Genomic DNA, 57,671 nt, shown 5'->3' on the forward strand with positions numbered 1-57,671 from the left:
CTCTCAGAGCGATACATCACCCGCATCGGGTCTGCTGCGAGATTCGGGGGGACCTTCACTGTAATGCTGACCTGTTCGCCGCCCGGAGGTGGGGACAAGGCCGTGTTCTGTGCGCATCCACTGACGCTGACCAGCAACAACAAGGCGCCGCTCGTGCGGCCTAGGAGAGCATTCATACTTGTATCCCTTCCTGATTAATCTGAATGTTCATGACTTAAGCGGTTCCCTTGCGATAGAAGCGTTTGGCTAGCTGTGTCGTACCGAAGGACTGCTTCGGGCTTGGGTAATCTCGATCATCTCGCCGAACTCACGCTCTTGGCAGAAGCGTTGTAGGGCTTCAGGCCCACCTTCCAGTGCTCTAGTTGCGCGCAGCGCCATCGACAGTAATGTTTGCAGCGCCAGGAACTGCTCGTTACGGTGTATCTCCGTCTCAGGCACTCCCAGCGTCTGCATCTGCTTCTCAAACGTCGCTCGTTGCACTTTGCGCCGCAGTGGCAGCTTGGAGTCGCTCAACTCCAGCAACTGATTGTGCAGGAAGGGCAGGTAGGCCTTGATCATCGAATGATCCGCAGGGTTGGTGCGGCGGGTACTGCGCTCGGGGTTGGTGTGTGATGGAAACAGATCCGCCATGTTTTCCCGGTTCAATGAACGGATCAGGGCTTTCTGATCTTCGTGGGCGAAGCGACTGAATTCATCGCTTAGGCTTGGTACCAGGTAGATGCGTGTGCGATGCGGGAGTCGCTTAAGAACGGTGGTGTGGTCCGCCGCAAGCCCGTCTTTACTGCGAAAGGCCGAGGAATTGGAGCTCATCGTTTCCACATGCTGGTCGGCTCGGTAAAACATGGCGATTTTCCCGTGATGCCAGTAGGGGTCTCCAAAGCTAACAATTTTTCCGGCCAGCAACTGTCCCACGGACCAGATGTACCCCAGGTCCTGGCCCAACGGACCCAAGGCTTCGTATAGCCAGTTACCCAGCTCCGCTTCGGGCGGCACGCTGGTAACGGTGTCCGCATCGTTCACATGGCGAAAGTGCATCACTGATTTCAGGCGTTCCTGTGCCTTGGCGGTGAAGGTGCGAGGCATGCCGTAGGTATAGAGCAGAGGATTACGATCTTTCAGTTCTGCGGAGTGAATTAGAGCTAGGGCGCCGCCCAAGCTATGACCGCAAATAAATAGCTGTTTACCAGCTAACGCGTCCTGAATGTCATTAAAATCACGTGGAAACAGCTTCTTAGCCACCTCAAACGCCTGCAAAAACCCGTAATGCACGCTGCCGACATCCGTCAAGGGCGTACACGCTGACTTCAAGTCGCAACCACTGCCATCGGCTGGCATAGGCCGGTACAGCACATCAGTCAGCCAGTCCATGGGCTCCTGAGTCCCGCGCCAGGCCACGACTATTTGAGTCTTGTTAAAGAAATAGAAGAGTTGTGTGTTTTCGATGATGTGTCGCGGAATCTCCGGCCCACCCGGCGGGCGCTCGGCCTTCAGTGAGTCCAGCATGACAGCCGTGGTGTAGCGCTCGTCAAAAGGGACATCAATCACTAGCGCTGGCAGACGGCTCCCATTGGAGTCGATCATCGTGGGTGTACGCGACAGGTCCAGACACTGGCGGAAAAAGAACTCCTCTACCGAGCCAGATACCGTACTGGTGTCAGTGTTTGGTTTTTTCTTCAACATGTTCTGGGCGACAACGCTGTAGGAAAGATTGGCCATCAGCCCAAGGTTATAGGCGTTGGCCATGCTGTATTCAGGCTGATGGTGCAGAATCAATGACCAGGCTCGGAAGGGGCAAATTTCCAGGATGTGACGGCGGTCCAGTTCGTCGTCGGGTACCGTGAAACCGCGGAACTTCGGGTCGGGGAAATGAAATGCCGGTAGTTTTTCTTTCTCCGACCACGGCTTCAGGTCCGGGAAGCGATCACATAGCTGGCCGATGCGCAGGTAGTGATAAGAGTGCCCATTGGCCAGTGCCTTCGGCTCGATGGGGGAGAAGAAGGATGGAGAGGGATCATAGCGATAAGGAACTTCCAGAGGCGTTGAAACCCGAGATTCGGCACGTATCGCACGTGGGCGTCGGGTCTGCATCACCTCTGCCAGCGGGTTGGCCGTTAGAAGCAAGGTCACCGCCAGCGGGTGCAACCCTTCCAGGCGAATCACTCCTTGGGCATCGCTCTGGCCGCTGAATTCTGGAATGAGCTTGCAACGAGTCGCCTCATTGATCGCCCGAAAAGGTTGATGAGGCAAAGGGTCCCCTAGCTCATCGAGCAACTGAAACTCCAGCCAGTGCTTGATCTGCTTGCCTCCCTGAACGACCTTGTAGGTGCAAATGGTATCGGTACGATGGTCCCAATCAGACATAACGGGGCTTCCATGAGTCATTTAAGAGTGTGTTCGGCTGGAGTGCTTCAACGGTCACTAAGGGTTTCGCTGGTGTCACGTCGGACTAGACCGGCCTTTGGGCGTCAATCACCTGATAGGCAGGAAACTTGATTATCAGCCAACACCCTGAATCGGTGCTTGCTGAAAGTGAGTAGGAAATTTCCCAAAATACTCTTCGCCAATGAAACTAGTTTGTCAGCAGTGCCCGCGCAGGAGCGGGTCGTTGCGTGATAGCTGTAAGGGATTTCGTTGGCTTTTTGGTTTGATAGCCCACCGGGGCTACCTAGTGCCCTGTAAAACCTCACCGTGGGCGGCGGAGTGCACTGGCAGAGCGAGTTTTTCGGCAACGTGTTCCAGCCAGACCGAACGACACGGTCAACTTCGGCGCCGCTTTTTACGGCGAACCCCGCAGCCTGCAACTGGCGACCAAACGGAACTTCTCGGCTGACGGCCCTGACGGTGTGTGTAATGATCAACCCTCGATCTCTCAAGGGATGGAGCCACCGCCATGTCGCTGAACACCACTGCCCGCCCCGCTCAGGCGCCTTGTTTCTGGCGCGACGAACGCTTGCCGTTTATCGAGGCGCGCACCATTGCCGACGGGCGCAAAGTCACCTATACCCGGCACGCCCATGAGCACTTTTCCATCGGCGCGATCACCACCGGGCGCAGCTATTACCACTACGACACACAGACGTTCGAGATCAGCGCAGGCACCGTGGTGCTGATGAACCCCGGCGACGTGCACGCCTGTAACCCTATCCAGAATGAGCATTGGTCCTACCATATGCTCTACCTGGACACACCCTGGCTGACCGACCTGCAGCACCAGTTGGGTTTCAGCACCGACCAGGGTTACCGCCCGTTCAGCACCCCCTATACCCTAGACGTCTCGCTGTACAACGGCTTATTGGCGTTGTACCGACTGCTGGTGGATGAGCAGGCCGAACTGCTGCACAAACAGAGCGCGCTGGTGGGTTACTTCAGCGAAGTCCAGCAGCGTTTGAACCCCTCGCTTACGCCGATAAGAGAGGTCAATCACAAGCTGGAGCGTGCAGCGGACTTCATCCGTGAACACTGCACCGAGGCGTTGAAGCTGGAGGACATTTGCCTGGCAGCCGAGCTGTCGCCGTCGTACCTGATTCGTGCCTTCAAGCAGTATTACGGGCTGACACCCCATGCCTTCCTGGTCAATCGCCGTATCCAGTTCGCCCGCGCTCGATTGCGCGACGGCGAACTGATTGCCGATGTCGCCCTGGCCGCAGGCTTTGCCGACCAGGCGCACTTCCAACGCACGTTCAAACAGCACTTTGCCGCCACGCCCGGGCAGTACCGCGAGAACCTCAAGCCATCAGCAAATAACCCACACTGGCCACCAGCAACGCGGCCATTGAGCGGTTGAACAGGCGCACGCCCTGCGGGTTGTTCAAGTAGCGACGCAAGAACGTCCCGGCATACGCCCAGCACGCTACCGACAGGTAGCAAATCACCAGGTAAAGCGCCGCAAACAGCCATACCTGCCTGGCGTCGCCATCGGCCACGAACAACCCCATCCCGGCCACGCAGGCCAGCCAGGCTTTGGGGTTGAGCCATTGCATGATCGCGCCGTACAGCATTGATGGCGCGGTAGCGGCGCCTTCAGCGTCAAGTCGACCGTCATCCATCGCCAGTTTCCAAGCCATATACAACAGGAAAGCCACCCCGCCCCACTGGATCACCTGAGTCAGTATCGGCCAGCGCACCAGCACTTCATGCAGCCCCAGGCCGATCAGCACCAGCAGTAAAGTGAAGCCGACTGCCGCGCCGAACACATGTTTCTGGCTGGCGGCAAAGCCAAAGCGTGCACCGCTGCTCAGGGCAACCACGTTGACCGGGCCAGGGGTAATGGAGGTGGCCAGGGCGAAAGCAGCCATGGAAATGATCAAGCTCATTGCAGTCCCTTCTTGTTAAGTCAAACACAGGTGACTTCACGGTAAAGGCTCAGACACTGCGGATATTGAACAAAATGCCCCTTGGTGAACATTTGTGGTGATTCTGTAAAGGCGTGATTCCAGGCCACCTATCTCGGTTAAGGTAGGCGCCCTTTGGCCTTGACTCACTCTTCATGTCAACACTCAAGCACCTGCTGATACTGCTCCCGCTGATCATCATGCCCCAGTCTGCCCACGCCCAGCCCGGCGCTGTGCGTTGGCAGCCGTGCACCGACAGCCCGTTCGACAATTGGTTTGACGCTGAGCCACCGGAGGATCTGCTGTGCGGCTATGTTGAGGCGCCTTTGGGATATTCGGGCAACGCCAAGGCGGACAAGGTACGACTCGCGCTGACCCGCTTGCCTGCCACCAGCGTCAAACAGGGCAGCGTAGTGGTGATCAGCGGGGGGCCGGGTCTGCCCGGGATCAACCCCTTCCTGGCCGATGACGACACCGTGGCCAAGCTCACGCGGTCCTACGACATTATCGGCTACGACCCGCGAGGCGTGGGGCAGTCAACACCAAAGATTTCCTGTGCATTGCCCCAACGTGACGAAAAAACGGTCATCGACGAAAACGACGTTGGCGCCTCGCAAGCGCAGGTCCGCAAAACCCTGGCCGCCTGCATCGAACATACCGGCGCAAAGGTCTTGCAGCACATGGGTACCGACGACGCAGTCAATGACCTTGATGTGATCCGGGCTGCGTTGGGCGAACCCGGTTTAACCGCAGTGGCCTACTCCTACGGCACCCAGGTCGCGGCACTCTATGCCGAACGTTTTCCAGCGCAAACCCGTGCATTGGTGCTGGACGGCGTGGTGGACCTTTCAGAGGACGATTACACCCAACTACTGAATCAGGCTCGCGGCTACCAGCAGACCTTCAAGCGCTTTGCAGCGTACTGCGCAAAAAACCGTGACTGCCCTTTACCGCCCGATGAGGCGGGAGCGAACGAGGCGTTTCATCAACTATTACGCCAGGTATACGACACAGCCTTGATCACGCCCGACAGGGACGAAGTGACCGCCGACGACCTATTGACCACCACTCAAGCGCTGCTGCTGTGGTCCGACCGCTGGCCCGAGCTGATGGCTTTGTTGCACAAGGCCAACGACGGGATCGCCGATGAACAGGTAGCCGGGTTGATTGACGAAAACGTCGGGGAAGATGCCGATGATGCCCTGAGCGTAATCTCTTGTGCAGACGTCGCAATCCCGGGTCGCGATGTTCAGTTATTGCGCAAACAGAGACAGGCGATTCGAGAGGCCTCGCCCTTCACCAATTACCTGGCGGTGCAGCAGTCGGGCCTGGAACTGTGCGACCTGTGGCCATGGCGCGGCACACTTTCAGCCCACGTGCCGGTGGCCGCACCGAGCCTGCCACCGTTGCTGTTTGTCGGCCAGCGATTCGATCCGACTACGCCCTACATCAACGCACAGCAGATGGCGAAATGGTTTAAAAGCCCACTGGTCACCCGTGAGGGAGACGGGCACACCCTGGTGCTCAACGGCATCGACCGCTGCGTGGACGAGACTGTCGTCGACTATCTGCTGGCGCCTCGTGAGACCAGAACGGACAAGACCTGCCGCTAGCCAAGTGCCGAGTGGTGGGGCAAGAGCGTCTGGCTATCCGGTCGTCCCCACCGCCGGATCAAACCACCGCCGCCCGCTCGCGCACAAAGCGCGGCAACTGATCACCCGGCAATGCCTTGCTGAAATACCACCCCTGGATAAACAACTCAGGTCCCGTACTCAAGAACGCCAGTTGCTCGGCAGTCTCCACCCCCTCCACTACCACGCCCAGGTTCAACGCCTCACAAAACCGCAACATGCCGGTCAGCACTTGGGCGCCCTTGGGGTCGCGCTGGGCCACCACAAAACTGCGGTCGATCTTGATAAAGTCCACAGGGAACTGGTGCAGGTAACTCAACGCGGAAAACCCGGTGCCAAAATCATCGAGATACACTTTTGCTCCGGTGGCCTGCAGTTTATGGATGGTTTGGCGGGCGGCGGGAATATCGCTGACCAGCGCATCTTCGGTGATTTCCACCGACACCCGGCCATCGGCCTGGGCAAGAATTTCCACCAGGCGATCACCATAGGCAGCGTCCTTCAAGGTGGCACTGGAAATGTTTATGGTCATGGGCAGTTCAAAGCCGATCTTGCGCCACTTCTGATACTGGCGCACGGCCTGGGAGGCCACCCACACGTCCACGTCCGGCATCAGCCTGGCTTGTGCCAGCCATTGCAGGAACTCCCAGGGTGAATGCACCGTGCCGTGGCTGTCCCGGGCGCGCATCAATGCCTCGCACCCGGTGCACAAGCCGGTACGGGTAGACACCTGGGGTTGGAATTCAAGGTAGAACTCGTAATCGCTGATCTGCTGGATCCGGCTCAATTCAACGGCCTGCCGCGCCAGGGTCCGGTGGGAGGCCATTACCGGATCGAACTCCAGCAGGCGGCCTTTTTCTTCGAGTCCGCGAAAGGTCATGTCCAGAGACTTGAGGTAAACCGTGCCACCGTCGATGGACTGACGATGAATGGCCCGCACGTAGGGCGCATACACCAGCGTGCCCATGCCCAACAGCAACACTTGCAGGGCCACAGCCGCCACGTCGCCATGGGTGCTGAGGTAGGCATTGAGCAGCACCGGCGCGGTAAACGGCACGCTGGCCACCGCCGGCGAGACCCAGCCCAATTGCACCACCGTCAAAGCCACCATCGCGTTGAACGCCGGCACCAGTAGAAACGGTATGAACAAACGCGGGTTGAGAATGATCGGCAAGCCAAACAACAGCACCTCGCTGACGTTGAATAACGACAACGGCAAGCTGGCGATCGCCAGTAACCGCATGGAGTGGCTGCGGGAAAACACCAGGATCGCCAGCAGCAGGCACAAGGTCGCGCCCGATCCGCCGATAAACGCAAAACTGCCGAGCAGGCCGTTATTGAGCAGGTATTGGACCGGCTGTCCCGCCGCCAGCGCCGCACCGTTGAGCGCCACGGCCTGGTCCAGTACATCGAACAACGGCTGCATGGCATAGACGCCGTGAATGCCGAAGAACCACAGCAGCGAATTCATCAGCGTCACAAACAACCCAGTGCTGTAAGGCGATTGCAACGCATCGAGCACCTGAGGCCCCTGCAATTGCGCCACGTAGGGAATCAGCAACAGCAACGTCAGTATCATCACCAGTGACAACGCCGTGATCGCGCCAGGGATCACCATGTTGATGGTGCCCTTGAGGTTATGCCCAACCAGGTCTTCGTTGACCAGACGTGTCCAGCGAAAACGGTGCAGCCAGGCAATGGCCGGCACATTGATCAAGGGCGAAGCGATGGCAATAAACAGCAGGAAGGTGGCCGACGCCCGGGGATACTCGCGCAATACGAACGTGGCAACCACCACGTGGGCCAGGCACAGGAAGGCGACCGGCAGCTGTGGCAGGCGATGCTGGATCGCCAACATGTAACCGATGGAGGCCGCAACCAGCAAGGGAATCACCGAGCTGATCTGGTTGTGCAACCCCGCCAGGAAACTCACTACCTGAGGGGCGAACCCCAACGCCTGGGCGCACTCGGACAGGATCAGGAATCCGGCGGATACCAACAAACACGGCAGTATCCACAACAACCCCTCGCGAATCGCACGCAACGACTCGGTGCTGGCCAAGACCGCCAGGCGCTGGGTAAGGAAAAGTTTGAACAGCGTTTGCGCCATGAGCCGTCCTCTGCCCGTCACCTATTGCCGCTGGAAGCCAGGGCTGGAAACACACGCTAACGCTACACGCCCTGAGTGCAGGAGCAAAAGACTTTTGCCAAGCCGCACCGCGCTTCTTGGGATAAAACGCACGATAGCTGCACTTATTTCCCACCGAATTATCGAACTTTCTGACTTGAAGCAACCCCTAAGGCTATCTGAGTCGGTATCATCCGCGTCTGTCTGCGTGTTAAAGGATGTTACAACTTGCAAACCAGCAGGTACGCAGTCAGGGAATCAGGCCTGGAACGACAACAGGCACAAAGGAGAGAGCTTCACTATGCAAGACAAGCGGTCAAGCAACATGCGTCCCCTATTTGTCACCATTTTGCTGTGGTTGTGCAGTGTGGTGCTGCTGTTTGTAATCAAGAATGTCATTGAGCTGTTCACCGGGCCTGTCGCTGAAACCTGGGTTGACCTGGCATTGGTGCTAGTCGCTTACCTGATGTTCTTCTTGCTGGCGCCGTTGCAGAACTGGATGCGACGCAGAGCCCGCAAACGTGCGCGCCTTCACCCCAGCGCGCACTCAGGCGATTCCAAGTCCCGTCCTTCGCACTAAGGGCACATCCTTGTCAGCACCCAGCGATACTTACCAGCTCGCCTTGGACAGGTTTTTGCGCGATCAGCCACACATCGCCGCTGAGCTGGACAACCTCAACCCGTTGGCCGCCCAGGCCAGGGGGGAAACCCTGGCGCAGTATCGCGCCGAGCGCTTGCACGAAGCGTTCGAAGCCCACGCGGAGCAGCAACACCTGTTCGCCTGGGAACTGACCCTTAAACTGACGGCCGACTCCACCGAAACCTTCGAGGCCCAGCGCCGCGAAGTGCATAAAGAAGTCGCACAGATGGCCGGTATGGACTGGGTGGAGTATTGCCAGCTGCATGGCCTGGCGGTTTGACCTTTACCCTACAAGTACCAGCGTGGCCGGCTACAGGCCATCACTTGGCGCAATTCGGCGACTGTTACGGTTCGACGCTGCGGATCTATCGCCAACGCCGAATGTAATGCCGGCCAGCAGTGCCTGGGTAATTGCGCGGGCCGGGCCAGCCGGTCAGTGAAAGAGCGTGCGCCGATGCGCTGGCCACTAGCCAGCTCATACACAATGCAAGCCATGCCGTATACGTCCGCAGCGCCGCTCAGCGCACCGCCGTCCAGTAACTCCGGGGCCGCGTAGGCGGGTGTCCAGGCATTGAAACGAGTACGGCTGACACTTGGCAAACCCATCGCCTCCTGCGTCTGAGCATGCCCCAGGCCAAAATCGAACAAACATACGCCCTCCTCTCCCACCATGACGTTGGCGGGTTTCACATCGCCATGCAGGACGTTCTTCTGGTGGATGTAGGCCAAAGCATCCAGCAACTGCAGCGCGATGGGTTGCAGTTCCTGCCAGGGCAAACCATAGGGGCACTCCAGCAGCAGCCGGTCGAGGGTCACCCCTTGCAGCAGCTCCATGGTGAAAAACGCAATTTTGCTGTGGGTGTCGACCTCAAAGGAAAACACCCGTACCACACGGTCATGTCGCAGGCTGCGAGCCAACGCAAACTCGCCGTACAACAGCACATGCGCGTCGGGGCACTGGGAAATGGACTCGCCCAGCAGCTTAAGTGCCACCCTGGAGCAAGGCTGGCCCAATTGCTCATGCAACAGATCGCGCGCGCGGTACACCACACCCATGCCGCCGCTGCCCAGGACGTGCTCAAGGTGATAACGCCCTGCCAGCAGACGGGATGGTGCGACCGCCAGGTTCAAGGTTGCACCACAACTGCGGTCAGGTCATCTCGCACCGGCCTGCGCAACGCCCCGGCGAATAATTGTTCCACCGCCTGCCGGGGCGTTCTCCTGCTCAACGCCCGTCCCACCTCGACATGGCTGAGGGTCTGATACAGGCCATCGCTGCACAGCAGGAATACATCCCCAGGGCGAGTACTGAGCTCCAATACCTCAAGGTCCAAACGCGAGCGCGCACCAACGGCGCGGGTCAAGGCCCTGGCATCGGGGTGCGCCTGGGCTTGCGCCACGCTGATATGACGCTCGTCCATGAGGCGCCGCAGCAGCGAGTGATCCTTGGACAACTGGTACAAGTTCTGGCCCCGCCATAGATAGCAGCGACTGTCTCCAGCCCAGACACAGGCCGCCCGCCCGTTCTCCAACAGCAAGGCAACCACGGTACTGCCCATCGTCGCGCCATCATTTGTGTCGGGCTCTGTCCACGCGCGCCGCAATCGCTGGTTAACGCCTTGCAAACTTTCCCGAACGGCATTGATCCGTTGATGGAGGTTGCCATGAGCCGGCACTGAAGCCAGGTGGCTGACCACCCAACGACTGGCGACATCACCGTGCCGATAGCCGCCCATTCCGTCCGCCACAGCCCAGCAACCGCCATGCGGGTTGTCCAGAAACGCATCTTCATTACGCAGTCGCGCCTGCCCTCGCTGGGTGCGCCCGGCACTGCGCCAATGGGCGCCGGCCTGGCTCACAGTTGCTCCGGCAATCGAAAGGTGCGCCATGTGTCCATATCAAACGGCCCTGGCGTGCGCTGGCTGGTCAGCAGGTAATTGGCGCGCAGACCGGCGAGGTCTGCCTTGAAAATCTGCATATTTGCACCACTTGCGGGTTCTTTCTGCAGCAGATCGAAAAACCGGAACAGCGACCAGGCCCCTGCGTTTTTCTCGATGCCCAACGGGCGCTGCTCCGTACCTCTGTCCAGCACAAGGCTGCTGCGCCCATTCTCTGCCTCGGTGGGCCAATGAAACGGCATGGGCGTGATCGGGCCGTGCCGATATTCCAACTGCTGGTCGCCAAACCGCAGTACGGCTCGGCTGACCGATTGGTCCAGGCTGTAGGGCGCCAAGGTAAATCGCACAGATAACTCCCCCGAGTCCTCGCTGAAAAAGCCGCGGCGGATTACCTGGGTTTTCGTCAGTTGGTCCAGCAGCGAGCGCGAAACCGGCAAACTCTGGCCATCCAACCCACGCAACCTGTAGCGGCTGCCATCGGCGCTGATGAAAGGCCGAAGATATCCCTCATAAAAACGTGCCATTACCCCCTGCGGCTTGAAGAACTCCTGAAAATCATGCAGCGCAACATCACTGCTTGCATGGGCATTGAATGGATAACGTCGGCGAAGGGCCTTGGCATAAAGGCTATGTACGTCGCTTTGATACCGTTGATTGACATGCACATACGCCTGCTCCAGCAAATGCCGCCAACTGTCGTCGGCCACGCCCTCGAACCAACCGGCAAGCGGCAGCGGCAGACGCGCAGCAGCATCACGCAAATTGCCCAGTACATCCTGCTGCCCCTCCATACGCTGTCGAGCCCGCAGGAAGGCCGCCTGTTCTGGCGCACTGTCACGGTTCAATGCCGTGAGTTGCAGGTGCAGCTCACCGAGCAAACGCAACGCCTGGGCCAGCTCTGCGCCGGGGTTGTGCTGCTCATCGAGCAACTGATGCAAGGGTTCAAACCGCTGCTGCAATGCCCGCCGTGGCGCATCGTCAAAAACCGACTGCCCATCCGTCAACGTCGCCTTGGCCAGCCCTGCCAGCTCTCCCGAATGCTGGGACACCTTATCCAGCAGCACATGGCCTGGCAGCAAACGAGTGTTTTCCCGCAACTGCTGCAATAGCCGAATCAACGGGGACTGTGCCGAGGTCAGGCTCATGAGCTGGTCGGCATCCTGGCGCAGGCTGTCAGTCTGTTGCAGCCTGACTCGTCCGAGTACGTCGCTCCAGGCATCGGCATACTCACTGAAGTAGCGTTGCTGCAGTTCTGCCATCAACCGCCGCAGATCCTGTGGCCCCAGGTCGGTGCCCTGCCCCAGCACCCAATTATCCTGAGCGATGGCATTGACCAGCCTCGGGCCCTGCGCCTCAAAGTACTGCACATATCTTTTTGTATAGAAACCGGGAACAGGCGGGTCGATCGTGGCAAATACCTTACCCTCGGCCAGGCGCAACGGTTCCAGGTTGCGCGCTTGTTCGCGCAATACTCGATACACGCCATCGGCCAAAGATTCCCCTCTCAGCACTTCGCGGGCCTGGGCCACTCGTTCATCGTTGAGCGGTGTGACAAACGGCCGTTCAAGCAGCCGTGCCAAGTGCTCTCCCAGACGCTTCTGCGTGGGCATATCCCCGGAAAAACGCACCGACCAAAGGCCTGTCACATGCTGTGCCAGCCAGATGGCGTCACGGCGCTCGCGCAGATTGAGCATCAAATACGCACGCAGGTTATCCAATAACCGTTCGCGGTCCCCCAGGCTTGCGTCTATCTGTTCTTCAAGCTGCGCGGTTATCCAGACCAGCAGTTGCTGTTGCAGCGCCTGCTCATAAGCCTGGTCTACCCAGGCACGACTCACCTCGCCCTGATACAGGCCGAGGCGCTCGACCAAGCGCACATCCTGCGCCGCCGGAAACACCCGGGTCGCCGCCAACCGCGCATCCAACAGCCCCAACAACGCCGGGCTTTCATCGTTTTGAGCCCCTGTGGCCGGCATCGTCTGGGCGACCAATGCCGCCAGTTGGACCAGGCGTAGCTGGTTGACGCTGTAGCTGTACATCCACAGGCCACCGACACCGCCAAGAATCAGCGCGACTGTCATCGCTTGCAGGCCCTGGCGCTGACGGATGCGCTGCTGCTCCTGGGCTTGCAGGCTGGCAAGACCGGCTTCGGCAAAGATCACCTGGCTGAACAGCCCCCTCACAAAACGTGCATGCCTGTCATCGGCACAGGTCAGGAAGAACCCTCGCAAACCATTGATGGGTTGGTAGCGATGAGCAGAAAAGGCCATTTCAGCGAACAGGCTTACACGCTCACCGACGCGTGCCGCCTGTTGGGGAAACTCCAGGATCTGACCACGACGTTCAACGTTGCCCTCCTGGTGCAGTCGCGCAATCAGCTCACCGTTCAAACGCTGCAACAATCCCTCGACGGCCTCGTGCACCTGAGTAATTTCAGCCATGCCGCTGCCGACGTCCAGTGGCTGCCCCAGCAGACTGTCGGCACTTTCCCCATGGGGTGAATCAAAGAACTCAGCGAATCCCGGCAATCGATCGGCCTGGGTCAACACCAGATAGATCGGCACATCCACATGTAGCGTTTGCCGGATCTCCTGCAAGCGCGCGTGCACACGACGGGCATGGTGATCCAGGTCGTACTCGCTGGTGTTGAGCAACGTGTCTACCGACAGCGCCACCACCACGCCGTTGAGCGGGCGCACCCGGCGGCGCCACCTGAGGAGATTCAGCAGGGTGGCCCAGCCTGCGGCATCCACTGCACTGTCAGGTTGGGTCAGATAGCGCCCCGGGGTGTCGACGAGTACGCCTTCGTCGGCGAAATACCACTCGCAATGAGCACTGCTGCTCGTCGGTCGCCTGTCAGCGTGTTCAGGCGATAACTGCAAGCCGGCTGCCGCCAGCAGCTGCGTCTTGCCACTGCCCGGCTCACCAATCAACAGGTACCAGGGCAACTCATGGCGCCAACGCGCGCTGCGCTCTCCATAACGGCTGGAGGTTTTCAGCAGGTGAACCGCATCCTTGAACCGAGTGCGTACGCAGCGGTATTCGTTCTCCACACGTGTCGACGGCTGCTGGCGGGGCTGGCGCTCAGACCGTGGACGCCGGGCGGCACGACCACCGCCGGCAAGGACCATCACCAACCCCCAAAGCAGAAACACGACACTGATGGTGACCAGGCGAGCCGTCGCGCCCTGCCAAACAGGCTGATCATTCACCGCCAGCAGCGGCCCCCAAAACCACACCACTGCCGCACACGAAAGCGCCAGCAACAGGCTCCAAACCCAAATCCGGCCCAGCACGGCGCCCACACCCTTGAAGAATGCGCTCATTCTTTGCTCCCTGCGTTTACAAGGACGTGCGGATCAAATCCGACGCCGAAAATTGAAGCGGTTGCAGCGCGTTCGCGCGCTCCTTGCTCAGCACCCAGGCAAATCCTGTGTACATTGCCAGCAAGCAAACCAGGGTGAAGATGACCAACCAGGTAACGGGAACAACGCACAACCCCGTACGCCGGCTCGCCCCGTGCATCGCGGGTACGGGTGGCGCCGGCGACGGCTCCCCGCGTACGTGCCGGATCTGGCGATACAAGGCATCGCGAACACCCTCCAGTTGCGACATGCCGCGCTCCATCACTCGGTATTTGCCCTCGAACCCCAGGGATAGGCACAGGTAAAGCAGCTCCAGCATCGGCAGGTTCTTCACCGGGTCGCGTGATAGACGCTCCAGCAGTTGGAAAACTTTTTCGCCCCCGAAGGTTTCGTTATGAAAGCGGCTCAACAGGCTAACCTTCGACCATTCACTCTGTGCCCCCCACGCCGTAGTAACAACCGCCTCATCGATCACACTGCACAACACATAACGCGCCGACATGACTTGGCTGCTTTCAACACCGCCCTGCAAGGCGCGGGTTTCGAATTGAGTCACCGTCAATGACAATCGGTCGTTGAGCGTGCCCAGGTCTTCGCGACCAGAGCAGACCCTGAGCGCCACGATCTCGGACAACACCGCCCAAGCCGCAGCCACCAGCGGGTTGAGCCCAGCCTTGAAGCTCGACGCATCGAGCATACGGCCGGCATAGATCATGCGATCTTCCAGCTGCTCATAGCGTGGCGGCGATGGGAAGTCCGTCAATGCCCCCTGTGCAGGCCCATGACCCTCGCGGTCGAGCAGGACGGTTCTTTCATCCTGTGTGTACTCACTGTCCATGGCATTCAATTCCTGATGGCCCAAAAGTTGAGTTCAAGCCCGGCGAAGTCACCGCCTACGTGGAACGCGAAACCGCCCGACTGCTGCAATTGCGCGATCTCGGGGGCACTCATATCGAGGATGAAGTAGGTCTTGCCGGCATGAAACGGAATCTGCCGCGGCGCCACTGGCAGCGGCTTGACCTTGATACCGGCCAGGTGCAGGTTGACCAACTCACGTATGCGCTCTACCGGCCCGACTTTCAGGTGTGCCGGCAGGCGCTGGCGCAGTTCCTCTGCCTCACACTGCGCGGTGGCTGCCAGGATGAACGTGGCCGTGCCGAGCAATTTCAACTCGTTGACCGGGCAGACCAGAACGCCGTACTGGCGTGGTTGCAATGTCAATTCGATCGCATGTTGCTCAAGCACCACCGACAGGACGGCGCGTAGGCGCTCCATCAACCCACGAAAACTGGCGCCCTGGTCGCTGTGTCGATAATGCACGTCCAGCTGCGCGCGTTTACTGTCACAGGCGAACGTTGATAGCTCGCCGAGCATCGACACCAACAGGCGGAACAGCGCTTCGGGTCGAACCTGGGCCTGGCTCAGGCAGTGCCGCAGCGCAAGTTCGGTACGATTGATCACCTGCAGCATCAGGAAATCACCGAGTTGTGTGCTTGCAGCCGTGCTCTCGCCACGAATGCGCGCCGCGATGGCATCGCCGCGGCTGGCAAGCAGACCGACGACTTCGTTAAGGCACGACGCCAAGTAGCCATGCTCCTGCACGAAAATGAAGGTCGGGATGAACGCGGTATCCAGGCTCACGCCCCCTTCACCGCTGACGTCCAGTACCTGGGCAACCTTGAGTTTGACGAAGCTCTGATCACCCGCCTGCTCGCCCAATACAAGGCGTAAGTCGGGCCGTGCGCAGCTGATTCGGCAACGCGCATCTACACCCAGGTTGGAGTCTCCCACTTCCACTTCGCATCGCAGGTAACGCGCCAGAACATCGCTCTGTTCAGGCTGGCGGACCTCAAGGTGATTGCCGCTGGCCAGGGGCAGTGCCAGGTAAATGCCCTGCCTGCCCGCATCAGTTGGCACCTGCAACACCAGCGGTTCCATAGCGGCACTCAAATCAAACAAGCTACCGTCCGGCAAGACGCCACTCGCCTGGTTGACCACCAGCTTGCCCAGCTTTAGGTATTGCTCATTCAATTCCAGCGTAAGGAAGCCCCAGGCATCACTGCCCAACAGGCGCGTCTGGTTGAGTTGCTGCTGGTAATAGCGGTCGTTGTGCTGCAAGTGCTGTGGCCGCAGCAACATGCCTTCTTGCCAGATCACTTTATGAACAGGCATCTCAGCGCACCTCCATCCCGGCGAGCGAGTCGACGACGCGTATACCGTCCTGGTCCAGCACCAGATCGGCACGGTTGCGCTGGTGCATAGTCACGGGGATCAACTGCCGCCATTGAACGTGCGGCAAGTCTCGGTAAGCCGCCAACACCCCTACAAAACGACTGTCGGGACCGATACGGAGTTTGAGCGCCAGGTGGTCACCTGGACGCAGCTCGACTTCTTCACTGCTTACCCAGTCCTTTGCCAGCAATTGCTGCGCCTTGTCATACAGGCTGAAGAAGTCGGCATGTTCGAAGGCTACGCCATGGCGCAGTTCGATCAACTGCACCACCACGGGAGAGGGGCGACCGTGCAGGTCAGGGTTGACGTGCTCGTTGGCGGTCAACACAACGTCCAGCTTGGTCAGCGTGGAAAAAGGCGATACGGCGCTGCAACCCGCCAAGAAACCAAACAAAAGCAACACCAAAGCACGGGTAGCTCGATACATGAATATCATCCTGAAAAATCAATGTGCAGGGAGGAGATCAGGCGCACCTGTTCTTCATAGGCCGTGGCGAAATCGCCGTTCAACGGGCGATCGTTCAACGGCCCTTGCGCCACCAAACGCTGGTAGTGACGCTGGTAAGCACGCCAACGCGCGCCATCGGTGAAAAATCGTGGCGGCTTGCCCTGAGATTCAAAGCACCAGGCCAAATGGTTCGGCTCGAAGGCCGTGTACACCTTGTTCACGGTGCTGCGACACGCAGCCTGCAGCGCGACCTGATGTACCTGCAGCTCCCGATGAGCCAGACCAATCGCCCGCGAGGCGGGCATTTGGCCCAAAGCCCCTGTATCCAGCAGTGCGGATAACGCCGCGTTGGTGTCGCTGAACATTTTCAAGGGGTTCTGGGCTGCGCCCTGACTGTCGAACGACGACCTCCCCCATTCGTGATGCAACTCTTCACGCGTGCGCAGGGCTTGTTGCAGCCCCTGGATCGTCAAGCGAAACAAGCCCGCCACCTTGATCGCCAACACCTCCCTGGCCGCTGGATCGAGTGCGTCGAGCCCCACGCCCAAGGCCGCCGCGAACTGTGACCAGAACACTTCATCAGTCGAGGGTGCCATTGCACTAACGTGCACCGCAGCAACCTCTACCCCGGGTTCTGCCCGGCGCGGGAATGTCACATGCTCCCTATCGGTCCCGTGGCGTTCGGCCCACACCCCTTGCTCATCAACGGCCTCGCTCAATGCTGCCAGGTCATCCGAGATGGCCTGCTGCTGGTGCTCCAGGTCCAGCGCGTGCAGAGGGTCCAGGGACAGGAAGGCATCATCGGGAATCGGTACTGCCACACTGGCACGCAGCTCGCCGCAAGGTCGTGCGGGTTGCAACAAACGCGCACGTAGCACCAACGCCCCAAGTTCGAATACATCGCCATCATTGATCAATCGCGCCTGCCCCTTGCGCAGGCGTTCAGCACTGCCTGCCACGCCAATACCGTTGCGGCTGATATCAGTCAGGAAATAGCGTCCCTCACGGTAACCGACTAATCCATGGTGACTGGAGAGCACGCGGCTGGGGTCGGGTATCACCCAGTCACATCCGGGGCCGCGGCCAATCACGCCGCCCACTGCGTCAAATACTTTGTGGGCCGAGGGTTCGGCGCTGGCGCTGTCGACCGTACAGACCTCAAACACAAGCTGCATCGTCATGATCCCTCTATTCATCGGCCACGAATAATTGCCTGTGGGTCACCCAGAGGACGGTACTCGGCATCATCGAACACGTAGTTGGCGTTACAGCCACCCAGCAAACACAACACAAGCAACACGGCGTGCCATGGACGGTCAGGCATCAGGTTTCTCCCACAGTAAAAATCAAGTGCACCACTAGCATTTCCCCCTGGCATCGCCGACGAGGATATTCAAGCGTGCAAGACGGTAAAGCAGCGTGCGTCGGGCAACCCCTAGCTCCCGCGCGGTACGGGTGCGATTGCCATGGTTCTTGTGCAAGCAATCGAGCAGGAACACTCGCTCTACTCGTTCCATGCGCTGGCGCAGCGTCACATCGTCGCTCGCGGCCGGCGCCGCAGTCGGTGGCAACGCCAGGTGCTCCGGCAAGATCACGCCGGCGTCACACAACAACACGGCACGCTCAACCATGCATTTAAGCTCGCGTACGTTGCCGGGAAAGGCGTGGCCGGACAGTTGATCAAGGGCCAGGGTGGACCAACCCACGGGAGACCTCTCCAGCGCCGCGCACGCCTCGTCAGTGAAATAGCGCGCCAGTTGCAGCAGGTCGCCGTCTCGCTCGCGCAGGGCCGGTAACGTGATCGGAAACTGCACGAGCCGGTAATAGAGGTCTTCGCGAAAGCGCCCCTCGGCGACCATCGCAGCGAGGTCGCGATGAGTGGCCGCAATGATCCGCACGTCGACCTTATGCGCCGCGCTGGCACCCAGCGGCCGGACCTCGCCCTCCTGCAAGGCCCGCAGCAATTTGGCTTGCAGTGCCAGCGGCATGTCGCCGATTTCATCCAGCAGCAATGTACCGCCGTGCGCGGCATCAAACAGACCCGCATGATTGCGCTCGGCCCCCGTGAACGCACCTTTGCGATAACCGAAGAGCTCGCTCTCAAGCAGCCCTTCAGGGAACGCTGCGCAGTTCTGCACGACGAAGGCTTTCTCCCGGCGCGGGCCGGCCGCATGAATGGCCCGAGCTACCACTTCCTTGCCGGTACCGGTCTCGCCGCACAGCAGTACGGTATACGGGGTATGCAGGACTTTACTGATCAAATGGCACGTCTGTTTCATCGCCGCACTGGAGCCAATCAATCCGTACTCCCTGGCCAATGGCTTGTTGCACCTGAGCCTTGAATCAACGTTGGGCTGCATACTGCGCAGTACCAGCAGCTGGTTCACGGCGAAGCTGCCCAACTGCGCCAGGGAGGTGGCGTAGCCTTGCAACTGGCCCGGCTGTTGCCGAGCGCACAGCAGCACACCGGCGACCCGCTCACCACGATTGAGCAACGGCACGCTCAACAGCGCCCGCCAGGGCTTCACCGGTACGGGCAGGAAATTAACGTCATGGCAACTGCTCTGCACATCTTCCAGGCTCAGGACAGCACCTTGGCTCAAGGTATGGTTCAACAGGGGTGGATGGTGCAGATCAGAATCTGCGACCGCGACGACCATCGATGCCGCCTCGGACAAATGTTGCGCAATCAGTTCAAGGCGGCCGGTCACTTCATTGAGCAGGTAAAACTGGCTGAGTTCGCACTGGCTCAGTTGTGCCACACCGGCGACGAGCGCGTCAGGCAGCGCCTGTTCATCACGGCACAACGCCAGGCGTGTAAAGCAGGCGGCCAGCGCATTGGCGTATACCAGTGGGTCGGACAATTCGCCTGGCAGGTCCACATTCATCATGATCATCAACCCCTGTGAAAATTGCCGGCAAGCGTAACCACGCCGTCGGCCTGTTCATGCGCCAGCCAGGTGGTCCAGCCCAGGCGGCAAAGCGTGTTTTCGCCGATGTGCAACGGTCTGACCTCGCCCGGCGCCAACGTCAGGCGCAGGTCGTATTCCAGAGGGTCGCGCAGGGTCAGTCGCACCAGCGCGCACAGCCGCTGGTACGCCTCAGCGATAGGCAGAAAATCATGGAAACGCTGCCAACCCAGCGCCGGAAGATGCACCCTGAACTTACCGCTGCGGTCAGCGATGCGATGCCCCAGGACAAGGTCCTGACCAAGGGCACTGTTGGCCCGCCCCAGATGATTGCATTGCAACTGGCTGACCTCGACCGTGCGCTCCACCCATTGCTCGATAAACAACGCGTCGTGCTTGAAGTAGTAACGCAGGACAGCCTCGAGCAGCGCAGCCGAGTGCACTCGCAAACTCAGCAGGCCCAGATAAGGCAGCAGGCGCTTGCAATCAAGCTGCGAAGCACTGCGAATTGCGCTGTCGCCCAGCCCCATCAAGGCAAACATCTGCTCGGAAAACCTGTCGTTAGCACCTGCCCGGAAACACGCCCGATAACGGTATTTGCGCCAGATCGGCAACATCAAGCGCTGCAGGCGGTGATGGAACAGATCAAGGAAATCCCGAGTCGGGTTGCCGCCCGAACGCTCTGCAAACGCTTGCTCGGCGTAAAACGCAGGCAGCGGCGAGCCGGCACCGAATAACCCCAATACGTTGAGACGCAAGCGAGCGCGCAAGGCCCCGTGCTCGCTGAAAAACTCCACGCGGTCGATATCGTGCGCGGCAAACCCAAAACCGGGGTTGGCCTGGAACTCCAATTGGTCATACAGCGCCTCGTCATCCAGCAGCGGATGGGCCTCGCGCAGTCGTTCGATGACCTGCACAATCGCCTGAAATAGCGTGTACTCACGAATCACACGGCAAAGTTGAGTCAAAACAGCGGTTGCTGCCCCATCCGGGATGGCCATAGGTACACGTCTCCTTGTGTGCTGATGACCCGCAACTCGTGATACGAATTGAGGCTGGCATAGAGTGCAAAGAACTGATTGAGAACAGAGGCGAATACAAACAGATCGCCCTGACCGACAAAGCCCTGGGGATCAACCGTCAGCTCGACCTGCAAGCCTCGAACAGGCAGCCCGCGGTGCAGACGGTCCACCGCCTCATGGCGAATGGAGCGCAAAGCGCTCAACCTTTTCTGACTGACCTTCAGCGCCTGTCGATCGTGATAGCGTGGCAAGTCGTAGGTTTGGAGTATCACTTTCAAGGCATTGATATCGGTCAACGACAGATAGTTGACCGACATATTGCTGATGAGCTTCCACAAAAAATCCTGGTCCAGTGGCGGCGCAAAGCTCGCGGTGGGTGTGGTGATGTTGCAAAACCCCAATGACTCCGGGGTCTGTTCCCCGGGCAGGCTGATTTCGCCTGCACGAAGTTGGCGCGGCAGGTTGCAATTGGTACAGGTCAGTTCGACCGACAGGGTTTCCTGGCCCTGTTCGCGGCGGCTGGGGAATCCCATCCAGGTATCAAGCCCGCCATGCTGTACCGACGAACGCTGGCGAATGCTGTAACTGGAGGGGGCCGCCGTAGCCTCGTGATCGCAGTCATGTTCGAACGACTCGAACGGCACATAGGTCTGATAGCCCAACCCGCCGGGGCGCCACCCGGTGACCTGGTCCACGGAAAACACACTGGCATTGCCCGGCGTATATTCCCCAGGTACCAACAGGTACTCATCCTGTTTACCGTCCAGGCGAATGGGGATCGCATCCTGTTTGAACAGGTTGACGATGGGCGTGCAATACAGCTTCACGTTGTCCAGGGTTGGACGCAGGGGATCACGGCCCTGGGTGTGAAGTTCGAAGCGCATCACCATGCCATGCGCCTCCCGGAGCAGCTCGTCAGGCAGCGTGTGCACCACGTTCAGCCCTTCGACGTCGACAAACAGGTATTTCTCGGGAAAAGCGAAGTACTCCTGCAGATGCCGATAACCATCAAAGGTATTCTGCGGATAAGGAATCAGCGCCTGCTCCGGGGAAAACCCCACTGGCTGGACCTGGCCGGCACTGAGGCGCAGCGTTACAGGTTGCCCGTCGCGGGTCCTCACCAGTACACCCTCGTGATCCAGCAGCGACAGGCAGATACTGTCGACATGGCGCAACAGGCTGAGGTACAGGCCCTGACTGATGTAGTGGTCGCCAGCCAAGTGCAGCCTCAGCGAATCAAATGCCAACTCACTGAAGTTACCTTGGGTACTCATGGTCAGTTGCAACTCCAGCCAGGCTCCCTCGCCCTGGCAGCGGTATTCCAGGCCACTGAGTTGCAGGGGCATGATGTCGGTGGCATAGCATGTGCGGAACCGGCAACGCTCACCCTTGATGGGAGCGCTTTCCACGGCGGTGTCCCGGGCCACTCGAACACTGGGGCCGGCACGTTTCAAGGGGTCGAATTGCAGGATGCTGAAGGCCGGTGTTGGCCGCATGTAATGGGGCCATAACAAGTGCATCAACGAATGCGTCAGCTCCGGCAGTTCGTCATCCAGCTTTTGTCGCAGGCGAGCGGTCAGAAATGCAACCCCCTCCAGTAAACGCTCGACATCCGGGTCCTGGCCGGCCTCAGCAAGAAACGGCGCCAGAGCTGGATTGCGCTCGGAAAAACGCCGCCCTTGTTGGCGCAGCGCGCTGAGTTCACTTTGAAAGTAGCGGTTAAACGTCATGGACGAAAACCTCTACCCGCCCGGCTTGCGCAAGACGGGCCTGAAACACGACCGGTTGCAGGACGCCGTCGATAACTCGCTCAGCTTCAATTGCAAATGCCAGGACCAGGGACCCACGCACATCGGGCAACAGCCTGACATGCACATTCGCCAGTCGCGGTTCGTAGGCCTGGATAAAACGCTCGATATGCAGCCGCGACTGAGTCAATGATTCATGCAGGCTCAGTCGCATGTCGTTGAGATCAGGCAAACCATAATCAGCCAGTGTCTGGACACTGCCCGCACGTGTGCTGAGCATTTTCCCCAGATGTGCGGCGATGGACGCCACAGGACACCCTCGAGTCGATGCACCGTATTCAAGACGCTCGAAAAGGCTGTTGTGCTGAATCATGCCCTGGCCTCTGCTCATTCTTTATCGAGCTTGCCAACCAGGGACAAGGTGAAGTCTGCCCCCATGTACTTGAAATGCGGGCGCACTGTCACGTTGACGCGGTACCAGCCTGGCTCGCCCTCGACATCACTGACGACGATGCGCGCGGCACGCAGTGGGCGCCGTCCACGCACTTCGGCGCTGGGGTTTTCCTGGTCCGCCACATATTGGCGAACCCACTTGTTGAGTTCCTGCTCAAGGTCCGTGCGCTCTTTCCAAGCGCCCAACTGTTCGCGTTGCAGAACCTTGAGGTAATGGGCCAGGCGGTTGACCACCATCATGTAGGGCAATTGGGTGCCCAAGCGGTAATTCAGTTCTGCCGCCCTGCCTTCTTCACTGATGCCAAAGGATTTGGGCTTTTGCACGGAGCTGGCGGAAAAGAACGCTGCATTGTCGCTGCCCTTGCGCATGGTCAAGGCGATGAACCCTTCTTGCGCCAGCTCGTATTCGCGCCGATCCGATACCAGCACTTCAGTAGGGATCTTGGTTTCAATCTCGCCCATGCTCTGGAAGTGATGCAGTGGGAGGTCCTCGACGGCCCCGCCGCTTTGCGGCCCGATGATATTCGGGCACCAGCGAAAGCGAGCGAAACTGTCTGTCAGGCGTGTGGCAAAGGCATAGGCGGTATTGCCCCACAGGTAATGCTCGTGGCTGTTAACCACGTTTTCCTGATACGCAAAGGTCTTGACTGGGCACTCAAGGGGGTCATACGGGGTGCGCAACAGAAAGCGCGGGACAGTAAGGCCAATGTAACGGGCGTCTTCGCTCTGGCGAAAGCTTTGCCATTTGGCAAACTGCGGCCCTTCGAAATGATCCCGCAGGTCTTTCAGGTCGGGCAGCCCGGTGAAGCTTTCCAAGCCAAAGAAACTCGGCCCCGCCGCAGCAATAAAGGGGGCGTGAGCCATGCTGGCGACGCTGGAGGCGTATTGCATCAGCTTTACATCGGGCGCACTGGGCGAGAGAAAATAATTGGCAATGATCGCACCCACCGGCTGCCCACCGAACTGACCGTATTCAGCGCTGTAAACATGCTTGTAAAGCCCGGACTGAGTGATTTCCGAGGAATCCTCGAAATCATCCAGCAGGTCTTCGCGTGAGACATTCAACAGCTCGATCTTGATGTTCTCGCGAAAATTGGTGCGGTCGACCAGCAACTGCAACCCCCGCCAGGAAGCTTCCAGCGCCTGGAAGTCGGGATGGTGCAGGATCTCATCCATTTGCTGGCTGAGCTTGGTATCGATTTCGGCGATCATCCGGTCGACCAGGCGTTTCTTTACCGGTTCGTCACGGTTGTGTGGCTTGAGCAGCTCCGCGATAAACGCCGATACGCCGCGCTTGGCGATGCCGTAAGCCTCGTCGTCGGCGCTCAGCAATGTCTGGGCGGTGATGTTGTCGAGGATGCTGCAGGTGTGGATAGTCTGTACCGATTGCAGCTCGTGTTGAATCGTGGTCATGGTATCAGTGTCCTTTTACTGAAAATGTCAGGCGTCTGGGCTGGGCAGCCCAAGCTCGGCCAGAACTCGTGCGCGGGAATCACCATGGGTCAATGCCTGCTCGATCGCCTTGCGAAAGCTTGGGGTGTTGCCCAATGGTCCCTTGAGCGCCACCAGTGCTTCACGCAGTGCCATCAGCTTTTGCAACTCCGGGATCTGCTCGACAAGATTCGCGGGATTGAAGTCTTTCATCGCGTTGATGCGAACCTGGATCGCCAGTTCTTCCACGTCGGCTTGATCCTGGAGGCGATTGGGTACGTTCAGCGTCAGGCTCACTGCTTGCTTGGCCAACACCTCGTCGAGGGTGTGCTTGTCGATACCGATGGGCTTGCGATCTTCCAGCTTGCGCAGGTCCGCACGTTGGGAAAAATCCCCCAGCACCAGCAGCTTCAACGGTAGCTCGACCTCTTCCTGGGCACCGCCGAGGGCGGGTTTGAAGGTAATATTGATACGTTCCTTGGGGGCTACCGAACCGTCTTTGGCCATGGTGCTTTTCCTTTTATTTAATGAGGCGCTATTGAAGTACTGCTTCCAGGTCGAAATGACACAACCGGCGATGCAGGGCATCCTTGCCGTCGCGTATGGCTTGGCTTTGAGGTAGCAGGTCGTAGCAGCGGTACAGGAGCTGAGCGACTTGCAGGGCCAACGCCGGCTCCCAACTTTCCAGGCCCGTGCGCTGTAATTGAAGATCGAGTTGCTCCAGCTGGATCCTGGCCAGCTCGTGTTTGCCGGCCGCCATGCACAGCCTGGCCAGCGCCAGGCGCCAATGAAAACGGCAGCGATCACTGACCGCGCCCTGCAAGCCTTGCTTGATCACACCCACCGCGGCTTTGAGCCCGTCCTTGCGCAGACAAGGCATTACCGCGTCCAACGCCGCGTCCCAGGGTTGGGTCGTCAGGTCGCTCACGACTTCACTGGGCGCAGGCTTGCGCACATGGCGCATCACGTGCAGCGCAATCCACTCGGCTGTCGCAGTGTCGGCAAAGGGGGTGCCGTCGTCGAAGCGGTACTCCGTCAGGTTTGGCAGGCGCTGCAGCAGCAGCGCGAAATGTATCTCCAGTTCGGCCATGGCCAGGTCCGCGTGCAAGCCGTCCAGACACTCCCAGGCCATGCGCAAACCATCGAACCAGAACAACGCACCGGCCAGACTGACTTCCAGTTCGAAAAGCACATCGGCGTAATGGCCTTGGCTCAAGCGCTCCTGATAACGCTTGAGCTTGTCGGCGGCCAATGGGCGCAGCGCGGTTATGCGTTCACTGTTGGCGTCGGGGTAGTTGACGAGCATCAGCCACGCCAAGGTTCGGCCCAGGCGCAAAGCCCGCAGGTCGGTGGCGTTCTGGCGCAACCACCAGGCGCATAAAGGCCGGGCCTGTTCCTGTAATGAGCGCAGTAATTTGTGCGCCTCTTTTTCGCTGTTGACCGATTGCTCGGGGGTGGGCAACTGGACCGCCGCTTGCCTCACGCCGGGAATAGCACCCGCGCCCCCATCAGCTTCTGGCGCCCCTTGCGCGGCATCGGCCAGGCGCTCCGCCAATTGCCGTCGAATCGGCAGCAGCACGGGAGCATCACTCCCCAGATGTTGGGCCCATAGTTGGTCCAGATGTTCGAGGTGTTCCAGCAACGCTTGAAATAAAGGCTGTTGATCATTGAGCGAGATTTTTTTTGCAAACGCTTGCTCAAGGCGCGACACCAACCAGCCAAACGCTGCAACGCGGGTACGCAGTTTGCCAGGGTAGACGTGCACCCAATGGTGCTCGCAGAGCTCACGCAGCACACCGAGGCCGGCCAGCAATCCAGCCAATGAATCACGCTGATACAAGGCCCAGGTCAACCAGCAGGCGACACGCAGATCCTTGGAGTGCTCACGCAGCAGGCATTCGCTGATTTCGCTGACCCGCTGCCAATCCGGCAGCCCATTGCCATGAACCGACTGCGCTTTGCCAAGTTCGCCTTCCAGCGCTTCGAACTCGTTGGAAAAGCGCATATCAATACCCACGAAACTACCTGGCGAACAGGCTGCTCGTGCAAGTAGCAAATAATAGGCATACAGTTCTTTTGAATGACTCATTTTCGGCCGCACACAACCATCCAAGGCAAAATAGGCAAACTTAACGCCATTAAAGTACGTATCAGAGAGCCCTTAAGTTCCGTTCAAACATATCGAGACACAGGAACCTTAGCCATGCATAAACCAATCAGCAAGCGACGGACCGAAACTTAAGAAACATCCTACGCACCGCTATAATCTTGGCCTGCGCAGCTATTTGCGCACACATTCGAGTAACAACAACTCTGTTAGCTCGGCCGGCCGTGTACTTCACCCTAAAAACACGTGAGCAACTAAGTGCGCATTGATGCGCAACCTTTATAACTAAAAACAGCCCATAGCCCTGAATAAAAAACCAATACGCAGCCCATCAAACATCGCTCGCCCTTATTTCATTGAACTTCACACTTTCAGGCACGCTTCTTGTTATAGGTTATAGGCACCTACCCGTTCAGCCATTTCGCTGTTCGGCAAAACCTACTCAACCCGGCAAGGAAACCAATCATGCCAACACCCGCGTACCTCTCCATCACCGGAGTCAAACAAGGTTTGATCACGGCAGGCACATTTACTCAGGACTCGGTAGGCAACATTTATCAGGAAGGTCATGAGGATCAGATACTGGTCCAGGCATTTGCCCATCAGGTGATCATTCCTCGCGATCCGCAATCGGGCCAGCCGACAGGTCAGCGCGTGCACAAGCCGCTGATGATCAGCAAGGTTTTCGATAAATCGTCACCGCTGCTGTTCAGCGCCCTGACCAGCGGTGAAGAAGTCTCCTGCCGCCTCGAATGGCTACGCACCTCGTCCGCCGGAACCCAGGAGCACTACTTCACCATTGAACTGGAGGGTGCGACTATCGTGGACATCCAGTCACGCATGCCCAACTGCCAGGACCCCGACAACGCCCACTTCACTCATCTGGAGGATGTGCACTTCACCTATCGCAAGATCATCTGGACTCACGAAGTGGCCGGAACTTCCGGCTCGGACGACTGGCGCAGCCCAGTGGCCGGCTAACCACGGCTAGAGCGGGAACAGCTGCCAGGGAAGGCGCCGTTCCTGCTGGCCGGTTACACCATCGCCAATGGGTGCTTACGCTTGGGCGCTGCGAACACACGATCGATAGCGTCCAGGTCATGTTCATCCAACACCAGCTTCGCAGCTGCGGCGTTGAGTCGGATGTGTTCAGGTGTGACCGCCTTGGGGATTGCGATGACACCCTCCTGGCGCAGGACCCACGCCAGCGATACCTGGGCCGGTGTGACCTCATGGCGACGTGCGATCTGCTTGAGGGTCGGGCTCGACAGCAGCTCACCACCCTGGGCGATGGGACAATAAGCCATCAGTGGTAAATGATGCTGTTGCCACCATGGCAACAGGTCGAACTCGATCCCGCGCTCTTCAATGTTGTAGAGCACTTGATTGGTCGCACATGCAGGGGATGCGAGCTCCTGCAGGTCTGCCACATCGAAGTTGGAAACACCCCAGCGGCCGATTTTGCCGGCCTCGCGCAAACGCTCGAACGCTTCGACAGTTTCTTCAAGTGGGTACTGGCCGCGCCAGTGCAACAGATACAAATCAATGTAATCGGTGCCAAGGCGCTGAAGGCTGGCTTCGCAGGCGCGAGGCACCCCCTTTTGGCTGGCGTTATGCGGATAGACCTTGCTGACCAGAAATACCTGGTCGCGCTTGCCACGAATCGCCTCTGCGACCACCTCTTCGGCACCGCCGTCGCCATACATCTCGGCGGTATCGATGAGCGTCAGGCCCTCATCTATACCCAGTTGCAGCGCAGCAACTTCGGCGCGGCGCCGGCTTGGGTCTTCGCCCATGCGCCAGGTCCCCTGGCCGATGACAGGGACGGGAACACCGGCCAGATCAATGGTACGCATGACAACCTCCTGGTGAGTGTGCTGATTAACAATGTGGCATTGAGCGGACAAAAGGGTTCAATCGCAGTATGGTTGCCCTTTCGCCAGTCGCCAGGAATCACCGGTAATGCTGTTTGTCGTCATGCTCGGGGGCAAGCATCCACGGGCAAAAATCGAAGTACACGATGTAGTGTTCGCCGTGGCGGATACGTTGCAGGCCAGCTACCCGCAATTGCGCGACGCCTGGTTTGGCAGCCCCAAGGGTGTGCACATCGACTCATGGATGGCGGTCGACGGCGTCGACGGCTGGAAAGTTGAACTGAGCCATCTGGCGCCTCATGGCGACGCGCCCCGCCTGTACTTCATCAACCTCGGGGGCTATGAAGCCCATAGTTTCGGCGAGGCCCATCACTACCTGCTGGTAGTCGCTCGTAACAAACAGCAGGCCATGAGCCAGGGCAAGCAGCAGATGCTGCGCCACTGGTCCCAGGCCCACACCGACGGCGTGCTGGATATTGACGACTGCCTGCCGATCGACTTGGTGGACGGCCGTTACATCCACCTGGTGCAGGGGCCGCACCAACCGATCGTGCAGCGCAACGACTACATCGTGTTGCCTTGAACCGCCACGCTGAAAAAGGCAGGACTGAACAACAGCGGAACTTTGCCAGGAAATAACCGCCTGAATCCGGTACGCTCACCGTTTTTTACTCTAGGAGTTATTCCCCATGGCCAAAGCCACCGCCCGTCACATCCTCGTTTCCACTGAAGACAAGTGCAACGAACTCAAGGCCCAAATCGAAGGCGGCGCTGATTTCGCAGAAATCGCCAAAGCCAATTCGTCCTGCCCATCCAGCCGCCAGGGCGGTGACCTGGGTTCGTTCGGCCCAGGCCAAATGGTCAAGGAATTCGACACTGTCGTATTCAGCGCCCCGGTCAATACCGTGCAGGGCCCGGTGAAAACCCAGTTCGGTTATCACCTGCTGGAAGTCACCAGCCGCCAGGATTGATTCAATCGGCGCAGATGCGATAAACAACGGCCCGCCCTTTGGCGGGCCGTTGTGCATGTGATGACTGGCGATGCCCAGGCCGTTAGCGTACAAATCCCTATTCTTCTTAACCCGGCGTTCAAGGCTGATAATGCGATTGGCTTTTTCATCTCTGCTCTGCTCCACCCTGGCCCTGCTGATGGCCAGCACTGCGGCGATCGCGGCCCCGCAAACCTACCTGACGGTTTACGGCGAGCCCGCCAAGTACCCCGCCGGTTTCAGCCACTTCGACTATGCCAACCCCAACGCGCCCAAGGGCGGCAGCCTGCGGCGCTCGGCGCTGGAGGTCGGGCGGTTTGATCATGTGCTGCCGTATATCGACAAAGGTATTGGCGTGTCTCAGGTCGACGGCTGGGTGTATGCGCCCCTGGCGCTGCGCTCGCTGGATGAGCCCTACACCGTTTATGGCCTGGTTGCAGAAAAAATGGAGCGCGCCGACGACGGCCTGTCGCTACGTTTCTACCTCAATCCCAAGGCGCGTTTCGCCGACGGTACCCCGATTACAGCCGAAGACGTGCGCTACAGCTTCGATCTGCTGATGACCCAAGGCAGCCTGCGCTTTCGCACGTTGTTTGCCGACGTCAAGCACGTCGAAGTCGAAGGCGAGCGTCAGGTACGCTTCGACTTCTCCAGCAACGACAACCGCACCCTGCCCCTGGATATCGCCACCTTGCCGGTGTTCCCGGAGCATTGGTGGAAGACCCGCGACTTTGCCAATGGCGGCGGCTACGAAGCCCCGCTGGGCAGCGGCCCGTACAAGGTCAGCAAGATCGACTCCGGCAGCACCATCACCTTTACCCGCGATCCGGATTGGTGGGGCAAGGATTTGCCGGTCAGCCGTGGCCTGTACAACTTCGATCACCTGAGCCTGGAATACTTCGGCGACACCGAAGTGGCGCGCCAGGTGCTGCGCGGCGGCGCCTACGACTTCAACCGTGAATTCTCCGCCACCGGCTATTCCATCGGCTACAACGGCCCGGCGCTGGACGATGGTCGCCTGCAGCGCGCACACCTGGCCAAAGAGATGCCGCAACCGGCCCAAGGCTATGTGTTCAACGTGCAGAAGCCGATTTTCAAAGATCGCCGCGTGCGCCAGGCCTTGGCGATGCTGTGGGATTTCGAATGGGCCAACCGGCAAATGATGCGCAACCTGTACATCCGCCAGCAAAGCTACTTTTCCAACAGCCCGCTGGCGGCCAGCCAATTGCCGACCCAGGAAGAACTGGCGATCCTGGAACCGTTGCGCGGACAAATCCCGGATGAAGTGTTTACCCAGGTATTCAAGGCCCCGGTCACCGACGGCAGCGGCATGATCCGCGATAAACAACTGCAAGCCCTGGCACTGCTTGAGGACGCTGGCTGGAAACCGGTGGGTGACAAACTCGTCAACGCCCAGGGCGAGCCGCTGGAGTTCACCTTCCTCAACGTCCAGAACGGGCTTGAGCGCCTGTTGCTGCCCTACAAGCGCAACCTGGCGCAGATCGGCATCACCCTCAATATCCGCCGCATCGACTCGTCGCAGTACGTGAACCGCCTGATGGCCCGTGACTACGACATGATCGTCACCGGTTTTCCGGTCACCACCTCGCCCGGCATGGAGCTGTACAACTACTTCGGCTCCGCCGCTGCGTTCGATCCGGGCGCCAACAACTACATCGCACTCAAGGATCCGGCCGTCGATACGCTGATCAACGGTTTGGTGAAGGCCGACACCCAGGCGCAGATGCTCACCTACGCCCACGCCCTGGACCGTGTGCTGCAATGGAATTACCTGTGGATCCCCAACTATTACCCCCCGGGCACCTCCGCCGCGTGGTGGAACCGTTTCGGCCGCCCGGCGATCGAGGCGAAGAATGACGAAGCCCTGGAAACCTGGTGGGAAGTCAGCCCCACGCCACTGACTAACGAGCAAATGCAGGCCGAGCTGAAAAAACGCGGAGGAGCCCGTTGATGTTTGCCTATATCGTACGGCGCCTGCTGCTGATCATCCCGACGCTGGTGATCATCCTGCTGGTGAACTTCGTGATCGTGCAGGCCGCGCCCGGCGGGCCGGTGGAACAGGCCATTGCCCATCTGCAAGGCATTGGCGGCGGCGGTGTAGCGGGCGCATCCGGCGAAGGTATCAGCGGCTCCCGGGCCAGTCGTGGCCTGGACCCGAAGCTGATCAAGGACATCGAAAAACAATACGGCTTCGATAAGTCCGCACCGGAACGCCTGTGGCTGATGCTCAAGAACTACGCCCAGCTGGACTTCGGCAACAGTTTCTTTCGCGGCGCGACGGTGACCGACCTGATCCTGGAAAAGATGCCAGTTACCATTTCCCTTGGCCTGTGGGCGACGCTGATCACCTACCTGGTGTCGATACCCTTGGGGATACGCAAGGCCGTGCGCCATGGCAGCAGCTTTGACATGTGGAGCAGCACGGCCATCGTGATCGGTTACGCGATGCCGGCGTTCCTGTTTGCGATGTTTCTGATTGTGGTATTCGCCGGCGGTACGTCGCTGAACTGGTTCCCGGTGCGCGGGCTGGTGTCGGAAAACTTTGCCGAACTGAGCACCGTGGGCAAGGTTGCCGACTATTTCTGGCACCTGGTTTTGCCGGTGACGGCGCTGGTGATCGGCGGGTTTGCCACCTTGACCATCCTCACCAAGAACTCGTTCCTCAATGAGATTACCCGCCAGTACGTGGTGACCGCCCGTGCCAAGGGCCTGAGCGAACGCTGGGTGCTGTACGGCCATGTGTTTCGCAATGCCATGCTGCTGGTGATCTCGGGGATTCCCCAAGCGTTTATCAGCGTATTTTTTGCCGGCTCACTGCTGATCGAAGTGATCTTCTCCCTCGACGGCCTGGGCCGCATGAGCTACGAGGCGGCAGTGTCCCGTGACTACCCGGTGGTATTCGGCTCGCTGTTTATCTTCACCCTGTTCGGCCTTTTGATAAAACTCATCGGTGACCTCTGCTACACCCTGGTGGACCCGCGTATCGACTTTGCTGCGAGGAACGCCTGATGCTTGACCTGTCTCCCGTTGCGCGTCGGCGTTTCGAACGCTTCAAGAAAAACCGGCGTGGCTGGTGGTCGCTGTGGTTGTTTATCGGCCTGTTTATCCTGACGCTGGGCGGCGAGTTGATCGCCAATGACAAACCCTTGGTGCTCAGCTTCAAGAACGAACTGTATTTTCCGGTGTTCAAGCGCTACACCGAACAGCAGTTCGGCGGGCAGCTGCCGTTCCAGGCGGATTACCGCAGTGACTATGTGCAAAAGCTGATCAAGCAGGACGGCGGCTGGATGCTGTTCCCGCCGATTCCCTTTAGCGACGACACCCCCAATTATGAGCTGACCCGCCCTGCCCCGAGCCCACCGTCGGCGGTGAACTGGCTGGGCACCGATGACCAGTCCCGCGATGTGCTGGCGCGGGTGATCTTCGGCGCAAGGGTGTCGATCCTGTTTGCCCTGGCCCTGACCGCCATCAGCGCCGCCATCGGCATTGCCGCCGGGGCGTTGCAGGGTTACTACGGCGGCTGGGTGGATTTGCTCGGGCAGCGCATTCTGGAGGTGTGGTCCGGCCTGCCGGTGCTGTACTTGCTGATTATCCTGTCGGGGTTCGTCGAGCCGAATTTCTGGTGGTTGCTGGGGATCATGGCGCTGTTTTCCTGGCTGGCGCTGGTGGATGTGGTGCGCGCCGAGTTCCTGCGCGGGCGCAACCTGGAGTACGTCAAGGCCGCGCGCGCCCTGGGCCTGGGCGACGCCAAGATCATTCGCCGGCATATCCTGCCCAATGCCATGACCGCGACGCTGAGCTATCTGCCGTTTATCTTGACCGGGGCGATATCCACCTTGAGCGCCCTGGATTTCCTCGGCTTCGGTATGCCGGCTGGCAGCGCGTCCCTGGGTGAGCTGATCGCCCAGGGCAAGCAGAACCTGCAAGCCCCCTGGCTGGGCCTGACCGCGTTTTTCACCTTGGCGCTGATCCTGTCGTTGCTGGTGTTTATCGGCGAGGCGTTGCGTGACGCCTTCGACCCTCGCTCATGAGTAATTGCCTATGAACCTGATCGAAATCCGCGACCTGTGCGTCGCGTTCAGCGGCCAGACCGTGGTACGCAATCTGAGCCTGGATGTGCGCCCCGGCGAGTGCCTGGCGCTGGTGGGTGAGTCGGGCTCGGGCAAGTCAGTGACCGCCCATTCAATCCTGCAACTGCTGCCGCAAGCCGGTACCGAAACCACGGGCTCGATCAAGTATCGTGGCCAGGAGTTGATCGGTGCAGCGCCGTCTACCCTGCAAAAACTGCGCGGTAACCGAATTGCGATGATCTTCCAGGAGCCGATGACGTCCCTGAACCCGTTGCACAGCATCGAAAAGCAAATCGGCGAAACCCTGCTGCTGCACAAGGGCCTGGGCGGCAAGCAGGCGCGGGCGCGGATTCTCGAACTGCTGGAGCTGGTGGGTATCCAGAAACCCCAGGAACGGCTCAAGGCCTACCCGCATCAGTTGTCCGGCGGCCAGCGCCAGCGGGTGATGATCGCCATGGCCCTGGCCTGCGAGCCGGAGTTGCTGATTGCCGACGAGCCCACCACCGCGCTGGACGTGACCGTGCAGCGCAAGATCCTGCTGCTGCTCAAGTCTTTGCAGCAACGCCTGGGCATGTCGCTGCTGCTGATCAGCCATGACCTTAACCTGGTGCGCAGTATCGCCCAGCGGGTCTGCGTGATGCGCGCCGGGGAAATTGTCGAGCAGGCTGACTGCCAGACCTTGTTCACGGCCCCACAGCACCCTTACAGCCGCCTGCTGCTGGACGCCGAGCCCACGGGCGATGCGCTGTGCAGCGATGCGCGCGAGACGGTGTTGCAAGTAGACAACCTCAACGTCGATTTCCCCGTGGGCGGCGGGTTGTTTCGGCGCAAGACCTACCTGCGTGCGGTCGACGGCATCAGCCTCAGCGTGCAGCGCGGCAAGACCCTGGGGATTGTCGGTGAGTCCGGCTCAGGCAAATCGACGTTGGGCCAGGCGATCCTGCGTTTGCTTGACTCCACCGGCAGCATCCGCTTCCAGGGTGAGGCTCTCGACCCGCTCAACCATCAGCAGATGCGCCCGTGGCGCAAGCAGATGCAGGTGGTGTTCCAGGACCCCTATGGCAGCCTCAGCCCGCGCATGTCGGTCGAGCAGATCATCAGCGAAGGCCTGGAAGTGCATGCGCCATGCAGCCTGGCCGAGCGCGATGCCCAGGTGATCCAGGTGCTCAAGGACGTGGGCCTCGACCCCGCCAGCCGGCATCGCTACCCCCATGAGTTTTCCGGTGGCCAGCGCCAACGCATCGCCATCGCCCGCGCCCTGGTGCTCAAACCGGCGCTGATGCTGCTCGACGAACCCACTTCGGCCTTGGACCGTACGGTGCAGAAACAAGTGGTGGCGTTGCTGCGTGAACTGCAGGACAAATATGGCCTGACTTATCTGTTTATCAGCCATGACCTGGCCGTGGTGCGCGCCATGGCCCATGACATGATCGTGGTCAAGGATGGCAAGGTAGTGGAGCGCGGTGCCAGTCATGATGTGTTTGATTCGCCCCAGCACCCCTATACCAAAGAACTGCTGGCTGCAGCGCACATCCCTTTGTGATGATCAACAGGACTCTGCCTCCATGAGTACCAGCCTCAAGGATTATCAACACGTTCGCGGCCTGGCCATTCAGTCGTTGTTCGAGATCATCGAGCAGTCCAGCGAAGGCACGGTCATCGTCGACCGCGACGCGAACATCGTGTGGATGAACGAGCGCTACGCCAGGCGTTTCGGCCTGCACAGCGCCGATGAGGCCATCGGCCAGCCCTGCGAGCAGGTGATTTCCAACAGCCTGTTGCGCCAGGTGGTGCACAACGACCGGCCGATCCTGCTGGATATCCAGGACACCCCCAAGGGCCCGCTGGTGGTGATGCGCCTGCCGATCCACGACGATGCCGGAGTGGTGATCGGTGCGATTGGCTTTGCGCTGTTCGATGAGTTGCGCAACCTGTCACCGCTGATCGAGCGCTACCTGAGCATGCAGCAAGAGCTGGCCTCGACGCGCTCGCTGCTGCGCTCGCGGCAAAGCAAATACAACTTCGCGCATTTTATCGGCACCAGCGCCGCCAGCCTGGAGGTCAAGCGCCGGGCGCGGCGCAGTGCGAGTGCCGAGTCGCCAGTGTTGCTGCTGGGGGAAACCGGCACCGGCAAAGAACTGCTCGCCCAGGCTATCCACGGTGCGTCACCGCGGGCGCACAAAGCCTTCGTGAGCATCAACAGCGCCGCGATTCCCCATGACCTGCTCGAAGCGGAGTTCTTCGGCACCGCCCCCGGCGCGTTTACCGGCGCCGACCGCAAGGGTCGCCCCGGCAAGTTCCAGATCGCCCAGGGCGGCACGCTGTTTCTCGATGAAATTGGCGACATGCCGCTGCCGCTGCAAAGCAAATTGCTGCGGGTGTTGCAGGAAAAGGAATTCGAACCGGTGGGCTCCAACGAGATGCTGCACAGCGATGTGCGGGTGATTGCCGCGACATCCATGGATCTGGAGGCAGCGATCAAACGTGGCGAGTTTCGTGCGGATTTGTATTACCGCCTCAACGTACTGCCGATCCAGGTACCGCCGTTGCGTGAGCGGCTGGAGGATATTCCGGCGTTGAGCGAGGCGATCCTCGAAGAGCTGCGCAGCCAGCACGAACTGGACCCTGAGGCGCTGGTGTTGCTCGCACAACATGCATGGCCGGGCAATATCCGTGAACTGCGCAATGTGCTGGAGCGGGCGGCGTTGCTCAGTGATGACCTGATGTTGAATGCCGCGCAGGTTCGTGCAGCGATTGGTACGTTCAGCCCAGTAGTCCGTGGCCCGGTGGGCGCGATCGAGGGTGAAACCTTTGCGGCGGCGCGGGAGCGGTTTGATCGGCAGGTGATTGGTGCGGCGTTGCAGGCGTGTACCGGGAATGTGGTAGAGGCCGCCAGGCAGTTGGGGCTTGGGCGGTCGACGCTGTACAAGAAAATGGTGGCGCTGGGGCTAACTCAGTCTCCATATTGAGACCCAATTCTCAATACAAAGACAATCCATTGTGAGAGGGGCTTGCTCCCGATAGCAGTGTGTCAGGCTGAGCATCTGTACCTGACCCACTGCTATCGGGAGCAAGCCCCCTCCCACATTAGGTATTTGTTTGTCTCGAAATAGAGATAAAACTTCAAAGTGCTGTTGAAAATCCTGAAAATATTGTTGTTTTTCAAATAGTTAATAACATGGCACGCATCTAGCTATAGCCCTCCCACCGCTTCACCCCACAACAATAACAATCCGATGGAGACACACCATGAGTGTGATCATTGCCCTGGCCGCGCTCGCGCTGCTGATGCTGGCTGCCTACCGTGGCTATAGCGTTATCCTGTTCGCTCCCATCGCCGCCCTGGGCGCGGTGCTGCTCACCGACCCATCAGCCGTCGCCCCTGCCTTTACCGGGGTGTTCATGGAAAAGATGGTCGGTTTTATCAAGCTGTATTTCCCGGTGTTCCTGCTCGGTGCGGTGTTCGGCAAGCTGATTGAGTTGTCGGGTTTCTCGCGCTCGATCGTGGCGGCTGCGATCCGCTTGCTCGGCACGCGCCAGGCAATGCTGGTGATCGTGCTGGTCTGCGCCCTGCTCACTTACGGCGGCGTATCGCTGTTCGTGGTGGTGTTTGCCGTGTACCCGTTCGCGGCGGAGATGTTCCGCCAGAGCAATATCCCCAAGCGCCTGATCCCGGCAACCATCGCCCTCGGCGCGTTCTCGTTCACCATGGACGCCCTGCCCGGCACGCCGCAGATCCAGAACATCATCCCCAGTACCTTCTTCAACACCACTGCCTGGGCGGCGCCGTGGCTGGGGCTGATCGGCACGATCTTCGTGTTTTGCACCGGTATGCTCTACCTGGCCCGCCAGCGCAACAAGGCCCAGCGGGCCGGGGAAGGTTATGGCACCGAGTTGCGTAACGAGCCGGAAACCGCCGAGAACCTCAGCCTGCCCAATCCCTGGATCGCGCTGTCGCCGTTGATTCTGGTCGGGGTAATGAACCTGCTGTTTACCCACTGGATCCCGCAGTGGTACGGCAAGACCCACAGCCTCAGCCTGCCAGGCATGAGCGCGCCGGTGACCACCGAAATCGCCAAGCTCACCGCGATCTGGGCGGTGCAGGCGGCGTTGCTGGTGGGGATTATCGTGGTACTGGTGTTCGGCTTCTCCGCGATCAAAAGCAAGCTGGCCGAAGGCAGTAAAAGTGCGGTCAGCGGCGCGCTGCTGGCGGCAATGAACACCGCCTCGGAATACGGCTTTGGCGCAGTAATCGCCTCGCTGCCAGGCTTTCTGGTACTGGCGGACTGGCTCAAGGGCATCCCCAACCCGCTGGTCAACGAAGCAATTACCGTGACCCTGCTGGCGGGCATCACCGGCTCGGCTTCCGGCGGCATGAGCATTGCCCTGGCGGCGATGTCCGAGAGCTTTATTTCAGCGGCCCATGCGGCCAATATCCCTCTTGAAGTGCTGCACCGGGTCGCGGCCATGGCCAGCGGCGGCATGGACACCCTGCCCCACAACGGCGCGGTGATCACGCTGCTGGCGGTCACCGGCTTGACCCACCGCGAAGCCTACAAGGACATTTTCGGCATCACGATTATCAAGACCCTCGCGGTGTTCGTGGTGATCGGTACTTTCTATGCCACCGGCATTGTGTGAGGTTTTCATGACGACTTTGAATGGCAAGACCGCCCTGGTCACCGGCTCCACCAGCGGCATCGGCTTAGGGATAGCATTGAGCCTGGCCAAGGCCGGCGCCAACCTGATTCTCAACGGCTTTGGCGACGCCAGCGCGGTGATCGCCCAGGTGCAGGCGTTTGGTGGCAAGGTCGGGCATCACCCGGCGGATGTCAGCGACCCGGCGCAGATCGCCGACATGCTCGCCTACGCCGAGCGCGAGTTCGGTGGCGTGGATATTCTGGTCAACAATGCCGGCATCCAGCATGTGGCGGCGGTGGAAGACTTCCCGGTGGAGCGCTGGGATTCGATTATCGCGATCAACCTGTCCTCGGTGTTCCACAGTACACGTTTGAGCCTGCCGGGCATGAAGGCCAAGGGCTGGGGGCGTATCGTCAATATCGCCTCGGTGCACGGCCAGGTCGGCTCAGTGGGCAAGGCTGCCTACGTGGCGGCCAAGCATGGCGTGATCGGCCTGACCAAGGTGGTGGGCCTGGAAACCGCCACCAGCAATGTGACCTGCAATGCGATCTGCCCGGGCTGGGTGCTGACGCCGCTGGTGCAGAAGCAGATTGATGATCGCGTGGCCAGTGGGATCGACCCGCAACAGGCGCAGCAGGATTTGCTGGCTGAAAAGCAGCCGTCCCTGGAGTTTGTGACGCCGTCGCAGCTGGGTGAGCTGGTGCTGTTTTTGTGCAGCGAAGCTGGCGCCCAAGTGCGCGGTGCGGCGTGGAATATCGACGGTGGCTGGCTGGCCCAATAACCCCCCCAGACACCGGAGATCAAAATGTGGGAGGGGGCTTGCTCCCGATAGCAATGTGTCAGGGTAAACATCTGTAACTGAACCACCGCTATCGGGAGCAAGCCCCCTCCCACATTGGAACGCTATTGTTTGGAAGACCGATACTAGAACAAGAGATTTCGCTATGTCCGACATCCTCTGGCAACCCTCGCCCGAACGCATCGCCAACACACGGATGGACCAGTTCCGCCGCTTCATCAACCAACGCCACGGCCTGCACCTCCACGACTACCCTGCTCTGCACCAATGGAGCATCGACCAGCGCCCGGACTTCTGGCAGGCGATTGTGGCGTTCTTCGACGTGCAGTTTCGCAGCCCGCCCAGCGTCACACTGATCGAAGACATCGAGATGCCCAGCGCCCAATGGTTTCCCGGCGCCACCCTGAACTTTGCCGAACACCTGTTGCGCCGCCGCGACAATCATCCTGCGGTGGTGGCTGTCAGCGAAGACGGCCAACGTGAACAACTGAGCTATGCGCAACTGGCGGAACATGTTGCCGGCCTGCAAAAAAGCTTGCGGGCAGCCGGGGTGGGCATGGGTGACCGGGTGGCCGCGTGCATGCCCAACACCTGGCAAACCCTGGTGGGTATGCTTGCCACTACCAGCCTCGGCGCGATCTGGTCATGCTCTTCGCCGGATTTCGGCACCCAGGGCGTCATCGATCGATTCGGCCAGATCGAACCCAAAGTGCTGATTACCTGCGCCGGCTACCGCTATGCAGGCAAAAACATCGACCAGAGCGCCAAGCTCAATGAAATCCTTGCGCGCCTGCCCTCCCTGCAACAGCTGATCATCGTGCCGTACGCCCGGCCTCAGGCACAGGTCGACGATTATCTGAGCCAAGCCCGTGTCACGCTGTGGGACGACTTCTATCAGGCCGGCGGCGTGCCCGAATTTGTCGCAGTGCCGTTCGAACATCCGCTGTATATCCTCTATTCCAGCGGCACCACCGGCATCCCCAAATGCATTATCCATGGCACCGGCGGCGTGCTGCTCACCCACCTCAAGGAACACGGCCTGCACGCCGACCTGAGCCGCGAGGACTGCCTGTTCTACTACACCACCTGCGGCTGGATGATGTGGAACTGGCTGGTGTCGGTGCTGGCGATGGGCGCCACGGCGGTGCTGTATGACGGCTCACCGTTCCACCCCGGCCCCGAGCGTTTGATCGACTTGATCGATGCGGAAAAAATCAGTGTATTCGGCACCAGCCCGAAATTCCTCGCTACCTTGGAGAAAGCCGGGTTGCGGCCACGCCTGAGCCACGACCTGAGCAGCCTCAAAGGCCTGATTTCCACCGGCTCGCCGCTGTCACCCCAGAGCTACGACTATGTGTACCGCGAGATCAAGAACGAGCTGTGCCTGTCGTCGATGTCCGGTGGCACCGATATCGTCTCCTGCTTCGTGATCGGCAACCCGGTGCTGCCGGTGCGACGCGGTGAAATGCAGTGCAAGAGCCTGGCCATGGCCATCGAGGTGTGGGACGACCAGGGCCGGCCGCTGATCGGGGAAAAAGGCGAACTGGTTTGCACCCGGCACTTTCCGGCCATGCCCATTGGGCTGTGGAACGACCCGCACCAGCACAAGCTGCGCGCCTCCTATTTCAGCCAGTTCCCCGGCGTATGGGCCCAGGGTGATTATGCTGAGCAGCGGGCCAATGGCAGCCTGCTGATTCATGGGCGCTCAGACGCGGTGCTCAACCCTGGCGGCGTACGCATCGGCACCGCCGAGATATACCGCCAAGTGGAAAAAGTCCCACAGGTGCTGGAAAGCCTCGCCATCGGCCAACGCTGGCAGGACGATGTACGTGTGGTGCTGTTTGTGCGCCTCGATGACGGCGTCGAGCTGGATGAAGCGCTGCAACAGCAGATCCGCCAGGTGATCCGCGCCAACACCACGCCGCGCCACGTACCGGCCAAGATCCTCGCTGTCACGGATATCCCGCGCACCATCAGCGGCAAGATCGTGGAGTTGGCGGTGCGCAACGTGGTACATGGGGAGCCGGTAAAGAACACCGATGCCCTCGCCAATCCCGAAGCACTGGAGCAGTTTCGCCGACGCCCTGAACTGGATTTTTAGATGAAAGGTTTCAGCGCTGAACCGCTGTTTTGAAGAAAAGCCGTCAATGCGTGCTATTTTTCCGGGGTAGTCATCCATTGATGATCCTTGGGACAATGGATGTGGTTATTTTTCAAAGCGTCGTGCTCAGGGCTTTCTTTCATGAATGGAACATCCACCGGTAGCGAAGCCGCTGCATTGATCAAGCGGCTGGACTGGGCGCAAAGCCCCCTCGGTGAGGCCACTGATTGGCCGCAGAGCCTGCGCACCGCCGTCGATATCGTCGTGCATTCGCCGATGCCGATGGTGCTGTTGTGGGGCCCGCAACTCATACAACTGTATAACGATGGCTTCGCCCAACTGGTGGGCAACAAGCACCCCGGCGCCCTGGGCCAACCTGCGCACCAGACCTGGCCGGAGCTGCAAAGCTTCGCCGCGCCGGTGTACGACGCGGTGCTCGGCGGCCAGGTGCGCACCTTCAGCGAGCAGCGTTTTGTCTTGCAACGCGAATGTCGCGACACCGAAATCTGGCTCGACCTGACCTACAGCCCGGTGCGCGACGAAAGTGGCCAGGTGGCAGGCATCCTGGTCACCGCCATCGAAACCAATGAACGGCGCAGCAAAACCCTGGAACTGCAGCAGCGTTCCGAAGCGAGCCTCAAGGCCCAGCACAACACCGAGCAGCGCCTGCAACTGGCACTGGCGGCGACCGATGCCGTGGGCACCTGGGACTGGGACATCGGTGAAGATCACTTTATCGCCGATGCACATTTCGCCTACCTGCACGGTGTCGACCCGAGTGACGCCGGCCTGCTGCCCATCAGCGCCTATCTGCTCGGCGTGCATCCCGAAGACCGTGGCATGGTCACGCGCAGCATCAAGCATTGCATCACGTTCGGCACTGAATACGCCGAGGAGTACCGCCTGCTGCAAGCCGACGGTCAGGTGCGCTGGGTGTTTGCCCGTGGCCGCTGCTACAAGGACCAACAAGGCCGACCCGCACGCTTCCTCGGTGCCGCGCTGGACCTCACCGAGCGCAAGCACACCGAACAGGCGCTGCGCCAGAGCCAGACCGAGCTGCAACTGATCATCAACGCCATGCCGGTGTTGATCGGCTACGTGGACCATGAGCAGCGCTTTCGCCTGAACAACAGCGCCTACCTCGACTGGTACGGCAAGACGCCCCAGGAGCTGTACGGCAAGACCATCCGCGAAGTGCTCGGTGATGAGGTGTATGCCGGACGAATAGACAAGATCGAAGCGGCCCTGAACGGCAAGGCGTGCAGCTTCATGACCCTCACGCCCCATCGCGACGGCCGCCCGCGCCACGCGTTGATGAAATACCTGCCGCGCTTCAGCAATGACGGTTCGGTGAACGGCTTCTACATTTTTGTGATCGACGAGACCGAACGCAAACTCACCGAGGAAGCCCTGCGTCATCTCAACGAGAACCTCGAAGAGCGCGTGGCCCAGCGTACCCAGGCGCTGGCCGAGGCCAACCAGCGCCTGCAGAACGAGATGTTCGAGCGTGAACGCGCCGAAGACGCCCTGCGCCATGCGCAGAAGATGGAAGCGGTGGGCCAGCTCACCGGCGGTATTGCCCATGACTTCAACAATATGCTCACCGGCATCATCGGCAGCCTGGACCTGATGCAGCGCTATATTGCCGCCGGGCGCAGCGATGAGATTGGCCGCTTTGCCGATGCCGCCGTATCCTCGGCCCATCGCGCCGCCGCCCTTACCCACCGCCTGCTGGCGTTTTCGCGGCGCCAGTCGCTGGACCGCCGCCCCATCGACCCCAACCAGCTGGTGGCATCCCTGGAAGATCTGTTTCAGCGCACCAAGGGCGCGCATATCGCGCTCAAGGTGCAACTGGGCAAGGACATCTGGCCGGTGAACACCGACGCCAGCCAATTGGAAAACGCCCTGCTCAACCTGGTGATCAACGCCCGCGACGCCATGCCCGACGGCGGCGAGTTGCTGATCGAAACCGCCAACAGCTACCTGGACGGCACCGACATCACCACCCTGGAGCCGGTCAAGGCCGGCGACTACGTAATGCTCGGCGTGAGCGACAACGGCAGCGGCATGGCGCCGAAAATTCTCGCCAAGGCATTCGACCCGTTCTTCACCACCAAGCCTATCGGCCAAGGCACCGGCCTTGGGCTGTCGATGATTTACGGCTTTGCCCAGCAGTCCGGTGGCCATGTAACGATCCAGAGCGAACCGGGCCAGGGCACCTGCGTGCGCCTGTACCTACCGCGCCTGTACGGCACCGCACTGGAAAGCGACCTGCCCGTCAGCCTCACCGAAGCCCCGGTGGCCCTGGCCGGTGAAGCCGTGGTGGTGGTCGAGGACGACCCCGCAGTGCGCATGTTGGTGGTCAACGTCCTCGATGAACTGGGCTATACCGCGCACCAGGCGGCCGACGCCCGTGCCGCGCTGCCGCTGCTGGAGTCGGATTTGCGCGTGGATTTGCTGGTGACCGACGTCGGCCTGCCGGGCATGAACGGCCGGCAACTGGCGGAAATCGCGCGCCAGCATCGCCCCGGCCTGCGGGTGTTGTTCATGACCGGTTATGCCGAGAAAGCCGCTGAGCGCCAGGGCTTTTTGGAAGACGGCATGGACATGGTCGCCAAGCCCTTTTCGATCGACCTGCTGGCCACCAAAATCCGCAGCATGATCGGCGGCGAGGCCTGAGTTCAGGCATAATCGCGCGCCGTCGCACACCTGGTAGAGATCAATGAAAGCCCAAGCCCGTCATATCCTGGTGAAAACCAGCGAAGAAGCCGAACAACTCAAGCAGCGCATTGCCAAGGGTGAAGCCTTTGACGTGCTGGCCAAGAAGTACTCCACCTGCCCGTCGGGCAAGCGTGGCGGCGATCTGGGCGAAGTGCGGCCCGGGCAGATGGTGGGCGCGATTGATGCGGTGATCTTCAAGAAGCCGGTGAAGGTGGTGCACGGGCCGATCAAGAGCAAGTTTGGCTATCACCTGGTGCAGGTGTTTTACCGGGATTGATGGGATTGCCTTTTAGCCCCCTCCCACAGTTGACCCTGTTCCAACTGAAGGAATGCAGTCTAATGTGGGAGGGGGCTTGCTCCCGATCCGCCGCAGGCGGCCATTCACCTCGGTATCAGCGCCCCCGGCAGCTGAATCACCCGACTCGCCAGCCGATGCCCCGCCAATGCAGCCTCTTGCGGCGAGCCACCTTTGAGCCGCCCGGCCAGATACGCCGCACTGAACGAATCTCCCGCCGCCGTAGTGTCCACCACCTTTTCCACCTTCAACGCCGGTACCGCAAAACGCTCTCCCGCACAGCGAATCAAACACGCATCCGCGCCACGCTTGAGCACCACTTCTGCAATCGATGGATAGGCCGCAAACACCTGCTCGCTGTCCTCATAGCCAAACAACGCGTGCTCGTCATCCTCGGTCAACAAGGCTATATCCACTTCGGCCAACACCCTGCGATAAGCCGCACGGGCCGCTTGCACATCAGCCCATAGCCGTGGCCGGTAATTGTTATCGAACACCACCTTGCCACCTCGGCGGCGGGTTTCGACCAGGGTGTCCAGCAAGCGCTCGCGCCCAACCTCGCCCAGCACCGCCAGGGTAATGCCGCTGAAATACACCACGTCATAGTCCGGCAACGCTGCCAGGATCGGCTCGGCCGCAGGCGTGGTAAAGCAGTCACGCACGGCCGCTTCGTTGCGCCAGTAAAGAAACTTGCGCTCGCCATTGGCGTCGGTCTGGATGCAGTACAAACCCGGCAGACGCCCGGGCAGGCGCTGGACCATGCCCAGGCCAAGGCCCTCGGTTTGCCACTGCTGGCACATGGCGTCGCTGAAACTGTCATCGCCCAAGGCGGTGACGTAGTCGACGCTGGCGCACTCGCCCAGCTCACGGCGCAGGTACACCGCCGTGTTCAGGGTGTCGCCGCCGAAGCTCTGGTGCAGGCTGCCGTCGGCGCGGTGTTGCAGTTCGATCATGCATTCGCCGATAAGGGCGATGCGGGGTTGGGTGGTCATGGCTGCTGTCTCGGTGGGGCTGATGGCCTCATCGGGGGCAAGCCCCCTCCCACATTTGGAATGCATTCCCCTGTGGGAGGGGGCTTGCCCCCGATAGGTGCGACTCGGTCTAGAAACAGGTACGCAGCGACTCGACCACCTGCAACTGCTCATCCACCAGACAACCCACCTGCCATTTGTCGAAGGTCAGGCAGGGATGGGACGTGCCAAACGAAATGATGTCGCCAATGCGCAACTCAACACCCGGCGCTACGGTCATGAACGCATGTTGGTCCATCACCGCGGTGACCTTGCACGCGCTCACATCATCACCGTGCGCCGGGACGATCCCGGCCTTGTAGCGCTTGAGCGGCACCGGCAAGCCGGCGTCATAGGCCACGTCACGCTTACCCAGGGCAACCACCGCAAACCCCGGCTCCGGCAGCGACTGCACGTGCGCCCAGACTTCCATCGCCGGGCGCAGGCCCTCGTTGAGGTCGCTGCGTCGGTCGAGCACGCAGCATTGCGCGTCTTTGTAGATGCCATGGTCGTGGGCCACGTAGCTGCCTGGGCGCAACACACTGAGGAAACGACCGGCAGCGTTCTGCGCCTCGAACGACTCGGCGATCAGGTCGTACCAGGCCGAGCCCGACGCCGTGATGATCGGTTTGGGCAGGTCGAACAGGCCGCTGTCTTGCAGGTCCACCGCCAGGCGCACCAGGCTGGCAGCGAAGTCACGGATGCCGCTGATGGCGTGCTCGCCGTGGATCACCCCTTCGTAGCCTTCGATGCCGGTCAACGCCAATGCCGGTTGGGCCTTGATTGCCCGGGCCAGTTCACGCACTTCTTGCTCGCTGCGACAGCCACACCGGCCGCCGACCACGCCGTATTCGATCATCACGTTCAGACGCAGGCCGCGCGCGGCGAAGAACAGGCCCAGATCCGCGACGTTGTCCGGGTGATCAACCATGCAATGGAAGTCGAAATCCTGATCGGCCAGCAGGTCGGCGATCAGCGCCATGTTCGGCGCACCCACCAATTGGTTGGCCATCAGCACACGACGCACGCCACCGGCATAGGCGGCGCGGGTTTGTACGGCGTTGGCCAGGGTGATCCCCCAGGCACCGGCGGTGATCTGACGCTCGAACAGCGCAGGCATCATGCTGGTCTTGCCGTGGGGCGCCAGCTCGGCGCCGCTGTGGCTGACAAAGTCCTGCATCCAGCGAATATTGTGCTCCAGGGCGTCACGGTGCAGCACCAGCGCCGGCAGGCTGACATCGCGGACCAAATGGGCACCGACGGCGGCGGCACCTTTTTCAACGGCATTGAGGGCAGACATGGAAAACTCCTATTCGTTGATGCGCCGGGCCAGGCTGTTGGCGCTGTCGATCAGCACCCGGCGATAGTCGTGGTAGTGCTTGCTGGCATCGGCTCGCGGGGCAACGATGCACAGGGTCGCAATGCTGATGCCCTGGGCGTCCCGCACCGGGGCGGCGAAGCAATGGGTGAAGGTGTCGGCCACACTGTCGAAGGAAAAGAACCCATCGACGGTGGCCTGGCGGATCTGCGCCAGGAAGGTATCGAGCGGCAGGCGCAGGCCGTCCGGCAGGATGAAATCGTCGGGGTCGATCAGCTCGATGATCTGCTGGTCGCTCAAATGCCCCAGCAACAAACGCCCGGAAGCGGTCCACGGGATCGGCGCGTTTTCACCGATATCCGAAGAAATACGAAAATGCCGCTGGCCTTCGCGCATCAGCGCCACCGTGTACTTGCGCCCGTTGAGCAGGCACATCTGCGCGGTTTCGTGGGTCTGGCTGACGATTTCCTGCAGGGCGTGATCGGCCTCGCGGGTCAGGTCGAAGTGCCGCAGGTGCGCCTGGCCGAGGAAATACAACTGGCGCCCCAGATACACGTGACCGTCCTTGCCCACGGTTTCCAGAATGCGCCGCTCCAGCAGCGACGCGACCAATTCGTAGACCGTGGACTTGGGGCTGCCGATGCCGCTGGCAATGTCATTCGGGCGCAGGGGTTGGCCGATTTCCTTGAGAAAATCAAGGATATCGAACGCACGGTCCAGGCCTTTGGCGCGGCGTTTGATGGTGTCTTCGGTCATGGCAGTGATGGGTCCGGTCAAAGGTGTTTGCTGCACGGTGATCCCCTGTGGGAGCGGGCTTGCCCGCGATGACGGTGGGTCAGTGACAAAGGTGTTATCTGGCACTACGTCATCGCAGGCAAGCCAGCTCCCACATTGATCTTCAGTGATCTCAAGAGTGGGGGCATTCAGCCCTTTTTCTTGTAGGCCACGCAGTCGATCTCAACCTTGCAATCAACCATCATATTGGCCTGCACACAAGCCCGCGCCGGGGCGTGCTCGGGGGTGAAGTATTCGCCGAAGACCTTGTTGAAACTCCAGAAGTCCCGTGGATCTTCCAGCCACACGCCCACGCGCACAATATCCTTGAGCTCATAGCCGGCTTCTTCGAGGATCGCCACCACATTGCGCATGGTCTGCCGGGTTTGCTCGACGATGCCGCCACTGATGATTTCGCCATCCACCGCCGGCACCTGGCCCGACACATACAGCCAGCCATCGGCCTCCACCGCACGTGCGAACGGGCGTGGCTGGCCGCCACCTGCGGTGCTGCCGGTACCGTAACGAGTAATGCTCATAAAAGTTGCTCCTTGTTAAAAACGAATGTTCTTTAAAAATTCCGCCAGTCGCGGCGACTGCGGCCGCTCGAAGATGTCCTTCGCAGTGCCCTGCTCTTCAATGCGGCCCTGGTTCATGAAGACGATCTGGTCGGAGACTTCATAGGCAAAGCGCATTTCGTGGGTGACCAGCAACATGGTCATGCCCTCCTCCGCCAGCCCCTTGATCACGCTGAGCACTTCGCCTACCAGCTCCGGATCGAGGGCCGATGTGACCTCGTCGAACAGCATCAGACTGGGGTTCATGGCAATGGCGCGGGCAATCGCCACGCGCTGTTGCTGACCACCAGACAATTGGCCGGGAAAGTGGTTGCGCCGCTCCAGCAGGCCGACGCGGTCCAGCCACTTTTCGGCCAGGGCCACGGCTTCATCCTTGCCCATCTTCTTGACCTTGAGCAAGCCAAGGGTGACGTTTTGCAGCGCGGTCAGATGCGGGAACAGGTTGAATTGCTGGAACGCCATGCCGGTCATGGCGCGGTGCTGGGCAATCACCCGCTCCGGATGCCGTACGCGCTTGCCGCCGACCTCGCTGTAGCCAATGGACTCGCCGTCCAGGGTGATCTGCCCGCCCTGGAACTCCTCAAGCAAGTTCACGCAACGCAGCAAGGTGGTCTTGCCCGAGCCGCTGGAGCCGATCAGCGTCACCACATTGCCGCGCTGCATCGACAGATCGACACTCTTGAGCACTTCCACCTGGCCGTACTGTTTACGCAGGCCACGAATGTCCAGCAGCGCTGGTTTGGTTTGAGCTTGGTTCATGGCAAGGCCACCCGCTTTTCAATGTAGCGCCCGAATAATTCGATGGCGTAGTTGATGACAAAGAACATGAAACCGGCGAACAGGTAAAACTCCAGGGTCATGAAGGTGCGGGCGATCACCTGCTGGGTGCTGAGCAGCAATTCGGCCACGCCGATCACCGACAGCAAAGTGGACGCCTTGACGATTTCGGTAGAGGAATTGACCCAGGTCGGCAGGATCTGACGCAGGGCCTGGGGCAACAACACATAGCCCAACGACTGGTAAAACGTCAGGCCAATGGCCTTGCCCGCTTCCAGTTGCCCACGGGGAATGGCTTGCAGTGCACCGCGCACGATTTCTGACACGTGGGAGCCACAGAACAGGGTTAACCCGACCGCACCGGCCTGGAATGCACTGATTTTCCAGCCCAGGGCCGGGAGCATGTAGAAACACGCCAACACCAGCACGAACACCGGGGTGCCTCGGATCAGATCGACGTACAGACGAAACGGTGCACGCATCCAGAACTTGCCGTAGGTCAGGATCAACCCGGCGACGATACCGATCAGGGTGCCGAAGATAATCGCCAGTGCCGAGACCGACACACTGGCCTGGAAGCCGGCCCACAGGGTCTCGCGGGCGATCCACAATTCATGCAGCCAACTGGGGGATTCGTACATGCAAACCCTTCCTTAACGACGGATCGCCAGACGCTGCTCCAGGTAACGGAGCAGCATGGCAATCAGGTAACAGGCAGCCACATAGAGCGCGGTCGTAACCAGCCAGGTTTCAATCACCCGGTAGCTTTCAACGTTGATCTTGCGGGCGTAATAGGTCAGCTCCGGCACCGCGATCGCGGCGGCCAGGGACGTGTCCTTGAACAGCGAGATAAAGTTGTTCGACAGCGCCGGCAGCACGTTGCGCAGCATCACCGGCACGGTGATATAGGCGCGAATCCGCCATTCGCCAAGGCCGATCGCCAACCCCGCTTCACGCAAGCCCTTGGGAATATTCAACAGCCCGGCGCGGAATACTTCGGTCAGGTAGGCACCGGCGTACAGCGACAGGGTGACGATGAACGAAGGGATTTTGTCCAGGCGAATCCCCAGGGACGGTAAGGCGAAGTAGATCAACAGGATCAACACCAGGATCGGCGTATTGCGCACCACCGTCACATACACCGAAGCGAGGATGCGCAACGCGCGGTGCCTGGACAGCATGGCAAACGCCATCAGCAGGCCGATCACGCAGCCGATGGCAATCGACAGCAGGGCCAACTGCAGGCCCAGGCCGAGCCCCGCCAGCAAGGTGTCGAAATCACGCCAGACGGCGGCAAAATTCAACTGATAGTTCATGGTCGGCAATACCTGAGTGAGGCGCGCTCACGCACGCCCCGGCTGTTCCGGATCATTTGAATTCCACGGGAAAACCGATGGCCGGTTCTGGCAGGTCAACGCCGAACCACTGCTTGAAAGAAGCCTTGTAGGTGGGAAATTCCACACCGGTCATGGCTTCATGCAGCGCGGTGTTGACGAAGTTCAGCCAGTCCTGGTCGCCACGCTTGACCGCACACGCGTAGGTTTGCGGGCTCCAGGCGTAAGTGGGGCTGCGGTAGCGACCGGGGTTCTGCACCATCAGGTATTTGACCGAGGACTGATCGGTGGCAGCCGCGTCGGCGCGACCGGAGTTCACGGCCTGGTACATCAGGTCGACACTGTCGTACTGGTCGACCTTGGCTTTGAGCAGTGCCTGGTGCACCAGCTCTTCGGCGTACACGTTTTGCAGCACGGCCACGGTCACGTCATCGCCTGCGGCTTGAAGGTCTTCGATTTCCTTGTACTTGCTGTTGTTGGGCAACAGCAGGCCGACACCTTCGCGGTAGTACGGCAAAGTAAAAGCCACCTGCTGCGCACGACTGGCGGTGACGGTGATGAACTGGCAGCTCATGTCGACCTTGTCCGTCAGCAGGTTGGGAATGCGCGCATCGGATGACTGCACCACAAACTCGACCTTGCTCGGGTCATTGAACAAACCCTTGGCCACCATGCGGCCGATGTCGATATCAAACCCCTGCAATTTGCCATCCGCTCCCTGGAAGTGCCACGGCGCATTGGTACTGCCTGTACCCACGATCAGATGCCCGCGCTTGAGCACATCATCCAGCTTGCTGTCCGCCGCCTGCACCATGCTTGTGAAGGAAGCCGATGCGGCAACAAGAAAAACACACGCTTTGAATACGGAAGGTCGGTGATGCATGACAAGCACTCCAGGGGTTGTGTATTCCGTTATACCGGAACTTGGTATGTAACAACGGAATAGACAGCAGAAAGTGTGCCACAGCCACGGGAGGAAAAATATGCGGTCGGGAAACTCTTTAGGGTTCAGTAAGATAGGTATTGAAGCGCTTAACGGCTTTGCGCCGCCAGCATCGGGTGTTGCTACGCAACGCCCCACAACGGTGTTACTGCGCCCCCATACTGACCGCCTCGGATCGACGCACACCTGTGAAGGTTGACAGTAGACGGTGGTACCCCACCGGCTTAGCGTTGGCAAAAACCAACACAGCCGGAAGGGGATCGACATGGGAGTCGCCACGCGCAGAATTTCCAGCGCCAAAGAGTTCAATCGGGTACTGAACACCCCGCGCCCGGTGTTCATTCTGTTTGTTTCCGAGCACTGCCCTGCCTGTGCGCAAGCAGGCTCCTTATTCGAACAGGCCGCTTGGAAGCATCCCTGGCTAGTCAGTTTGGTACTCGATTGCGCCCATACGCCGAGGCACCCTGATGTGACAGGCACCCCGACGCTACTGATCTACCAGGAGGGAATCGTGGTAGAAAAACTCAAGGGCTTCGGCCCACTTGAAGAACAAGAGCAGTGCGTAACAGACATCTTCAACCGTTATGACCTGAGCAAGGGCGCAAGTGCACTTGCGTCACTCGACGCTCCTCCACTTCAGCTACCGTCAAACGCCAACCCTCATGTTCCAAGCTATCGCCCACCACCGGCAAACGGTCGAGCAGGCTCATCACCAACCCCGCCAGGGTTTGATAATCCTCGGTCGCCGCAGCCTTGAAGCCCGTGCGCTGACGCACCAGATTGAGGTTCAAGGCACCGTTGGCACGAAAGCCGTCGTTCTGCTCGACGATGTCCGGCCCTTCGATTTCGCTGGCATCGGGCAATTCACCGGCGATGGACTCCAGAATATCGGTCATGCTCAACACGCCTATGAAGTCCCCGAATTCGTTGATTACGAAGGCGATATGGGTGGACTCCTGGCGCATCTGCTCCAGGGCATTGAGGATCGAAAAGCTCTCCAGCAGGTTGATTGCCCGGCGCGCCAGGTGCTCCAGGTTCGGCTCGTTACCGGCCAGGTACTCCTTGAGCAGTTCCTTCTTGTGCACAAAGCCCAAGGGTTCATCCACCGCACCGTTGCGGATCAGCGGCAAACGCGAGTAGGACGAATGCATCAGCTTCAGGCGGATCGTGTCGGGATCGTCCGCCAGGTCGATGCAGTCAACCTTGGCCCGTGGTGTCATCAGGGTACGAATCGGCCGTTCGGCCAGTTGCAGCACCCCGCTGATCATCACCCGCTCACGTCGATCAAACAGCGGGCCCTGTGCAGTATCCGGCTCGCCCAGCAAGTCAGCGACCTCTTCACCCACCTCCTCCACCGCCAGGCTGCGGCCACCCAATAAACGCATCACTGCATGGGCCGTACGCTCACGCACCGGCAGCACACCTTGTGCCGATTTCTTGCGACGCGAGCGGGCAATCTGGTTGAACACCTCGATCAGAATCGAGAAACCAATGGCCGCGTACAGGTAGCCCTTGGGAATATGGAAGCCCAAGCCTTCGGCGGTCAGGGCGAAACCGATCATCATCAAGAAGCCCAGGCACAGCATGATGACCGTAGGGTGGGCGTTGACGAAACGGGTCAGCGGCTTGCTCGCCACGATCATCAAACCGATGGACACGATCACCGCGATCATCATCACCGCCAACTCATCGACCATGCCCACTGCGGTAATAACCGCGTCGAGGGAGAACACTGCGTCGAGCACCACGATCTGCGCCACGATCGGCCAGAACATCGCATAAGCCACATTGCCCTTGTGCTGGGCCACGTGGCCTTCCAGGCGTTCGTGCAGCTCCATGGTGGCCTTGAACAACAGGAACACACCACCGAACAGCATGATCAGGTCACGGCCGGAAAAGCTCTTGTCGAACACCTCGAACAACGGCTGGGTGAGGGTCACCAACCAGGAAATACTCGCCAACAGGCCCAGACGCATCAGCAACGCCAGGGACAAACCGATCAAGCGCGCACGGTCGCGCTGCTCCGGCGGCAACTTGTCTGCCAGGATCGCGATAAACACCAGGTTGTCGATACCCAGCACCAGTTCCAGCACAATCAAGGTCGCCAGGCCCAGCCAGGCCGTTGGATCCGCTAACCATTCCATTTATAGAGTCTCTGTATTCAAAGTTTTCAGAATGCCGGACACGGCAATGCGCGGTCAGTGGACCGGGACAAGGTTAGCAGTCGGAATACGGGGTGCTTCAGGGGGAACAGCGACAGTAAGTGTCTTGGGGAAAGACGACTGGGAGGCTCCGAGAGGGTGTTCATGCAAGTCCTGAAATAACAAAAGGACTTGAATCCTACAGCCCAAATACACAATTCCCACATAGCAAAACTATTACAAAACCTGTCTTCCAGCCGATGCAAAACCAATGTGGGAGGGGGCTTGCTCCCGATGGCGGTGTGTCAGTCAATATATAAGCTGGCTGACACACCGCTATCGGGAGCAAGCCCCCTACCACACAAGCCCCCCATTCCACATTTGGAACGGTGTGGTATCAAGACTTTCGGGTGGCATCATCCAGCGCCAGGATGGTGTGGGCATTGGTGACGGTCGTCGCCAGCGTATTGATCACCCCCGACCGCAACGCCCCCAGCGTCGCCGCGGCCTTGGTGTTTTCACTGGCAATCGCCACCACATCCGGGATGCGGAACAGCTCCTGCACCGTCAACCCGATCACTCGGCCTTGAATGGCGTTGACCGCCGGCTGGCCGTGAATATCGATAAAGTCATACCCCATCATATCGCCCACCGTGCCGGACAACCGCGCCTGGGCGATTTCCTGGGGCGAGAACCAGCCCATGCGCACCATGTTGCTGTTTTCGCTCATATCACCAATGCCGATCAGGGCAATGTCGGCACGCCGGGCGCGGTCGAGGGTGGAGCGTACCGTGTCGTTATTGATCAACACACCACGCAGTTCCGGGTTGGCCACCAGCGCCGGGGCGTACAGGCTTTCGCTCTCGCCGCCAAAGCGCAGGGCAAGGCGCCGGCAGATATGGTCGGGGTTCATGTACTCGCCGGCCTTGAGCGAACCACCGATAGCACATACGAACGTGCAGTTGCGCGTCACCGGCAGGAACACGTTATCGGCCACCGCGCCGACGTTACGGCCCATGCCCACGGCGACGATCATGCCATCGCCCAAGGTTTTGTTCAGGTAGTTGGCGACCAGGCTAGCGACTGCCGAGCGCTGGGTGTCGGGGTCGCTATGGTCAACGGCGATCAAGGCGCGGTCGAGCTTGAAGCGCTCCACCAACGCGCGTTCCAGTTCGTTGTTCATCGCCGGGTGCTGCAACACGCGCACCTCGACAATGCCTTCATCTCGCGCACGCTTGAGCAGGCGGCTGACTTTGGCCCGCGACAGGTCAAAGCGCTTGGCAATGGCTTCCTGAGTGACGTTCTCAAGGTAATAGAGCATCGCCACTTCGGTCATTTGATCGATATCGCTGGCCATGCGCTGGGTACTGTCACTCATGGGGACGGGCTTCCGTTTCGGCGTCAAAGGCGCATTCTCCCGACTCTTGCCCCGTGCCGTCCACTACTGATGCCCATCGCGCTCGATTGCGTTGATGCGCTCGACCTTGGCCCCGGAACGCGCCACCTCGAACTCCGAGACCAGGAACGCCGTGACAATGCTCTTGGCCAGTTCGGCGCCGATCACCCGCGCACCGATGGACAGAATCTGCGCATCGTTGCTCTTGCGCGCCCGCTCCGCCGAATAGGTGTCATGGGCCTGAGCCGCGCGGATACCCAACACCTTGTTGGCCGAGATGGCCATGCCGATGCCGGTGCCGCACACCAGCACACCGAGGCGCTGCTGCCCGGCGCTGATAGCGTTGGCCACGGCCAGCGCGATGTCCGGATAGAGCACCGGCGCGATGGAATGGGTACCGAAGTCAGTGACCGGGTAACCCAGCGCCTCGATATGGCGCTTCAACAGCTCTTTAAGCTCAAAACCCGCTTCATCGCATCCGATAGCCACCGGAAAAGGTGTGTTCATGGCGTCTGGCTCCGCTGCCCTGATCTAGATTAAGACTGATCATATGATCACTCAATGAAATTTCGCTCAGTCATTTCGCGATCATTATGCCCCTCATGTCAAGCGCGATTTAACTGACCTCCCAGTCAAAGCGGGATAAACAGCCATTAAAGCCACTACAGATGAGAATCAGCGCTTTTTAATGAAAGAGATTGACTGATCAGAATTTCATTTGATACACATATGATCACAGCGAAACATGACTGTGCGACCTAATAAGAATTCACAGCACGAGGACACGCCGATGGCCACGCCATTACTGCTCCAGGCTGAACACGTCGCCAAGGCTTACGCCGGGGTGCCAGCCCTGCGTGACGGACGCCTCTCTCTACGCGCCGGCAGCGTCCACGCCCTGTGCGGCGGCAACGGTGCCGGCAAGTCGACCTTCCTGAGCATCCTGATGGGCATTACCCAGCGTGACGCCGGCACCATTGCGCTCAACGGTGCACCGGTGCAGTTCAACCGCCCCAGTGAAGCCTTGGCGGCCGGGATCGCGATGATCACCCAAGAGCTGGAACCCATCCCCTACATGACCGTCGCCGAAAACATCTGGCTGGGCCGCGAGCCGCGCCGCGCCGGTTGCATTGTCGACAGCAAGGCCCTGAACCGCCGCACCCGCGAGCTGCTGGAAAGCCTGGAGTTCGACGTCGACGCCACCAGCCCCATGCACCGCTTGAGCGTGGCGCAGATTCAACTGGTGGAGATCGCCAAGGCGTTCAGCCATGACTGCCAGGTGATGATCATGGACGAGCCCACCTCGGCCATCGGCGAGCGCGAGGCAGAAACCCTGTTCAAGGCCATTCGCCGCCTCACTGCACGGGGTGCCGGTATCGTGTATGTGTCCCATCGCTTGAGCGAACTGGCGCAGATCGCCGACGACTACAGCATCTTCCGCGATGGCGCATTCGTGGAAAGCGGGCGCATGGCCGATATCGACCGCGACCACCTGGTGCGCGGTATTGTCGGCCAGGAACTGACGCGCATCGACCACAAGGTCGGCCGTGAATGCGCCGCCGACACCTGCCTGCAAGTCGACAACCTGAGCCGCAACGGCGAGTTCCACGACATCAGCCTGCAATTGCGCCGTGGCGAAATTCTTGGCATTTACGGGCTGATGGGCTCCGGGCGCAGTGAGTTTCTCAACTGCATCTACGGCCTGACCGTAGCCGATTCCGGCAGCGTCACCCTGCAAGGCAAGCCCATGCCCATCGGACTGCCCAAGGCCACCATCAACGCCGGTATGTCGCTGGTCACCGAAGACCGCAAGGACAGTGGCCTGGTGCTGACCGGCAGCATCCTCTCGAACATCGCGCTGTCGGCCTACAAGCGTTTGTCGAGTTGGTCGCTGATCAATGCGCGCAAGGAAGCCCAACTGGCCGAAGACATGGTCAAGCGCCTGCAGATCAAGACCAGCTCTCTGGACCTGCCGGTGGCGTCCATGAGCGGCGGCAACCAACAAAAAGTCGTGCTCGCCAAATGCCTGTCCACCGAGCCGGTGTGCCTGCTTTGCGACGAACCCACCCGCGGCATCGATGAAGGCGCCAAGCAGGAGATCTACCACCTGCTCGACCAGTTCGTACGGGCCGGCGGCGCCGCCATCGTGGTGTCGTCCGAAGCCCCGGAACTGCTGCATTTGAGTGATCGCATTGCCGTATTCAAGGGCGGCCGGCTGGTGACCATCAGCACCGACACTGCCCTTTCCCAGGAAGCCTTGTTGAGTCTTGCCTCATGAATGCCAAAACCCTTGCCGCCCCTGTCACCACCGTGCCACGCAACCGCTTGCGCCTGTCTCTGGACCGCTTCGGCCTGCCGCTGGTGTTTATCCTGCTGTGCGTGGTGATGGCGTTCTCCAGCGAATACTTCATGACCTGGCGCAACTGGATGGACATCCTGCGCCAGACCTCCATCAACGGCATCCTCGCCGTGGGCATGACCTATGTGATCCTGACCAAGGGCATCGACTTGTCGGTAGGTTCGATCCTGGCCTTTGCCGGATTGTGCAGCGCGATGGTCGCCACCCAGGGCTATGGCCTGTTGGCGGCAGTCAGCGCCGGGATGTTTGCCGGGGCGATGCTTGGCGTGGTCAACGGTTTTATGGTCGCCAACCTGTCGATCCCGCCGTTCGTGGCCACCCTGGGTATGCTCAGCATCGCCCGCGGCATGACCTTTATCCTCAACGACGGCAGCCCGATCACCGACCTGCCCGACGCCTACCTGGCGCTGGGTATCGGCAAGATCGGCCCAGTGGGCGTGCCGATCATTATCTTCGCTGTGGTCGCGCTGATCTTCTGGATGGTGCTGCGCTACACCACCTACGGCCGCTACGTGTACGCGGTAGGCGGCAATGAAAAAAGCGCACGCACCTCCGGCATCGGCGTGCGCAAGGTGATGTTCTCGGTGTACGTGGTTTCGGGCCTGCTCGCCGGATTGGCCGGCGTGGTGTTGTCGGCACGCACCACCTCTGCCCTGCCCCAGGCCGGGGTTTCCTATGAGCTGGACGCGATTGCCGCGGTGGTGATCGGCGGCACCAGCCTGTCGGGCGGTACCGGTAGCATTGTCGGCACCTTGTTCGGGGCGCTGCTGATCGGTGTGATCAACAACGGCCTGAACCTGCTCGGCGTGTCCTCCTATTACCAGCAGGTCGCCAAGGGCCTGATCATCGTGTTCGCAGTACTGATCGACGTGTGGCGCAAGAAAAAACGCTGAAGAACGACCGATAACAATAACTGGAGTTCGACTTATGAAACTGGGTACTACCCTGGCCGCCGCGGCGGCCCTCTCCCTGCTCGCCAGCAGTGTCGCCATGGCAGCCGATGGCAAGACCTACAAGATCGGCGCAGCCGTCTACGGCCTCAAGGGCCAGTTCATGCAGAACTGGGTGCGTGAGCTCAAGGAACATCCGGCCGTCAAGGATGGCACCGTGCAGTTGACCGTATTCGACGGCAACTACGACGCCCTGACCCAGAACAACCAGATCGAAAACATGGTGACCCAACGCTA

At 60.1% G+C, this 57,671-nt stretch carries 50 protein-coding genes and 1 pseudogene (1 of these 51 only partly in view); 21 read left to right on the forward strand and 30 right to left on the reverse strand.

Annotated elements, in window-relative coordinates; all coding sequences use genetic code 11:
* Positions 1-246: 246 nt before the first annotated feature.
* Complete coding sequence (locus E4P00_RS21650; protein WP_248133020.1) at positions 247-2,361, reverse strand: lipase family protein; 2,115 nt, start codon at positions 2,359-2,361, stop codon at positions 247-249.
* 529 nt (positions 2,362-2,890) lie between these two features.
* On the opposite strand from E4P00_RS21650, the gene E4P00_RS21655 reads away from it, so the two are divergent.
* On the forward strand, positions 2,891-3,784 hold the full coding sequence (locus E4P00_RS21655; protein WP_078821524.1) for an AraC family transcriptional regulator: 894 nt from the start codon (positions 2,891-2,893) through the stop codon (positions 3,782-3,784).
* Here E4P00_RS21655 and E4P00_RS21660 read toward each other — a convergent pair.
* Entirely contained in the window at positions 3,726-4,313 is a 588-nt protein-coding gene (locus tag E4P00_RS21660) for a LysE family translocator (protein ID WP_148853701.1), read from the reverse strand. The genes E4P00_RS21655 and E4P00_RS21660 overlap by 59 nt on opposite strands.
* A 173-nt stretch (positions 4,314-4,486) precedes the next feature.
* Between E4P00_RS21660 and E4P00_RS21665 the strand changes: the two genes are divergently transcribed.
* Entirely contained in the window at positions 4,487-5,944 is a 1,458-nt protein-coding gene (locus tag E4P00_RS21665) for an alpha/beta hydrolase (RefSeq protein WP_248133022.1), read from the forward strand.
* Between the two features lie 58 nt (positions 5,945-6,002).
* On the opposite strand, the gene E4P00_RS21670 is transcribed toward E4P00_RS21665, so the two are convergent.
* A complete protein-coding gene (locus E4P00_RS21670; protein WP_248133024.1) occupies positions 6,003-8,072 on the reverse strand; it encodes an EAL domain-containing protein in 2,070 nt (689 codons plus the stop codon).
* Between the two features lie 343 nt (positions 8,073-8,415).
* On the opposite strand from E4P00_RS21670, the gene E4P00_RS21675 reads away from it, so the two are divergent.
* Entirely contained in the window at positions 8,416-8,670 is a 255-nt protein-coding gene (locus E4P00_RS21675; protein WP_228309798.1) for a hypothetical protein, read from the forward strand.
* Positions 8,671-8,680: 10 nt separating this feature from the next.
* A complete protein-coding gene (locus E4P00_RS21680; RefSeq protein ID WP_032876009.1) occupies positions 8,681-9,010 on the forward strand; it encodes a DUF6388 family protein in 330 nt (109 codons plus the stop codon).
* An 8-nt stretch (positions 9,011-9,018) separates the two neighbouring features.
* On the opposite strand, the gene E4P00_RS21685 is transcribed toward E4P00_RS21680, so the two are convergent.
* From E4P00_RS21685 to tssA, 15 genes are read right to left on the reverse strand one after another with little or no spacing between them, the layout of a single operon-like run.
* On the reverse strand, positions 9,019-9,861 hold the full coding sequence (locus E4P00_RS21685) for a serine/threonine-protein kinase (protein WP_032876012.1): 843 nt from the start codon (positions 9,859-9,861) through the stop codon (positions 9,019-9,021).
* Positions 9,858-10,589 carry a PP2C family serine/threonine-protein phosphatase gene (locus tag E4P00_RS21690; protein ID WP_032876015.1) on the reverse strand — a complete coding sequence of 244 codons (732 nt, stop codon included), beginning with the start codon at positions 10,587-10,589 and terminating at the stop codon, positions 9,858-9,860. The genes E4P00_RS21685 and E4P00_RS21690 overlap by 4 nt, the downstream gene beginning before the upstream one ends.
* Positions 10,586-13,954: a type VI secretion system membrane subunit TssM gene (gene tssM, locus E4P00_RS21695; protein WP_248133026.1), complete on the reverse strand. Its 3,369-nt coding sequence runs from the start codon at positions 13,952-13,954 to the stop codon at positions 10,586-10,588. Before tssM ends, E4P00_RS21690 begins: the two co-directional genes overlap by 4 nt.
* Before the next feature lie 16 nt (positions 13,955-13,970).
* Complete coding sequence (gene icmH, locus E4P00_RS21700; protein WP_228309796.1) at positions 13,971-14,831, reverse strand: type IVB secretion system protein IcmH/DotU; 861 nt, start codon at positions 14,829-14,831, stop codon at positions 13,971-13,973.
* A 5-nt stretch (positions 14,832-14,836) separates the two neighbouring features.
* Positions 14,837-16,165, reverse strand: coding sequence for a type VI secretion system baseplate subunit TssK (tssK, locus tag E4P00_RS21705; protein WP_078821531.1), 1,329 nt, complete (start codon positions 16,163-16,165; stop codon positions 14,837-14,839).
* Between the two features lies 1 nt (position 16,166).
* A complete protein-coding gene (gene tssJ / locus E4P00_RS21710) occupies positions 16,167-16,652 on the reverse strand; it encodes a type VI secretion system lipoprotein TssJ (protein WP_032876027.1) in 486 nt (161 codons plus the stop codon).
* Between the two features lie 5 nt (positions 16,653-16,657).
* Positions 16,658-17,854 (reverse strand): type VI secretion system-associated FHA domain protein TagH, encoded by a 1,197-nt coding sequence (gene tagH, locus E4P00_RS21715; RefSeq protein WP_248133028.1) that lies wholly within the window; start codon positions 17,852-17,854, stop codon positions 16,658-16,660.
* Positions 17,855-17,865: 11 nt separating this feature from the next.
* The gene (locus tag E4P00_RS21720; protein ID WP_078821533.1) at positions 17,866-17,997 is read right to left on the reverse strand and encodes a type VI secretion protein; all 132 of its coding nucleotides are present in this window, start codon (positions 17,995-17,997) and stop codon (positions 17,866-17,868) included.
* A gap of 34 nt (positions 17,998-18,031) precedes the next feature.
* Positions 18,032-19,561, reverse strand: coding sequence for a sigma 54-interacting transcriptional regulator (locus tag E4P00_RS21725; RefSeq protein ID WP_248133058.1), 1,530 nt, complete (start codon positions 19,559-19,561; stop codon positions 18,032-18,034).
* An 8-nt stretch (positions 19,562-19,569) separates the two neighbouring features.
* Positions 19,570-20,583 (reverse strand): type VI secretion system baseplate subunit TssG, encoded by a 1,014-nt coding sequence (gene tssG, locus E4P00_RS21730; protein WP_248133030.1) that lies wholly within the window; start codon positions 20,581-20,583, stop codon positions 19,570-19,572.
* Positions 20,547-22,334, reverse strand: coding sequence for a type VI secretion system baseplate subunit TssF (gene tssF, locus E4P00_RS21735; RefSeq protein WP_248133033.1), 1,788 nt, complete (start codon positions 22,332-22,334; stop codon positions 20,547-20,549). The genes tssG and tssF overlap by 37 nt, the downstream gene beginning before the upstream one ends.
* Positions 22,324-22,725 (reverse strand): type VI secretion system baseplate subunit TssE, encoded by a 402-nt coding sequence (gene tssE, locus E4P00_RS21740; protein ID WP_078821536.1) that lies wholly within the window; start codon positions 22,723-22,725, stop codon positions 22,324-22,326. The genes tssF and tssE overlap by 11 nt, the downstream gene beginning before the upstream one ends.
* Before the next feature lie 14 nt (positions 22,726-22,739).
* Entirely contained in the window at positions 22,740-24,218 is a 1,479-nt protein-coding gene (gene tssC / locus E4P00_RS21745; RefSeq protein ID WP_005788785.1) for a type VI secretion system contractile sheath large subunit, read from the reverse strand.
* Between the two features lie 27 nt (positions 24,219-24,245).
* Positions 24,246-24,743: a type VI secretion system contractile sheath small subunit gene (gene tssB, locus E4P00_RS21750; protein ID WP_078821537.1), complete on the reverse strand. Its 498-nt coding sequence runs from the start codon at positions 24,741-24,743 to the stop codon at positions 24,246-24,248.
* A gap of 28 nt (positions 24,744-24,771) precedes the next feature.
* Positions 24,772-26,325 carry a type VI secretion system protein TssA gene (gene tssA, locus E4P00_RS21755; protein ID WP_179119833.1) on the reverse strand — a complete coding sequence of 518 codons (1,554 nt, stop codon included), beginning with the start codon at positions 26,323-26,325 and terminating at the stop codon, positions 24,772-24,774.
* Positions 26,326-26,808: 483 nt separating this feature from the next.
* On the opposite strand from tssA, the gene E4P00_RS21760 reads away from it, so the two are divergent.
* Positions 26,809-27,324 carry an Hcp family type VI secretion system effector gene (locus E4P00_RS21760; protein WP_005788794.1) on the forward strand — a complete coding sequence of 172 codons (516 nt, stop codon included), beginning with the start codon at positions 26,809-26,811 and terminating at the stop codon, positions 27,322-27,324.
* Positions 27,325-27,377: 53 nt separating this feature from the next.
* On the opposite strand, the gene E4P00_RS21765 is transcribed toward E4P00_RS21760, so the two are convergent.
* The gene (locus tag E4P00_RS21765; RefSeq protein ID WP_032876043.1) at positions 27,378-28,199 is read right to left on the reverse strand and encodes an aldo/keto reductase; all 822 of its coding nucleotides are present in this window, start codon (positions 28,197-28,199) and stop codon (positions 27,378-27,380) included.
* Positions 28,200-28,305: 106 nt separating this feature from the next.
* On the opposite strand from E4P00_RS21765, the gene E4P00_RS21770 reads away from it, so the two are divergent.
* The 12 genes from E4P00_RS21770 to E4P00_RS21825 all read left to right on the forward strand — a co-directional run bounded on the left by E4P00_RS21770 (position 28,306) and on the right by E4P00_RS21825 (position 43,836).
* Positions 28,306-28,800, forward strand: a complete 495-nt coding sequence (locus tag E4P00_RS21770; RefSeq protein WP_032876046.1) for a DUF1543 domain-containing protein — start codon at positions 28,306-28,308, stop codon at positions 28,798-28,800.
* A gap of 106 nt (positions 28,801-28,906) precedes the next feature.
* On the forward strand, positions 28,907-29,188 hold the full coding sequence (locus tag E4P00_RS21775; RefSeq protein WP_005788801.1) for a peptidylprolyl isomerase: 282 nt from the start codon (positions 28,907-28,909) through the stop codon (positions 29,186-29,188).
* 130 nt (positions 29,189-29,318) lie between these two features.
* Positions 29,319-31,178, forward strand: coding sequence for an extracellular solute-binding protein (locus E4P00_RS21780; RefSeq protein ID WP_032876050.1), 1,860 nt, complete (start codon positions 29,319-29,321; stop codon positions 31,176-31,178).
* Positions 31,178-32,236 (forward strand): microcin C ABC transporter permease YejB, encoded by a 1,059-nt coding sequence (yejB, locus tag E4P00_RS21785; protein ID WP_248133035.1) that lies wholly within the window; start codon positions 31,178-31,180, stop codon positions 32,234-32,236. Before E4P00_RS21780 ends, yejB begins: the two co-directional genes overlap by 1 nt.
* On the forward strand, positions 32,236-33,258 hold the full coding sequence (locus E4P00_RS21790) for an ABC transporter permease (protein ID WP_005788807.1): 1,023 nt from the start codon (positions 32,236-32,238) through the stop codon (positions 33,256-33,258). Before yejB ends, E4P00_RS21790 begins: the two co-directional genes overlap by 1 nt.
* Before the next feature lie 10 nt (positions 33,259-33,268).
* Positions 33,269-34,840 (forward strand): ABC transporter ATP-binding protein, encoded by a 1,572-nt coding sequence (locus tag E4P00_RS21795; RefSeq protein WP_248133037.1) that lies wholly within the window; start codon positions 33,269-33,271, stop codon positions 34,838-34,840.
* A 22-nt stretch (positions 34,841-34,862) separates the two neighbouring features.
* The gene (locus E4P00_RS21800; protein ID WP_248133039.1) at positions 34,863-36,266 is read left to right on the forward strand and encodes a sigma 54-interacting transcriptional regulator; all 1,404 of its coding nucleotides are present in this window, start codon (positions 34,863-34,865) and stop codon (positions 36,264-36,266) included.
* A gap of 280 nt (positions 36,267-36,546) precedes the next feature.
* The gene (locus E4P00_RS21805) at positions 36,547-37,938 is read left to right on the forward strand and encodes a GntP family permease (protein ID WP_005788811.1); all 1,392 of its coding nucleotides are present in this window, start codon (positions 36,547-36,549) and stop codon (positions 37,936-37,938) included.
* Positions 37,939-37,945: 7 nt separating this feature from the next.
* A complete protein-coding gene (locus E4P00_RS21810; protein ID WP_032876062.1) occupies positions 37,946-38,719 on the forward strand; it encodes a 3-hydroxybutyrate dehydrogenase in 774 nt (257 codons plus the stop codon).
* Positions 38,720-38,882: 163 nt separating this feature from the next.
* Positions 38,883-40,838 (forward strand): acetoacetate--CoA ligase, encoded by a 1,956-nt coding sequence (locus E4P00_RS21815; protein WP_248133041.1) that lies wholly within the window; start codon positions 38,883-38,885, stop codon positions 40,836-40,838.
* Between the two features lie 141 nt (positions 40,839-40,979).
* Positions 40,980-43,517, forward strand: coding sequence for a PAS domain-containing protein (locus tag E4P00_RS21820; RefSeq protein ID WP_078821544.1), 2,538 nt, complete (start codon positions 40,980-40,982; stop codon positions 43,515-43,517).
* A 43-nt stretch (positions 43,518-43,560) separates the two neighbouring features.
* Positions 43,561-43,836: a peptidylprolyl isomerase gene (locus tag E4P00_RS21825; RefSeq protein WP_003174397.1), complete on the forward strand. Its 276-nt coding sequence runs from the start codon at positions 43,561-43,563 to the stop codon at positions 43,834-43,836.
* Positions 43,837-43,940: 104 nt separating this feature from the next.
* Here the strand turns inward: E4P00_RS21825 and E4P00_RS21830 are convergent, their stop codons facing one another.
* The 8 genes from E4P00_RS21830 to E4P00_RS21865 form a co-directional block, all read right to left on the reverse strand.
* On the reverse strand, positions 43,941-44,846 hold the full coding sequence (locus tag E4P00_RS21830; RefSeq protein WP_248133043.1) for a sugar kinase: 906 nt from the start codon (positions 44,844-44,846) through the stop codon (positions 43,941-43,943).
* Between the two features lie 109 nt (positions 44,847-44,955).
* On the reverse strand, positions 44,956-46,164 hold the full coding sequence (locus E4P00_RS21835; protein ID WP_005788824.1) for an amino acid deaminase: 1,209 nt from the start codon (positions 46,162-46,164) through the stop codon (positions 44,956-44,958).
* Between the two features lie 9 nt (positions 46,165-46,173).
* The gene (locus E4P00_RS21840) at positions 46,174-46,938 is read right to left on the reverse strand and encodes an IclR family transcriptional regulator (RefSeq protein WP_032876076.1); all 765 of its coding nucleotides are present in this window, start codon (positions 46,936-46,938) and stop codon (positions 46,174-46,176) included.
* A 167-nt stretch (positions 46,939-47,105) separates the two neighbouring features.
* Positions 47,106-47,495 (reverse strand): RidA family protein, encoded by a 390-nt coding sequence (locus E4P00_RS21845; protein WP_248133045.1) that lies wholly within the window; start codon positions 47,493-47,495, stop codon positions 47,106-47,108.
* A gap of 15 nt (positions 47,496-47,510) precedes the next feature.
* Positions 47,511-48,293, reverse strand: coding sequence for an amino acid ABC transporter ATP-binding protein (locus tag E4P00_RS21850; protein ID WP_248133046.1), 783 nt, complete (start codon positions 48,291-48,293; stop codon positions 47,511-47,513).
* Positions 48,290-48,952: an amino acid ABC transporter permease gene (locus tag E4P00_RS21855; RefSeq protein ID WP_032876082.1), complete on the reverse strand. Its 663-nt coding sequence runs from the start codon at positions 48,950-48,952 to the stop codon at positions 48,290-48,292. The genes E4P00_RS21850 and E4P00_RS21855 overlap by 4 nt, the downstream gene beginning before the upstream one ends.
* A gap of 12 nt (positions 48,953-48,964) precedes the next feature.
* Positions 48,965-49,627: an amino acid ABC transporter permease gene (locus E4P00_RS21860; RefSeq protein ID WP_005788836.1), complete on the reverse strand. Its 663-nt coding sequence runs from the start codon at positions 49,625-49,627 to the stop codon at positions 48,965-48,967.
* A 52-nt stretch (positions 49,628-49,679) separates the two neighbouring features.
* A complete protein-coding gene (locus E4P00_RS21865) occupies positions 49,680-50,528 on the reverse strand; it encodes a transporter substrate-binding domain-containing protein (protein WP_248133048.1) in 849 nt (282 codons plus the stop codon).
* A 325-nt stretch (positions 50,529-50,853) separates the two neighbouring features.
* Here E4P00_RS21865 and E4P00_RS21870 point away from each other — a divergent pair.
* Positions 50,854-51,126: pseudogene (locus E4P00_RS21870) on the forward strand (thioredoxin family protein); the annotation flags it as partial.
* Positions 51,127-51,163: 37 nt separating this feature from the next.
* Here E4P00_RS21870 and E4P00_RS21875 read toward each other — a convergent pair.
* The 3 genes from E4P00_RS21875 to rpiB form a co-directional block, all read right to left on the reverse strand.
* Positions 51,164-52,732 carry a TerC family protein gene (locus tag E4P00_RS21875; protein WP_248133050.1) on the reverse strand — a complete coding sequence of 523 codons (1,569 nt, stop codon included), beginning with the start codon at positions 52,730-52,732 and terminating at the stop codon, positions 51,164-51,166.
* A gap of 394 nt (positions 52,733-53,126) precedes the next feature.
* Entirely contained in the window at positions 53,127-54,107 is a 981-nt protein-coding gene (locus E4P00_RS21880) for a sugar-binding transcriptional regulator (RefSeq protein ID WP_005788844.1), read from the reverse strand.
* A gap of 63 nt (positions 54,108-54,170) precedes the next feature.
* Complete coding sequence (gene rpiB, locus E4P00_RS21885) at positions 54,171-54,632, reverse strand: ribose 5-phosphate isomerase B (RefSeq protein ID WP_078821549.1); 462 nt, start codon at positions 54,630-54,632, stop codon at positions 54,171-54,173.
* A gap of 283 nt (positions 54,633-54,915) precedes the next feature.
* On the opposite strand from rpiB, the gene E4P00_RS21890 reads away from it, so the two are divergent.
* The 3 genes in view from E4P00_RS21890 to E4P00_RS21900 are tightly spaced (at most 34 nt apart) and all read left to right on the forward strand, a layout consistent with a single transcriptional unit that may run on beyond the window.
* Positions 54,916-56,403 (forward strand): sugar ABC transporter ATP-binding protein, encoded by a 1,488-nt coding sequence (locus E4P00_RS21890; protein ID WP_078821550.1) that lies wholly within the window; start codon positions 54,916-54,918, stop codon positions 56,401-56,403.
* Entirely contained in the window at positions 56,400-57,377 is a 978-nt protein-coding gene (locus E4P00_RS21895; protein WP_248133052.1) for an ABC transporter permease, read from the forward strand. The genes E4P00_RS21890 and E4P00_RS21895 overlap by 4 nt, the downstream gene beginning before the upstream one ends.
* 34 nt (positions 57,378-57,411) lie before the next feature.
* On the forward strand, positions 57,412-57,671 hold the beginning of the coding sequence (locus E4P00_RS21900) for a substrate-binding domain-containing protein (protein WP_216091572.1). It continues 748 nt past the right edge of the window; 260 of the gene's 1,008 nt are visible here — the first part of the coding sequence; it begins with the start codon at positions 57,412-57,414; its stop codon lies off the right edge, out of view.

It is taken from the genome of Pseudomonas sp. B329 (assembly GCF_023127835.1).
Lineage (GTDB): Bacteria > Pseudomonadota > Gammaproteobacteria > Pseudomonadales > Pseudomonadaceae > Aquipseudomonas > Aquipseudomonas synxantha_A.

What these genes read in the sequence shown, in the direction of transcription:
- E4P00_RS21650 (WP_248133020.1), bottom strand. Translation starts at nt 2,361, where the DNA reads ATGTCTGATTGGGACCATCGTACCGATACCATTTGCACCTACAAGGTC.
- E4P00_RS21655 (WP_078821524.1), top strand. Translation starts at nt 2,891, where the DNA reads ATGTCGCTGAACACCACTGCCCGCCCCGCTCAGGCGCCTTGTTTCTGG.
- E4P00_RS21660 (WP_148853701.1), bottom strand. Translation starts at nt 4,313, where the DNA reads ATGAGCTTGATCATTTCCATGGCTGCTTTCGCCCTGGCCACCTCCATT.
- E4P00_RS21665 (WP_248133022.1), top strand. Translation starts at nt 4,487, where the DNA reads ATGTCAACACTCAAGCACCTGCTGATACTGCTCCCGCTGATCATCATG.
- E4P00_RS21670 (WP_248133024.1), bottom strand. Translation starts at nt 8,072, where the DNA reads ATGGCGCAAACGCTGTTCAAACTTTTCCTTACCCAGCGCCTGGCGGTC.
- E4P00_RS21675 (WP_228309798.1), top strand. Translation starts at nt 8,416, where the DNA reads ATGCGTCCCCTATTTGTCACCATTTTGCTGTGGTTGTGCAGTGTGGTG.
- tssM (WP_248133026.1), bottom strand. Translation starts at nt 13,954, where the DNA reads ATGAGCGCATTCTTCAAGGGTGTGGGCGCCGTGCTGGGCCGGATTTGG.
- icmH (WP_228309796.1), bottom strand. Translation starts at nt 14,831, where the DNA reads ATGGACAGTGAGTACACACAGGATGAAAGAACCGTCCTGCTCGACCGC.
- tssK (WP_078821531.1), bottom strand. Translation starts at nt 16,165, where the DNA reads ATGCCTGTTCATAAAGTGATCTGGCAAGAAGGCATGTTGCTGCGGCCA.
- tssJ (WP_032876027.1), bottom strand. Translation starts at nt 16,652, where the DNA reads ATGTATCGAGCTACCCGTGCTTTGGTGTTGCTTTTGTTTGGTTTCTTG.
- tagH (WP_248133028.1), bottom strand. Translation starts at nt 17,854, where the DNA reads ATGACGATGCAGCTTGTGTTTGAGGTCTGTACGGTCGACAGCGCCAGC.
- E4P00_RS21720 (WP_078821533.1), bottom strand. Translation starts at nt 17,997, where the DNA reads ATGCCTGACCGTCCATGGCACGCCGTGTTGCTTGTGTTGTGTTTGCTG.
- E4P00_RS21725 (WP_248133058.1), bottom strand. Translation starts at nt 19,561, where the DNA reads ATGAATGTGGACCTGCCAGGCGAATTGTCCGACCCACTGGTATACGCC.
- tssG (WP_248133030.1), bottom strand. Translation starts at nt 20,583, where the DNA reads ATGGCCATCCCGGATGGGGCAGCAACCGCTGTTTTGACTCAACTTTGC.
- tssF (WP_248133033.1), bottom strand. Translation starts at nt 22,334, where the DNA reads ATGACGTTTAACCGCTACTTTCAAAGTGAACTCAGCGCGCTGCGCCAA.
- tssE (WP_078821536.1), bottom strand. Translation starts at nt 22,725, where the DNA reads ATGATTCAGCACAACAGCCTTTTCGAGCGTCTTGAATACGGTGCATCG.
- tssC (WP_005788785.1), bottom strand. Translation starts at nt 24,218, where the DNA reads ATGACCACGATTCAACACGAGCTGCAATCGGTACAGACTATCCACACC.
- tssB (WP_078821537.1), bottom strand. Translation starts at nt 24,743, where the DNA reads ATGGCCAAAGACGGTTCGGTAGCCCCCAAGGAACGTATCAATATTACC.
- tssA (WP_179119833.1), bottom strand. Translation starts at nt 26,325, where the DNA reads ATGAGTCATTCAAAAGAACTGTATGCCTATTATTTGCTACTTGCACGA.
- E4P00_RS21760 (WP_005788794.1), top strand. Translation starts at nt 26,809, where the DNA reads ATGCCAACACCCGCGTACCTCTCCATCACCGGAGTCAAACAAGGTTTG.
- E4P00_RS21765 (WP_032876043.1), bottom strand. Translation starts at nt 28,199, where the DNA reads ATGCGTACCATTGATCTGGCCGGTGTTCCCGTCCCTGTCATCGGCCAG.
- E4P00_RS21770 (WP_032876046.1), top strand. Translation starts at nt 28,306, where the DNA reads ATGCTGTTTGTCGTCATGCTCGGGGGCAAGCATCCACGGGCAAAAATC.
- E4P00_RS21775 (WP_005788801.1), top strand. Translation starts at nt 28,907, where the DNA reads ATGGCCAAAGCCACCGCCCGTCACATCCTCGTTTCCACTGAAGACAAG.
- E4P00_RS21780 (WP_032876050.1), top strand. Translation starts at nt 29,319, where the DNA reads ATGCGATTGGCTTTTTCATCTCTGCTCTGCTCCACCCTGGCCCTGCTG.
- yejB (WP_248133035.1), top strand. Translation starts at nt 31,178, where the DNA reads ATGTTTGCCTATATCGTACGGCGCCTGCTGCTGATCATCCCGACGCTG.
- E4P00_RS21790 (WP_005788807.1), top strand. Translation starts at nt 32,236, where the DNA reads ATGCTTGACCTGTCTCCCGTTGCGCGTCGGCGTTTCGAACGCTTCAAG.
- E4P00_RS21795 (WP_248133037.1), top strand. Translation starts at nt 33,269, where the DNA reads ATGAACCTGATCGAAATCCGCGACCTGTGCGTCGCGTTCAGCGGCCAG.
- E4P00_RS21800 (WP_248133039.1), top strand. Translation starts at nt 34,863, where the DNA reads ATGAGTACCAGCCTCAAGGATTATCAACACGTTCGCGGCCTGGCCATT.
- E4P00_RS21805 (WP_005788811.1), top strand. Translation starts at nt 36,547, where the DNA reads ATGAGTGTGATCATTGCCCTGGCCGCGCTCGCGCTGCTGATGCTGGCT.
- E4P00_RS21810 (WP_032876062.1), top strand. Translation starts at nt 37,946, where the DNA reads ATGACGACTTTGAATGGCAAGACCGCCCTGGTCACCGGCTCCACCAGC.
- E4P00_RS21815 (WP_248133041.1), top strand. Translation starts at nt 38,883, where the DNA reads ATGTCCGACATCCTCTGGCAACCCTCGCCCGAACGCATCGCCAACACA.
- E4P00_RS21820 (WP_078821544.1), top strand. Translation starts at nt 40,980, where the DNA reads ATGAATGGAACATCCACCGGTAGCGAAGCCGCTGCATTGATCAAGCGG.
- E4P00_RS21825 (WP_003174397.1), top strand. Translation starts at nt 43,561, where the DNA reads ATGAAAGCCCAAGCCCGTCATATCCTGGTGAAAACCAGCGAAGAAGCC.
- E4P00_RS21830 (WP_248133043.1), bottom strand. Translation starts at nt 44,846, where the DNA reads ATGACCACCCAACCCCGCATCGCCCTTATCGGCGAATGCATGATCGAA.
- E4P00_RS21835 (WP_005788824.1), bottom strand. Translation starts at nt 46,164, where the DNA reads ATGTCTGCCCTCAATGCCGTTGAAAAAGGTGCCGCCGCCGTCGGTGCC.
- E4P00_RS21840 (WP_032876076.1), bottom strand. Translation starts at nt 46,938, where the DNA reads ATGACCGAAGACACCATCAAACGCCGCGCCAAAGGCCTGGACCGTGCG.
- E4P00_RS21845 (WP_248133045.1), bottom strand. Translation starts at nt 47,495, where the DNA reads ATGAGCATTACTCGTTACGGTACCGGCAGCACCGCAGGTGGCGGCCAG.
- E4P00_RS21850 (WP_248133046.1), bottom strand. Translation starts at nt 48,293, where the DNA reads ATGAACCAAGCTCAAACCAAACCAGCGCTGCTGGACATTCGTGGCCTG.
- E4P00_RS21855 (WP_032876082.1), bottom strand. Translation starts at nt 48,952, where the DNA reads ATGTACGAATCCCCCAGTTGGCTGCATGAATTGTGGATCGCCCGCGAG.
- E4P00_RS21860 (WP_005788836.1), bottom strand. Translation starts at nt 49,627, where the DNA reads ATGAACTATCAGTTGAATTTTGCCGCCGTCTGGCGTGATTTCGACACC.
- E4P00_RS21865 (WP_248133048.1), bottom strand. Translation starts at nt 50,528, where the DNA reads ATGCATCACCGACCTTCCGTATTCAAAGCGTGTGTTTTTCTTGTTGCC.
- E4P00_RS21875 (WP_248133050.1), bottom strand. Translation starts at nt 52,732, where the DNA reads ATGGAATGGTTAGCGGATCCAACGGCCTGGCTGGGCCTGGCGACCTTG.
- E4P00_RS21880 (WP_005788844.1), bottom strand. Translation starts at nt 54,107, where the DNA reads ATGAGTGACAGTACCCAGCGCATGGCCAGCGATATCGATCAAATGACC.
- rpiB (WP_078821549.1), bottom strand. Translation starts at nt 54,632, where the DNA reads ATGAACACACCTTTTCCGGTGGCTATCGGATGCGATGAAGCGGGTTTT.
- E4P00_RS21890 (WP_078821550.1), top strand. Translation starts at nt 54,916, where the DNA reads ATGGCCACGCCATTACTGCTCCAGGCTGAACACGTCGCCAAGGCTTAC.
- E4P00_RS21895 (WP_248133052.1), top strand. Translation starts at nt 56,400, where the DNA reads ATGAATGCCAAAACCCTTGCCGCCCCTGTCACCACCGTGCCACGCAAC.